We start from the raw sequence: 57671 nt of genomic DNA on the forward strand, positions 1-57671 counted from the left end.
ATTATGTAGCTTTTATTTAGGATGGATTAATCTTTTTTACAATGGTTTAGGACACTAAAAGTTGCGAGCTTGAAAGCGCAATTTTCCGATGTTTAAAATTAATATTATTTTGTTTTAGAAACATTCTATTTAAACGAAAAACAAGGAGAACATAGTCTTCAGAAGAAAAAAACCAGTAGATATTTATAAAATGGTTGCTTAATTCAACTAAGAAAATGAAAAAAGTGGTCTAAAAATATCGAGGTATTATACTCCTCTCTTCTCCACTTGTCGTACCATAAACCTCTAGAGTAGTCTAGTTTTTTTTTTATTTAAAAATCTTAAATCATCATTAAAAAAGTTCGAGATAACTCCTCTCCCCTCCACAAAAAAATCCTCGAAATCCAATTTTTAGAGGATTATTTAATTATAAAAATTGGTTTTTTATTATTTATTTTTTTCTTGTTTATTTCTAGTTCTCGAATATAATTTACTGATTTCCATCATTGATCCTCTGTTAATAATTCTTCATAAGTTACCAATGGGGCTTTTCCGGGATTAATTTTCCGGAAAATAGCACCATCTGTTTCGTTAATAACTTTCTTTTTCAATAACGAATAAGTGTTATTTTTTTAAAGTAGATTTCAAAAAAAAACCGCAACAGTTTTATACCGTTGCGGTTTTTTTATTTTAAGAAAAACTCAATTACAAAATATAATCCGTATTAATGAAATTTGATTCTTTGCTATTCAATAATTCCTGTAAAATAGCATTGTTGTATTCGTTATCTTTTGAAGCTACGAAGGTTCTAATCGAAAAAGAACGCAACGCATCGTGAATACTCAAAGTTCCTACCGCCGAATCTTTTCTTCCTGTAAACGGAAAAACATCGGGTCCCCGCTGACAAGAGCTATTCAAATTTACTCTACAAACTAAATTCACCAAAGTATCGATCAGTGGCGCAATAGTTTTTATGTTTTGACCAAATAAACTCACTTGTTGACCATAATTAGATTCTGCCATATCATCTAATGGCTCTTGAATATTTTTGAAAGAGATAATAGGCACAACTGGACCAAATTGTTCTTCGTGATATACGCGCATTTTCTTGCTTATTGGATATAAAACGGCCGGAAATATAAAATTATCTGAAAGTTGTCCTCCTTTTGTGTTAATCACTTTTGCCCCTTTGCTTGTAGCGTCATCAATCAATTCCTGAATATAGGCAGGCTTTTCTTTTTCTGGCAATGGAGTAAGTGAAACTCCATTTTCCCATGGATTTCCAAAGCTTAACGCATCAACTTTAGCAGCAAACCGTTTATTGAATTCATCCACAATCGATTCGTGAACGTACAAAATTTTCAAAGCCGTACAACGTTGTCCGTTAAAAGATAAAGATCCTGCAACACATTCCTGGATAGCCAAGTCTAAATTGGCATCCGGCAAAATAATAGCTGGATTTTTGGCTTCCAAACCTAAAATTAAACGCAATCTATTTTTATTTGGGTGCAGATCTTGCAATGCAATCGCTGATTTACTATTTCCGATTAAAGCCAAAATAGAAACTCTACCCGATTCCATTATTGGCGATGCAACTTCGCGTCCGCGACCATATAATATATTGATAACTCCTTTTGGAAAACTGCTTTTAAAAGCTTCCAATAAAGGTGAAATCAATAAAACACCATGTTTCGCTGGTTTAAAAATTACGGGGTTCCCCATAATTAAAGCTGGAATCAATAGACTAAAAGTTTCGTTTAAAGGATAATTATAAGGCCCAAGACACAACACTACTCCAAGAGGACCACGACGTACCATGGCATGAATTCCTTGAACTTTAGAAAAATGAGCACTCCGCGCATTTAACTCTTTATAACTTTCTATCGTGTCATAAATATATTCAACGGTTCTGTCAAATTCTTTTTCGGAGTCTCCCAATGTTTTACCAATTTCCCACATCAAAAGTTTTACCACTTCAGATCGAGTAGCTTTCATTTGGGTAACAAAATTATCCATGCATTTTATGCGATCAACAACTTTCATTGTGGGCCATGAACCTTGACCATTATTAAATGCATTATCAGCAGCATCTACAGCTTCCATAGCTTCTTTTTCTCCCATATAAGGAATAGTTCCGAGCAAAGTTTGCTCGTAATTTTCAGTAGATGAAATTGTAGAATATACTGGAGTTGTTGTTCCTGTCCATTTTTTTAGTTCTCCATCAATTAAATAAGTATCTTGAATAAGTAATGAATTAATTTGAAATTCTTGAGGTATTGTATTCATGATAAAGCAGTATTGTTTTAATTTAAAATTATAAATAAAAAAAAGGCTTTGGCCTCTTCTAGTCTTCTGGCGAAACTACTTCCCCATCCCAATCTAAAAATCCTCCCAGCAAATTGAACGCATTTTTAAAACCTAGGTTATTCATTACTGCGCAAGCTTTTTCACTTCTGGCTCCAGACCGACAATAGACATAATAGTTTTTAGTTTTGTCTAAAGCTTCCAGTTTATCAATGAATACTTGTCCTTGGTATATGTCGATATTTATAGCATTTGGAATAATCCCATCGTTGCATTCCTCTTCGGTTCTAACATCTAGTATCACTCCATTTCCATCAGATTCCATTTGAAAAACCCATTCGAATTGTGTTAAATTCATGGCATATTTTTTTTTGTAAAAATACGAAGTTTTTACATAACAATAATTGACAAAAATGTGAATTAGATAATATTTTAAAGAAAACGATTTCGCATAAACGTAAAACAAGATAATTCACAAATACACAATGTATTTCATAAAAATATCAAAATAAACTAGTTATTAAATGTTATTCTTAAATAATATTCGCTTTTTTATTGCCAATAACCCGTTGGGTGTAATTATTAAAAACGTCTATTCGAGTGTTTTTTGTGCAGTAAAACGGAACAAAAAATGTATCGAGAATCGTTTTTAACGAAATTTTTCTTGTTCTCGATACGATTTTCTTATAAAAACTAATCACACCGACGAAAAATTACCATTAAAAACTAATTACACCCAACGGTTACCAATACTCATTGGGTAATTTTTTAAATTAATAATTTTTACAACTCTGAAACTATATTTAATTAAAAAAATGTTAAAACATTTGTATATACAAATAAAATCGAGCTACATTTGCAGCAACATATTTACAGACATTACAGACATGAAAATTGAAGAAGAATTAAAAAGCACTATTCCTTTAGATAATTCTAAAAAAATCATTTTAAATCTTTTTTATACCCAGAATGTAATTACCGATAAATTGAATGAAATTTTGAAACCGTATGATTTATCAGCAGAGCAATACAATGTGTTAAGAATACTAAGAGGTCAAAAAGGGAATCCGGCAAATATGTGTGTGATTCAAGAAAGAATGCTGGCCAAAACAAGCAACACCACACGATTAGTAGATAAATTATTATTGAAAAATCTTGTCACCCGAAATGTTTGTCCTGAAAACAGAAGAAAAATTGAAGTATTAATTACCCAAAAAGGATTGTATATTTTAAATGAACTGGATCCAAAAGTCGTAGAACACGAAAATTTCTTCTCAAAAAACTTGAATTCTGAAGAATTAGAACAATTGAATCAATTATTAGAAAAATACAGAAACCAATAAAAACAATAAGAAAAAATGAGCGATTTCGTAAAAAATCAAAACTGGAGATACGCAACAAAGAAATTTGATGCTGCCAAAAAAATTTCAACTCAAGATTTAAACACTTTAAAAGAAGCTATCCGCTTGAGTTCTTCCTCTTATGGTTTACAACCTTACAAAGTTTTAATAGTTGAAAATCCTGAATTAAGATCGCAAATTCTACCCGCTGCTTGGGGTCAATCACAAATTGTTGAAGCATCACACTTACTAGTTTTTGCAAATCAAACAAGCATTAGTGATTCTGAAATTGATGCTTTTTTTGAAAACATGAGTAAAACTAGAGAAATACCTTTAGAAACCTTATTGGGTTATCAAGGTTTTATGAAAAGTAAAATCAATGAATTAACCGAAGATGCAAAGGAAATTTGGAATTCAAAACAAACCTATTTGGCTCTTGGAAATCTTTTAAACGCAGCCGCCGAATTAAAAATTGACGTTACTCCGATGGAAGGATTTGACCCTGCCCAGGTCAATGAAATTCTTGGTTTAGACAAACTAGGCCTTAATGCTTCTTTGATGGCGACAATTGGTTACCGTCACAAAGAAGATGCAACACAACATTTAAAAAAAGTTAGAAAATCTAACGAAGAATTATTTATCACTCTTTAATTATTAATAAACAATCAAATTTAACATTATGAAAAATTTAAAATCAATTGCTTTAGCATTAGTTGTAGTTTTATCTACAGTATCAGTAACAGCACAAACTAAAAAAGTAGACGCTTCAAAAAGCAGTATCAACTGGTTAGCAAAAAAAGTAACAGGGCAACATAACGGAACCGTAAATCTTAATGATGGCGCTTTAGTTTTCAAAGGCACTAAATTGGTAGGTGGGACTTTCACTGCCAATATGACTTCATTAACAGCAACCGACCTTACTGGCGATTATTTAGGAAAATTAAACGGTCACTTGAAATCTGATGATTTTTTTAGTACTGAAAAATTCCCAACAGCAACATTAGTTTTCAAAACTATTGCCGAAAAAAGCAAAAACAATTATACTGTAACAGCAGATTTAACTATAAAAGGAATCACGAATCCAATTACTTTTGACATCGCAACTACTGATAATTCTGCAACAACAACTTTAAAAGTTGACAGAACAAAATACGATATTAAATATGGTTCTAAATCATTTTTCGAAAGCATTGGAGACAAAGCTATATACGATGATTTTGATTTGACTGTTTCTTTAAAATTCTAATTTTAATGCAAAATCAAGAAAAAAAAACCCTGATAAGAAATTGTCAGGGTTTGCTTTTCTTAACAAAATTATAAAAAAAAGTGTTTTTTGTTCATTCTGTTTGGATAATCAAATTTCATTTATATATTTGTGCCAAGAATTAAATATGAAAACAATAACAAACAATACTTGGTGGTGGAACAATTTACGTCAAACGTCGTGAACAAAGCTTCTATAGTATAAACTATAAATTTAAAAGGCTTGTCATCACGACAAGCCTTTTTTTATGCCCAGATTATTTCAAAATATCAAACTATAAAATTCAACCTATTGGAATCATTTAAACTAAACATAAATTACAAGCAAATCCTCGCCGATACAATCACTCCTGTGAGCGTTTACTTGAAAATTCGGGATCAATTTCCAAATAGTTTGCTTTTGGAAAGTAGCGATTATCACGGCAACGACAACAGTTTCTCCTACATCTGTTGCAACCCGATTGCTTCTATAAAAATTGAAAACGAAACCATTTTTAAAACCTATCCAGACGGAAGTATCGAAAATATTCCCATCGATTCAAATACCAATATTCCTCAGGTAATTCAGGGATTTTCACATCAATTTAAAACTGACAAAACGGATTTCAAATTCATCAATAACGGATTGTTTGGCTATATTTCTTATGATGCCGTTCGCTATTTTGAAAAGGTAACCATTGCCAAAAAAGAAAATAGCAATACCATTCCTGATGTGTATTATGCCGTTTATCAAAACATCATTGCCATCAACCATTTCAAAAACGAAGCTTATATTTTCTGTCATAGTTTAGAGGAAAAAAATAATATCTCTGAAATCGAACAACTGTTGCAATCCAGAAATATGGCGTCATATAAATTTTTGAAAGAAGGCGAAGGTTTTTCTAACTTAACCGATGATGAATTTAAGCATAATGTGGCTTTAGCCAAAAAGCATTGTTATCGTGGCGACGTTTTTCAATTGGTTTTATCCAGAAGGTTTACCCAAGGTTTCAAAGGAGATGAATTTAACGTTTATAGAGCTTTGCGAAGTATTAATCCTTCGCCCTATTTGTTCTTTTTTGATTACGGAGATTTCAAAATATTTGGATCTTCCCCCGAAGCTCAAATCATCGTAAAAAACCGTAAAGCCGAAATTCATCCTATCGCAGGAACCTTTAGAAGAACTGGTGATGATGAAAAAGATGCCGAACTTGCCAAAAAATTATCAGTAGATAAAAAAGAAAATAGCGAACATGTAATGTTAGTCGATTTGGCCAGAAACGATTTAAGTCGAAATGGTCACAATGTCAATGTAGAAAAATACCGCGAAGTGCAATTTTTTTCCCATGTTATACATTTAGTTTCAAAAGTAACGGGACATTTACACGAAAAAGCAACTACGATGCAAGTAGTTGCCGATACTTTTCCAGCCGGTACCTTAAGCGGCTCACCAAAACACCGAGCAATGCAATTGATCGAAGAGTATGAAAAAACAAATCGGAATTTTTACGGTGGCGCTATCGGTTTCATGGATTTTGAAGGGAATTTTAATCATGCCATTATGATTCGGACTTTCCTTAGCAAAAATCATCAATTACACTCTCAGGCTGGCGCAGGAATTGTAGCCGATTCAGACGAAGAAAGTGAAATGCAGGAAGTATATAATAAATTAAGAGCGCTAAATGCAGCTTTGGATTTAGCCGAAACAATATAAAAATAAAAAAAGTTAAGAATTAAATGATAAGCAAAATAAACGCATAACCTTTAACCCTTAACACCTATACTTTAAGAAAATGAAAAAAATACTAGTCATAGACAATTACGATAGTTTCACTTACAACTTAGTGCATTATCTCGAGGATTTAAATTGCGAAGTAACGGTTTATAGAAATGACGAATTTGATATTGACGAAATCGCACATTTCGATAAAATATTACTTTCTCCAGGTCCTGGAATTCCAGATGAAGCAGGTTTATTAAAAGCTGTAATCGCTAAATATGCGCCAACAAAAAGTATTCTTGGCGTTTGCCTTGGACAACAAGCCATCGGAGAAGTTTTTGGAGGTACTCTTTCTAATCTAGACAAAGTCTATCACGGTGTAGCAACGATGGTGAAAACATCGGTGGATGATGAGCTTTTATTCGAAGGTTTAGGGAATGAATTCGAAGTAGGGCGCTACCATTCTTGGGTTGTAAATACTGATTTACCTGTAGTTCTAGAAGCAACTTCGTTCGACGAAAACGGACAAGTAATGTCATTGCGACACAAAACGTACGATGTTCGTGGCGTACAATTTCATCCCGAAAGTGTTTTGACACCAAACGGGAAAAAAATTTTAGAAAACTGGGTTAAAAATTAGTGTTCAGGTGGCAGATTAAAAATTATAATTAAAACTTTGTGCCTTTGGGCCTTCGGGCAAAAATAAATAAAAAATGAAAACAATATTAAACAGACTCATCAACCACGAAACGCTTTCGAAAGAAGAGGCAAAAAATGTATTGGTAAACATCTCCAACGGAAGTTATAATCCCAGTCAAATTGCTTCTTTTCTAACGGTTTACATGATGCGAAGTATCAGTATCGAAGAACTTTCGGGTTTTCGAGAAGCCTTGTTAGAATTGTGTATTCGAGTTGATTTATCCGCTTACAACACCATCGATTTATGCGGAACAGGTGGCGACGGAAAAGACACTTTCAATATTTCTACTCTAGCATCATTTGTGGCTGCCGGAGCTGGTATTAAAGTGGCAAAACACGGTAATTATGGCGTTTCTTCCATTTCTGGATCGAGCAATGTCATGGAAAAACTGGGAGTGAAATTCAGCAATGACAATCATTTTTTAGTGAAATGTATCGATCAAGCTGGCATTTGTATTTTGCACGCCCCTTTGTTTCATCCTGCTATGAAAAACGTAGGTCCAATTCGAAAGGAATTGGGTGTAAAAACCTTCTTCAATATGTTGGGCCCAATGGTAAATCCCTCGTTTCCAAAAAACCAATTGGTAGGTGTTTTCAATTTAGAGCTGGCTAGAATCTATGCGTATTTGTACCAAAACACCGATGTTAATTTTACCATTTTGCATTCATTAGATGGTTATGACGAAATTTCCCTGACTTGCCCTACTAAAACAATTACAAATTCAATGGAAGCGATGTTAAAACCCGAAGATTTTGGACTTCCGTATTTAACTCAAGATCAAATCGAGGGCGGAAAAACTATCGAAGAGTCGGCAGAAATGTTTATGAATATCCTTTCTGGAAAAGGAACACCGGCCCAAAATAATGTGGTTTGTGCCAATGCAGGAATGGCGATTGCAACCGTTACAAAATGTACGGTGCTTGAAGGTTTCGAATTGGCAAAAGAAAGCTTGCTTTTAGGAAAAGGTTTGACAGCTTTGAAAAAATTACAAGAATTAAGTAAATAAAACGAATGAATATTTTAGATAAAATTATAATCGACAAAAGACGAGAAGTCATTCTCAAGAAATCAATCATTCCCGTTTCTCAATTGGAAGCCTCAGTACTTTTTGAAAGAAAAACTATTTCTTTAAGTCGAAATTTGCGAAATAGCAATTCTGGAATCATTGCCGAACACAAACGCCGTTCTCCATCTAAAGCCGAAATTAATTATAGTTTCACAGTCGAAGAAGTAACGAAAGGCTATGAAAATGCTGGTGCTTGCGGCATTTCGGTTTTAACGGATGGCAAGTATTTTGGCGGTTCATTAGACGATTTACTTTTGGCAAGAGCCACAGTAAATATTCCGTTATTGCGAAAAGAATTCATCGTTGACGAATACCAAATAGTAGAAGCCAAAGCACATGGAGCAGATTTAATTTTGTTGATTGCTGCAGTTTTGACTCGTAAAGAAATCAAATCATTATCTAAATTTGCTAAGAGTTTAGGATTAGAAGTTTTGCTAGAAGTTCACAATTTAGCCGAATTAGAAAAATCGATAATGCCAACATTGGATATGATTGGGGTGAACAACAGAAACCTAAAAACATTCGAAGTGAGTTTGGATTTCAGCAAACAATTAGCCAACCAAATCCCAAACGAATTTGTGAAAGTTTCCGAAAGTGGCATCAGTTCAATTGAAGCCATCAACGAACTAAAACCTTATGGCTATAAAGGATTCCTTATTGGAGAAAACTTTATGAAAACAGCAAATACTGGAGAAGCGGCGAAAGAATTTATAAATAATTTAAACAAAAATTTCTCGAATTAACACAAATTAAATCTGTGAAATCTGTGGCAAAAATAAATAAAATGAAACTCAAAATCTGCGGTATGAAATATCCCGATAATATACTCGAAGTAGGCGCGCTCCTACCCGATTATATGGGCTTTATATTTTGGGAGAAATCGGCACGTTATTTTGATGGAATCATACCAGAATTACCAAAATCTATTCGAAAAGCAGGGGTTTTTGTAAATGGAACTGTAGAAGAAATTGTAAAAAAAATTAAAAAATACGATTTGCAAGCCGTTCAACTACACGGAAACGAATCGGTAGCTTTTTGTTCAAATTTGAAGAATAATATAGATTCTACCATAGAAATCATCAAAGTTTTTTCTGTAAATGATAATTTTAATTTTGAAGTTTTGAAACCTTTTGAAGAAGTTTCCGATTATTTTCTTTTTGACACCAAAGGGAAATTACCGGGCGGAAACGGGACCACTTTCGATTGGAAAGTATTAGAAAAGTATCCTTCTACAAAACCCTTTTTTCTGAGCGGAGGAATCGGAATAGAAGAATTAGAAGCCGTTAAACAAATAGTGAAAACCAATTTACCCGTTTATGCTATTGACATAAACAGTAAATTTGAAATCGAACCAGGATTAAAAAATAAAGAATTATTAAAGTTAATGGTTGAACGTTTTTAGTTGTAGTATAAATCAACTTCCTAAAACCCGGAACCCAAAACCTAAAAAAAAAAAAAAAAAATGAGTTATCACGTTAACGAAAAAGGCTATTACGGTGAATTTGGAGGCGCTTACATTCCTGAAATGTTGTATCCAAATGTAGAGGAATTACGCCAAAATTATTTAAAAATTACGGCAGAACCTTCATTTCAAGCCGAATTTGATGCACTGCTAAAAGACTATGTAGGGCGCCCTACTCCGCTTTATTTTGCAGAGCGATTATCCGCAAAATACAACACCAAAATCTACCTCAAAAGAGAAGATTTATGCCATACCGGTGCACATAAAATTAACAACACCGTAGGGCAAATATTGCTCGCCAAACGATTAGGCAAAACCAGAATCATTGCCGAAACTGGTGCAGGTCAACACGGAGTTGCAACAGCTACGGTTTGTGCACTGATGGGATTGCAATGCATTGTTTATATGGGCGAAATCGACATCAAACGTCAAGCACCCAATGTGGCCAGAATGAAAATGTTGGGAGCCGAAGTTCGTCCCGCACTTTCTGGTTCACGAACGTTGAAAGATGCCACAAACGAAGCCATTCGCGATTGGATTAACAATCCCGTTGACACCTATTACATCATAGGTTCGGTCGTGGGACCGCATCCTTATCCGGATATGGTGGCGCGTTTCCAAAGCGTTATTTCCAAAGAAATTAAGGAACAATTATTGGAAAAAGAAGGTCGTGAAAATCCTGATTATGTTATCGCTTGCGTGGGTGGCGGAAGTAATGCTGCTGGTACATATTATCATTTTTTGGATGATGAAAGCGTAAATATTATCGCTGTTGAAGCCGCAGGTTTGGGAGTTGATTCTGGTGAAAGTGCCGCAACTTCGGCTTTGGGAAAAATTGGGGTCATTCACGGAAGTAAAACGCTCTTGATGCAAACAATTGACGGCCAGATTACCGAACCGTATTCTATTTCTGCCGGACTGGATTATCCCGGTGTAGGTCCGATGCATGCCCATTTATTCGCTACAGGAAGAGCGGAATTTATTTCAATTACCGATGATCTGGCTATGCAGTGGGGTTTAAAATTGTCCCAAATGGAAGGTCTAATTCCAGCTATCGAAAGTGCGCATGCCTTTGCTATTTTAGACGAAAAACAATTCAAACCTACAGATATTGTCGTGATCAATTTATCCGGTCGCGGCGACAAGGATTTGAATACCTATATTGATTATTTTAAATTATAATTGGGTTTTACAAAAATGGAAACTATGATAAAATTATTTACCTACGGTACTTTGCAACACGAAGACATACAAGAAAACCTTTTTGGACGTATGCTGCAAGGAACCCCTGAAATATTAATTGGATACGCGTTAAAAAAAATTAAAATCGAAGAAGAATTTGGAATAGTAGCTTACGACATCCTCGTGGAAACCGGTAATCCGGAAGACACTATCAACGGAATAATATACGAAATCACGACTAAAGAACTTCATCAAGCAGATTTATATGAAGGATTCCATTACAAGCGAGTTGAAGTAAACTTGCAAACTAACGAAAAAGCATGGGCTTATAGTGCAGCAAGTTGAGTTGAGTTGTTTTATTAATTACCTATAATACAAAAAGCCACTACAAGTCATATAAATATAGAAAATGAACAGAATAAACCAAAAACTACAAGAAAACAAAAAGATACTTTCCATCTATTTTTCGGCGGGATATCCAAATTTGGACGATACCGTGCAAATCATCCAGGATTTAGAAAAAAGTGGTGTCGATATGATCGAAATTGGATTGCCATTTAGTGATCCATTGGCCGATGGACCAACAATTCAGGCGAGTTCAACCCAAGCTTTGCATAACGGAATGACGACACAATTTTTGTTTGACCAACTCAAGGACATTAGGAAAACAGTTGCAATTCCGCTAGTGATTATGGGTTATTTTAATCCGATGTTGCAATATGGTGTGGAAAATTTCTGTAGAAAATGTGAGGAGATTGGCATCGATGGATTAATCATTCCCGATCTTCCTGTTGATGTGTATGCCGAGCAATACAAAGCTACTTTTGAGAAATACGGCATAATCAACGTGTTTTTGATTACGCCACAAACTTCGGATGAGCGCATTCACTTTATCGATAGCGTTTCTAACGGATTTATCTACATGGTTAGCTCAGCGAGTGTTACCGGTTCGCAATCCGGTTTTGGAAGCGTTCAGGAAAATTATTTCAAACGCATTGCCGATATGAACCTAAAAAACCCTCAAATTATAGGTTTTGGAATCAATAACAAGGAAACCTTTAATCAAGCCACACAATTTGCCAAAGGTGCGATTATTGGCAGTGCCTTCATCACGAATTTGACGGAGAATGGTGTTGGAAGTATTGGGGAGTTTGTGGATAAAATTATAAATTAAGTAGAACGAAAATAACTTATTTACCTCGTAAAAACCAAGATATTTCCTTTTGATAAATTAGAATCAAATTGATACCCTTCACAGTTAAAACCTTTTAAATCATCAATGGTTTTGGCGTTAGTATCGATGATAAAACGCACCATCATTCCCCTTGCCTTCTTGGCAAAAAAGCTGATTATTTTTAGTTTTCCTTTTTTATAATCCTTGAATTCTGGAGTAATTACGGGAACTTTCAATGTTTTTACATCAATAACCGAAAAATATTCGTTGCTTGCCAGATTGATAAAAAGTTCTCCATTTTTAAGTTCTTTATTCAACGCTTTTGTAACAGTGGTTTTCCAAAATTGATACAAATTATCGCTTTCGCCTATGGGTAATTTGGTTCCCATTTCAAGACGATATGCTTGAATTAAATCTAACGGTTTCAGGATTCCGTACAAACCCGATAGGATCCTCAAACTGTCTTGTAGAGTTTCTAATTTCTCTGTTGGAATAGAATAGGCATCTAATCCTGAGTAAACATCGCCATCGAAAGTGAAAATTGCCGGACGAGCATTCTCAGGAGTGAAAGGTGTTTTCCAATCTTGATTCCGTTGCCAATTTAAATCAGCCAGTTTATCTGAAATAGCCATCAATTCCGAAAGTTCCTTAGGTAATTTTTTATTCAAAACATTTTGAACTTGGCTTGCTTCTTTAAGAAACAAAGCCTCTGAGAACTTAGTGGTAGGCAAAGCTTTTTCAAAATTCAACGATTTAGCTGGAGAAAGTACAATTTTCATAATTAGAGTTCACATTATTGGAAGTCTCAAAAGTACAAATTGAAAAATTAAAAATGAAAATTGTGTGTCATTAATATTTATGTATTTTTGGATTCAGAATCAAGCAACTCTTTTTTATGTCCAAAATTAAAATTAAGAAAGCCACCATTTCCGATCTCAAAATTATTCGAAAAATCAGCAAGCAAACGTTCACTGAAACCTTTGCTGACATGAATACACCAGAAAATATGGCGAATTACATTCTTGAAAATTTTAATACAGAACAAATGGCTTCGGAAATCAACAATCCGGAATCGGCTTTTTATCTTGCTGTTTTAGAGAATGATACCATTGGTTATTTGAAAATAAACTTAGGCAATGCCCAAACCGAAAAGCAAAAAGAAAACACTTTAGAGATTCACAGAATCTACGTTTTGCAAGCCTTTCACGGAAAAAAAGCGGGACAATTGTTGCTCGACGAAGCTATAAAAATTGCAAAACAAACTGGCATCGATTCGGTTTGGTTGGGTGTTTGGGAAGAAAATCACCAAGCATTGCATTTTTATTCTAAAAATGGTTTTGTCGAATTTGACCAACATGTTTTTATTTTGGGAGATGAAGTTCAAACCGATTTATTGATGCAACTTGGAATAAAAAATCATTAAATAATCTGGATGCTAATTCTAACACAATCCAACTATTACTCCTCATCAACCAAATGTGATTTCGAATAGCCTCTCCATTTTTCCACACATTCCTGAAAATCTTGCGGTAATTCTGTATCAAAACGCATCATTTTGCCTGTGTTTGGATGCACAAAACCAAGTGTCTTAGCATGTAAAGCTTGTCTAGGCAAAACCTTGAAACAATTATCAATGAATTGTTTGTATTTTGTAAACGTAGTTCCTTTCAAAATCAAATGACCTCCATAACGCTCGTCATTAAAAATAGGATGCCCAATGTGTTTCATATGAACCCGAATTTGGTGGGTTCTACCCGTTTCTAATTGGCATGAAACCAAGGTTACATAGCCAAAACGTTCCAATACTTTATAATGAGTAATAGCATGTTTTCCTATTTCGGGATCGGCAAAAACCGCCATTTGCATCCGGTCTTTGACGTGGCGTGCAATATTGCCTTCAATCGTTCCTTCATCGGCAGTCACATTTCCCCATACCAAAGCGATATATTCTCTTTCGGAAGTTTTGGCTTCAAATTGCTTGGCGAGATGCGTCATTGCGGCTTCGGTTTTGGCAATCACCAAAAGTCCCGAAGTATCTTTATCAATTCGGTGTACCAATCCCGGACGTTCGCTACTATTCAATGGCAAATTTTCAAAATGAAACGCCAAGGCATTCACTAGCGTTCCCGTATAATTGCCGTGACCAGGATGCACAACAAAATTAGGCGGTTTATTTACTAGCAAAAGCGCGTCGTCTTCGTATACAATGTCAAGCGGAATATCCTCGGGGTCTACCCTATTTTCGAATGGCGGATGCGACAACATTATGCGCACTACGTCAAGAGGTTTTACTTTATAATTCGATTTTATAGGAAGATCATTCACATAAATATCGCCAGCAGTTGCCGCATTCTGTATTTTATTTCGAGTCGCATTCGGAATCATATTCATCAAATATTTGTCAATTCTCAGCAGCAATTGCCCTTTGGGAATGTCAAATCTATAATGTTCAAATAATTCTTCGTCTAAATCTGTAGTGTCAATATTACTGTTCATTTGGTGGCATTTGATTTATTGATGTTGCCGTGCTATCGGCTTGCTCGGAATAACTTTCCTTTCCATCGCCCAATACTAAATCAATTTTGGAGGCTTTCAAAACTCGATCTCCAGCTTTTATGTTTCTTCCTTTGAAACGCATTTCGAGTACCATATCCTTTCCAAGATTTGGGATATAAGTAATCGTACCTTCTTCAAGTCCCAATGCTTTCAATGTTGGCAGAGCCTCACGATACGTTTTTTGAATTAAATCTGGAATTCGCACTGACGAAAATCCAGAAGCATTTATTTTGATATATACTTTTCTTCCCACTTTAACTTTAGCACCAGGCAAAGGATCTTGCTCGATAACACTAAATTTTGGATAATCTTTGTTATAATCTACGCTGTCTAAAAGCACATAATCCAAGTCTAACGCATCTAGTTTTTCTTCAACCTGTTCCTCTGTCAATTTTGATAAATTAGGCACCGTGATTTCGTGATCGTGATTTGTTGTGAAAGTCAACCAATGCATAAACAAAAAACCCAAAACAAAAATAATGGAAAGAGCGGCTAATACTTGTGTTAAAAACACTCGACTACTAAGATATTTACGTAAACTCATAAATTTATTTTTATAAGTCGCAAAGATAAAGCTATTTCGTTCCAAAAAAAATTCTAATTTTGTTTTGAATACGGTTAATCGGTTAAACGATTAAACGGTTAAACGATTAAACCAATAAAATGAAAAACATTGCCATCATAATGGGCGGATATTCAAGCGAATATAAAATATCCTTAATCAGCGGAAACGTAGTCTATCAATTTCTTGATAAAACCAAATTTAACGGTTTCCGAATTCATATTTTTAAAGAAAAATGGGTGTATGTTGACGCTAACAATACTGAATTCCCTATCGATAAAAACGATTTTTCAACTACGGTGAACGGAACAAAAATAACTTTCGACTGTGTTTTTAATGCTATTCATGGTACACCCGGAGAAGACGGATTGATGCAAGGGTATTTTGAATTAATAGGAATGCCGCAAACTTCTTGTGATTATTATCAGGCCGCACTGACATTCAACAAACGCGATTTATTGTCAGTTTTAAAACCTTATGGCATCAAAACCGCCACTTCTTATTATTTAAACAAAGGAGATCACATTGACACTGCCGAAATTATAAAAGCAGTGGGCTTACCGTGTTTTGTAAAACCAAATAAATCAGGTTCTAGTTTTGGAATCTCAAAAGTAAAAACAGCGAACGAGTTGCCAATCGCCATTGAAATTGCTTATCAAGAAGACAACGAAATCATCATCGAAAGTTTCCTAGACGGAACCGAAGTCTCTGTTGGCGTCATCAATTATCAAGGAACGGTAACTGTTTTGCCCATAACCGAAATTGTTTCAGAAAATGACTTTTTCGATTATGAAGCCAAATATCAGGGAAAATCACAGGAAATTACGCCTGCCAGAATCTCAGACGAAATGACTCGAAAAGTAAGCGAAATTGCAAAACGTGCCTACGAAATCTTGAAAATGAAAGGTTTCTCCAGAAGCGAATTTATTTTTGTTGATGGTGAACCTTACATGCTCGAAATGAATACTATTCCGGGATTAACTGCCGAAAGTTTGATTCCACAACAAGCCAAAGTTGCTGGGATTTCATTAGAAAATTTGTTTACTAATGCTATTGAATTGGCATTATAAAAGATAAAAAACTATGAGAAAAGCCATATTTCCAGGATCTTTTGATCCAATAACGTTAGGTCACGAAGATATTATCCGAAGAAGCATTCCACTTTTTGACGAAATTGTAATTGCCATTGGTGTCAATGCCGAAAAAAAATATATGTTTTCACTTGAAGACAGGAAACGATTTATCGAAGAAACTTTCAAAAATGAACCTAAAGTTTCTATCCTTGTTTATGAAGGTTTAACAATCGAATTATGTCATAAAATAAATGCGAATTTTATCTTGCGTGGATTGCGTAATCCGGCTGATTTCGAATTCGAAAAAGCCATTGCTCACACTAATAGACGATTATCAAAAATTGAAACCGTTTTTTTATTAACAGCCGCAAAAACTTCATATATAAGTTCCAGCATCGTCAGAGATGTAATCCGAAACGGTGGTGAATATGAATTGCTAGTTCCTGACGCAGTACGAGTAAATAAATAGTATTATGCATAAACTTGTAATAGGTACTATTTAGCCCTAATTTCACAGAAATAAAATTGATTATAAAAAGATAATGGAAAGAGAGTTAAATAAACGTAGTGGATCGCAATGTGAACTTTGTACCGCAACAGAAAACTTAAAAGTGTACCCAGTTTTACCAACAAAAAAAGGTGGCTTAGACGAAAGTATTTTTGCTTGTACTACTTGCATTGACCAAATCGAAAATCCAGATAATGTAGATTTAAACCATTGGAGATGCTTAAATGACAGCATGTGGAGCGAACACACCGCAGTACAAGTAGTCGCTTGGAGAATGTTGAGCAGGATGCGTGCAGCAGGATGGCCAAAAGAATTACTAGAAATGATGTATTTAGAAGATGATATTTTAATTTGGGCGCAAGCCACTGGCGAAGGAGAAGAGGATGAAAACAAAGTAATTCACCGTGATGTAAATGGCGTTATTCTTTCCACTGGAGATTCTGTAGTTTTAATCAAAGATTTGAAAGTAAAAGGATCTAGCATGGTTGCCAAACAAGGAACCTCAGTAAGAAACATTAGATTAGATCACGAAAATGCAGAATATATAGAAGGTAGAGTCGATGGGCAAACCATTGTTATTATCACTCAATACGTTAAGAAAATATAATATTTCTTGAAAAGGTAAAAGAAAAAAGGCATTACGAAATTCGTAATGCCTTTTTTAGTTTCTTAAATTTTATCGACAACTAAATATATTGGGTCTTCCATAATATTAACATCAATAATCGCTTCGGCATTGTTGAGTAATTGAACACAATCTTTACTCAAATGGCGTAAGCGCACTTTCTTTCCTATTTTATAATAACGATGTGTTATTGCATTCAAGGCTTCAATAGCTGACATATCGGCAATTCTACTTTCCTTAAAATCAATAATTATTTCATCTGGATCATTCAAAACATCAAACTTTTCGGCAAAACCTGTAACAGAACCGAAAAATAAGGGCCCAAAAATTTCATAATGCTTTACCCCATTTTCATCAACATGTTTTCTGGCACGAATGCGTTTTGCATTTTCCCATGAGTAAGCCAAAGCTGCTAAAATAACACCAATCAAAACGGCTATAGCTAAATTATGTGTTATGGCTGTAATTAAGGTAACCAAAACCATAACCAATACATCTGAAGCAGGCATTTTGCTAAAAGTCTTCAAACTTGCCCATTCAAAAGTGCCAATTGCGACCATAAACATCAAACCAACCAAAGCTGCCATTGGTAATTGCTCAATCAAACTCGAACCAAACATTATAAAAAACAACAACATAATAGATGCCACAATTCCTGACAATCTTGCTCTTGCACCAGCAGAAGTATTAATCAGACTTTGTCCAATCATTGCACAGCCTCCCATTCCAGACAATAATCCTGAAGCAATATTAGCAGTTCCTTGCGCAATACATTCCTTGTTGCCACTTCCACGTGTTTCTGTAATTTCATCAATCAAATTCAAGGTCAATAAACTTTCAATCAAACCAACACCAGCAATAATACAAGCGTAAGGAAATACAATTTTTAGGGTGGCAAAATTAAAAGGAATAGTTGGGATCGATAAAGGAGGAAAACCACCTTTTATACTTTCCCCAACATTCAACGTATCGACAACAGTCATCGTTTCGATGCCAAAACCAATAACAATTGCAGAAACAAAAAGTATTGCAACTAATGATGAGGGAACTACTTTTGTAAATTTTGGTAGGCCCCAAATAATAAGCATCGTTACGAATGTCAGCCCTAACATTATTAGCATCGAAGAACCTTCTAACAAGTTATTTGTCCCTTTTTGATAAAAATTAGGAAACTGAGCCATAAAAATAATAATCGCCAATCCATTAACAAATCCAAACATTACAGGATGTGGAACTAACCGAATAAATTTACCTAATTTTAAAACACCCGCAAGAATTTGTATAATTCCAGCAATAATAACCGTAGCAAAAACATATTGTAAAATAGTGTCAGAAGTTATAGCGGGAAAAGCCGTTTTTAGTTCCAAAATCAAACCAACAAAAATAACGGCTACCGCTCCAGTTGCTCCAGAAATCATTCCCGGTCTTCCTCCCAAAACTGCGGTTACTAACCCCATAACAAATGCCGCATACAAACCTGTTAATGGCGAAAATCCTGCAATCATAGCAAACGCAATAGCCTCTGGAACAAGGGCCAGAGCTACTGTAGTACCTGATAAAATTTCTGTTTTGTAATTTACCTTTTGCGATAAATCAAATAAATTAAATACTTTTTTCATAAAATTATAAAATGGATTTTGGATACAACTTAATATACAAAAGGAATAACGGGAAAATTTTTAGAGTAATTTTGTGGAATAATCTGTTTGTAAATAAAAAAAAATATTTGCAGAAGATAATTACTCTTCCTCTTTCTTAATCACTTTTCTAGCGACTTCGATTTTAAATTTCTTGCCTTTCATTTTTTCGTCCTTGATATTAAAGAGTAAGTCTTTCACCTTGTTGAATTTTACGGCGGCAAACGAAATAAAATCTTTCACTTCGATTAATCCTAAATCCCCTTTTTCGAGTTTTCCTTTTTGGGAAAAGAAACCTACAACATCAATTTTGTTTAACTTATTTTTCTTTCCTCCACTGATGTAGATGGTCTGAAATTCAGGTGGTTTTGGTAATGTTGTCGAATTTTCCACTTTCAGTATCTGCATTGCATAATCGATATAATCTATTTTTTTCTCGCTTTCGTGAGCAATAATATAAGCCGTTCCGGAAGCTAACATACGAGCTGTTCTACCATTTCTATGGATGAATTCATCCTCTTTAGAAGGTAAATGATAATGTATTACGTGTTTCATTTCAGGAATATCGAGTCCACGAGCAGCTAAATCTGTCGTGATTAAATAACTCACACTTCCATTTCTAAATTGGATTAAGGCACGTTCGCGTTCGTCCTGGTCCATTCCGCCATGATAATAAGTAGAATAAATTCCTTTTTCATTCAGGGTGTCGCTGATACGTTCTGCAGCGTCACGATGGTTACAAAAAACTAAAGCCGATTGCGATTTTAACGAACAAATTAGGTTGAACAAACTTCCTATTTTATCTTTCTCTTTCGAAACGACCATTTTCATAGTAAGATTAGAGCGTTCTTCTTCATTTGGAATAAAATCCAAAATCGTAGGATTTACGACTCTCGTGTATTTTGGAATCTCAATATCAGAAGTCGCCGAAACCAAAACGCGTTTGTTCAGTTTAGATAATTTTCCAATTATAAAAGACATTTGTTCGTGAAAACCCAACTGCAAGGACTTGTCGAATTCGTCAAGAATAAGTGTTTCTATTTTGTCTAGACGAAAATTCCCTCGGTCGATATGATCTGCAATTCTGCCTGGAGTTCCAATTAAAACCGCTGGTGGATTGCTTAAATTCTTGATTTCGGTATCGATGGAATGACCACCATAACAAACATTCACCTTATAATCTGTTCCCATTTTTTTCCAAACTTGCTCAATTTGAAGGCCTAATTCACGAGAAGGAACAAGAATCAAACATTGTACGGACAGCACTTCGGGTTTCAACATTTCGAAAATTGGCAGCAAAAAAGCTAGTGTTTTTCCAGAACCTGTTGGCGAAAGCAGTAAAATATTATTATCACTCAAAATGGTTTCTTGGGCGGCAACCTGCATTTCATTTAGATTTATGATACCTAAATTGAGTAATATATTGTTAGAATGGTGTTTATTATTCATTTTGCAAAGGTAACTCCAATTTCGAATTAAAAATTACGAATTACGAATTTTAAAAATTTACTATATCTGAGATTTTTATTCTTCAAACAATAATTTTATATTTTCATAGGAGTTTTTCAAAACTTCTGGCATATCAATAGGGTGAACCCAAGCTACTTTTTCGATTCCTTCTTCTATTTGTCCAACTGGAATTCCATCAAAATCGGTTTGCATTTCGAACCAATGGGTAATTTTGAGTCTATAAATGCCGTTTCGTTTAAAAACGTGGTAGGTTTTTTGAAGCTTTTTGGTAATAGTCAACTTATTTACACCTGTTTCTTCTTCCACTTCACGCATTGCTGTGTCTTCGATTTCTTCGCCTTTTTCAGTTCCTCCTTTTGGCAAATCCCATTTTCCGCCTCTGAAAATGAACAGAACTTCCCCTTTTTTGTTGTAAACTAGTCCTCCTCCGGCTTTATTTACGGGGATTTTAGATTTCAAGGTTTTCATAATCTGATTTTCATCAGGATGATACAAATAAGCCTTCTCAATTTTATTTTGGAAGATTTTAATTATAAGCTGTTTGATGTCAATACTTTCTAACAAGAAAATTTGAAAATTTGTCTCCTTGGAGATTTCATTTGTCAAAAAAAGTGGTTTGTCGTTCACAAAAACTTTATACATTTGTATTATGATATTTAATAAAGATACCGCCGAGAAAACTGCCGAATTGCTTATGCAAATAAATGCAATTAAATTGAATCCAAGAAATCCTTTTATATGGGCTTCGGGATGGCAATCACCAATTTATTGTGATAACCGGATAATTCTCTCATTTCCAGCTATAAGAAATTATGTCAGAGATGAATTTTCTAAAAACATTGAAAAACAATTTGGAAAACCTGATGTAATTGCTGGCGTAGCCACTGGAGCTATTGGAATTGGCATATTAGTGGCCGAAAGCTTAGGCTTGCCTTTTGTGTATGTTCGTCCGGAACCCAAAAAACACGGTAGACAAAACCAAGTGGAAGGATTTTTGCAAAAAGGACAAAATGTGGTCATTGTAGAAGATTTAATAAGCACTGGAAATAGCAGCCTGCTTGCAGTTGAAGCCTTACGTGCAGCTGGAGCAAATGTGAAAGGAATGGCTGCAATTTTTACTTACGGCTTTGATATTGCCCAAGAAAATTTTAAAAATGCCAATGTTGACTTATTAACATTGAGCAATTATCAGAATCTATTGAATTTGGCCGTTGCCAAAAAATATATTACCGAGGAAGAAGAAGAAATTTTGAGAGAATGGAACTTGAGCCCTTCAACTTGGAGTGGAACCGTATAAAAAGCTAGCGGTACCTTTTCGAATAATAAAATTAAAAAAAACAACCATGAATTTACAGAGCCCTAATGTTATTGTTGAAAAATCAGCACAAGAATTATTTGATTTATTAAGTAATGTTAGAAATTTCGAAAAATTGATGCCCGATAATATTGCAAAATTTGAAGTTATTGGAGATGATGCATTTATTTTTGGGCTAAAAGGGATGCCAGAAATAAAACTAAAAATAAAAGAAAAAGTAGCGCCAAACAAAATAGTTCTGGGCTCGGCGAGCGATAAATTATCCTTCACATTGACTGCAAATATCAATGCTATTTCGGATAAATCAAGTGACGTGAAACTGGATTTTGAAGGCGAATTTAACGCCATGATGGGGATGATGATAAAAGGACCTATTTCTAAATTTATCGAGACTTTAGCCCTGAATATGGATAAATTATAAGAGAATATAAGTCTAAATTTATCATTCTGAGGAATGAAGAATCTCATTAGTTGCTTCCGTTATGATATTTCTTCTGCGTAGAAATGAGAAATAAATAGTGATTGTTGCAATCAATACAACATTTGGATTTCCTTAATATCAAATTCAGAAACCAAATCATCTTCAAGAAGGACTTCTAGTTTTCCAATGGAAGAAACACCTTGAATAATTCCCATAAAATTTTGCTTATTTTGGTCTTCAAATAGCATAGGAATTCCTTTTTTGAAAAGTTTATTGGAGTATTCCGACCATAACAAAACAGAATTTTGATTCCAGGATTGAATATTTTGTTCTAATTTTTCCATGATCTTTAAAAGAATTTTCTCCTTGTCAAAATTGGTATTGCAAGTCACAGCCAAGGAAGATGCTTTGGGTAAATTTTCAAAATTCGTTTGATTCACGTTCAGCCCTAAACCAACAATGGAAATGATAGTTCCGTCGCTTTTTATACTGTTTTCAATCAAAATACCGCCAATCTTTTTGTTATATGACATAATGTCGTTTGGCCATTTGATGCTTAATTTAGGAATATTCAATATTTCTAAAGCTTGAATAACTGCAACAGACGCAGCGATATTAACATCAAATAGATGGTTAGTGTCCATTAAAAAATCCTTTACCAAAACACTCATAATTAGGTTCGTACTAGGTTCTGAAGTCCAAACAGAACCCATTTGTCCCTTGCCGTTAGTCTGATTCTCAGCACTAACCACGGTAAAATTTTCTAGTACTTGATTACTAGATAAGCCTTTCAGGAATTCATTTGTAGAATCTATGGCACCGAGTTTGATTAGTTTCATGAGAAGTTATTTGTGGGACAAAATTTAATATTATGTTAAGGTTCAAAAATAATCACAAAAAATGGTAACTTTACAAACTTATTTAAAAATAATTCATGGCAAAAAAGACTGTAAATAATGATGTTCTATTGGCAAACATCATCAAAGGAATCGAAGAAGTAAAAGGAAATGATATAGATATTCTAGATTTAAGAGAAATAGATACCGCCGTTTGTGACTATTTCATCATCTGCAACGGTAATTCAAATACTCAAGTTAACGCCATCGTTAACTCTATTCAAAAAACAGTTTCAAAAGAATTAAAAGACAAGCCTTGGCATGTTGAAGGATCTGATAATGCCGAGTGGGTTCTTATGGATTATGTAAACATTGTGATTCATGTTTTCCAGAAACACATTAGAGAATACTACAATATCGAGAGTCTTTGGGGTGATGCAAAAATCACCAAAATTGAAAATAAATACTAAAGAAACATACTGTAATGGCAAAAGATAATAACCCAAATTCGAATAAATTCAAGGTAAGTCCGTGGTTGATTTATACGGCAATATTATTAATTTTCTTGTTCATAACCTTTATAACAGGTGGTTCCAACTTTTCTGAACCCGCACCATTAACATCTTCAAACTTTAATGCATATCTTGAAAAAGGCAAAATAGAAAAAGTTATAGTTTACAATAAAACGGAAGCAGAAGTTTATCTAACCGCCTCAGCATTAAAAGAAACTAATAATAAAAAAGTAGCGAATGATATTTTAGACAGGCCTAATAAAGGACCTCATTACACATTTGTTATAGGAAACGATCAATTATTCCAAACCAAACTTGAAAAAGCTGTTGCTGAAGGGAAACTGAAAGATTTTAATTTCTTACCAAAAAATAATTGGACAGACATTTTTGTAAGCCTATTGCCCATCATCATTATCATAGGTGTTTGGATATTTATAATGAAAAGAATGTCAGGAGGCGGAGGCGGTGGTGGCCAAATTTTCAATATTGGAAAATCAAAAGCTAAACTTTTTGACGAAAAAACCGATATCAAAACTTCTTTTAAAGACGTTGCAGGTTTAGAAGGTGCCAAAGAAGAAATTCAGGAAATAGTGGAGTTCCTCAAAAACCCCGAGAAATATACTAATCTGGGAGGGAAAATTCCGAAAGGCGCTTTGCTCGTTGGCCCTCCGGGAACAGGGAAAACCTTATTGGCAAAAGCAGTTGCTGGCGAAGCCCAAGTTCCATTTTTCTCCTTATCAGGTTCTGATTTTGTGGAAATGTTTGTGGGAGTTGGTGCATCGAGAGTGCGTGATTTATTTAAACAAGCCAAAGAGAAAGCGCCAGCAATCATCTTTATCGATGAAATTGACGCCGTGGGAAGAGCTAGAGGAAAAAACAACATGTCAGGTGGAAACGACGAACGTGAAAATACCTTGAACCAATTACTAACAGAAATGGACGGTTTTGGAACCAATTCGAACGTGATTGTTTTAGCTGCAACAAATAGAGCCGATGTATTAGACAAAGCTTTAATGCGTGCAGGTCGTTTTGATAGACAAATTTTTGTGGATTTGCCAGACATTCGCGAACGCGCCGAAATTTTCTTGGTGCATCTTGCTCCTTTGAAGAAAGTTGAAGGCCTTGATACCGACTTTTTAGCCAAGCAAACTCCTGGTTTTTCAGGAGCCGATATTGCCAATGTTTGTAACGAAGCTGCCTTGATCGCAGCGAGAAACAACAAAACAGCGGTGGACAAACAAGATTTTCTTGATGCTGTTGATAGAATTGTTGGCGGACTCGAAAAGAAAAATAAAATTGTAACTCCTGACGAAAAGAAAGCAATTGCCATTCACGAAGCAGGCCACGCAACCGTAAGCTGGATGCTAGAACACGCAGCACCATTGATAAAAGTCACGATTGTTCCAAGAGGACAAAGTTTAGGCGCAGCTTGGTATTTACCAGAAGAACGCTTGATTGTGAGAACGGACCAAATGCTGGACGAAATGTGTGCCACAATGGGCGGAAGAGCAGCTGAAAAAGTAACTTTCGACAGGATTTCTACCGGGGCATTAAGTGATTTAGAAAAAGTAACAAGACAAGCTCGCGCAATGGTGACCATTTATGGTTTGAATGAGAAAATAGGGAATGTTACTTATTACGATTCAACTGGTCAAAGTGAATATAGTTTTTCTAAACCTTATTCTGAGGAAACAGCCAAGACAATCGACAAAGAAATTTCTATGTTAATAGAAAGCCAATACGAGAGAGCAATTAAAATATTGGAAGAAAATAAAGATAAATTAAATCAACTTGCAGATATCTTGATTGAGAAGGAAGTCATTTTCAAAGACGACTTAGAAGCCATTTTCGGAAAAAGAACCTTTGACTCTAATCTTGAAGAAGTGGTTTCTTAATAAGACATAATTTATATTATTTTTAAAATCTTAATTCAAAAGTGCCTTTTGAATTAAGATTTTTTTATCTTTGGACAGTTTCCAGTAATAAACATTAGTACTTTTAAAAAATATGAGTCTTTTTAGAAAAATTTTTGGTTCTAACACTCCACCTTCAGAAGAAGAAAAAGATAACGACTATAGCAAATATACTCCTGACATTAATGCCCCATTGGATGAGCAGTTTATCTATAACTTCAAGAAAAATGGAGGTAAATTTTTGTATTGTGAAAATGAAGTCGAAGTAAAAGACCACTTTGAAAACATACTCGAAGAGAATGACTGGTTTGAAAGTGAAGCTTTATGCTATGATCCAGAACTTTTTAGCATGCTCAAAGAAAATAAAATTACACATCACAAACCAATAAACCCATCATTTATCCTAGCAAATTGTGAAAACTTGATTGCCAATGAAGGCTCAATATTATTTTCTTCTAAACAAATTAAGCAACATAAACCAAACGAACTTCCTACTAATATAATTGTTATAGCAAAAACAAGCCAAATCATTGAAACAAAAAGTGACGGATTGAGTGTTATAAAAAACAAATACATAAGTGATTACCCAACAAATATCACTACAATAAAATATTTTGAAAAAGTGGAAGAGGAAGATTTTACCCAATATGGGAGTTCAGCAAAAAATTTATATTTATTGCTTTTAGAAGATCTATAAAATGAATGAAACGCTCAAGAGATCAATATCTGGTGCAATTTATGTAATTTTATTACTTGCCTCTATACTACATTCTACCGAAAATTTCTTTATATTATTTGGGATATTTCTAATAATTACAATTTATGAATTTTGTAATTTAATAGCAGTACATAAAGTAGTTCCTATTCTTTTTGGAGCACTATTTTATACCACAGTAACCTTAGTAAGTCACTACAGTAAAATCACGACAGACACTATCAATCAGTTTTTTCATACTGATATAGAATTAGCAATAAACATACAACAATTAAACATCATTTTATTAGTTGTAGCATTAGTGGTATCTATAAAATGCATCCTTTTCTTGTTTTATGACCACATTCAAAAAATAAGTACTTCATCAAAATACTTGTATTTATTAGGGTACATTATCTTGCCGTTTCTATTTATTACAAAAATTTCATTCGGAATAAATGACTACAACCCCAAAATTATAATTGGATTATTTATTTTAATCTGGGTAAACGACAGCTTTGCATATATTATTGGGAAATCTATAGGGAAGAATAAATTATTTGAAAAAATATCTCCTAAAAAAACGATAGAAGGATTCTTGGGCGGAATCATTTTTGCCGTTTTTACAGGTTATTTAATATCAAAATACTATATCAGAGCCAAACCTGAATTTAGTCAAAAATCAATCCTTATATGGATATCAATAGCCTTTATTGTGGGCATTTTTGGAACAATTGGTGACCTAATTGAATCGAAATTTAAAAGAATTGCTGGCGTAAAAGATAGCGGAAAAATAATGCCTGGCCACGGAGGTATTCTAGATAGACTAGATAGTATTATATTTGTGGCACCAATTGTATTTTTGTTTTACCAAATTTTAAATTATGTTTCATAAAGAAGGCGCTCAATCCATATTATTTGGTACCGTTTTTACAGCTATTGTACTCTTATTGTCCGATAAATTCATTGATGTCAATTGGATTAAAATGACTGTTCAAATAAGTGCTTTTTTGTTTTTGATTATCATTTTGCAATTTTTTAGAAATCCAAAACGAAATATCATAAAAAATGAAAACCAAATTATTGCACCCGTTGACGGGAAAGTGGTAGTAATTGAAGAAGTTTATGAAGGCGAATATTTCAAGGAAAAACGCATTCAGGTTTCGATATTTATGTCGCCAATCAATGTTCACGTAACTCGTTATGGCCTTAGCGGAATTGTAAAATTTAGCAAATATCATCCCGGAAAATTCTTGGTGGCTTGGCATCCAAAAGCAAGCGAAGAAAACGAAAGAACCACAATTGTAATCGAAAATAAAACATTCGGAGAAATTCTTTATCGGCAAATCGCTGGAGCATTAGCAAGACGAATCGTCAATTATGCCGAAGAAGGAATGCAGGTAATTCAAGGAGAAGATGCCGGTTTTATCAAATTTGGTTCTCGAGTAGACCTTTTTTTACCTGTGGGAACACCCATCGATGTGGTGCTTAATCAAAAAGCAATTGGTGGTAAAACTGTTATTGCAACAAGAGCTAAATGATCGAAAAAGATTTAGATACTCGATATCAAGAAGCATTTAAAATTGCTTCAAAAATGAGTCACACAGAATTACCTCCAGATGTGATGCTACGGCTTTATGCACTAAACAAACAGGCAACACACGGATCATTGAATTACAATCATTCAGAAAATTATGATTTAAGAAATGCTTTCAAAACAAATGCCTGGATTCAAATAAGTCATTTATCAATTGAAGAGGCAAAAGAACAATACATCGAAATTATAAATTCCTTATTGGAAAAATAATTCTGAATATGAAAAAAAACAGCTTACTTCTATTAAATTTATTTCTACTTACACTATTACTTTCTTGCAACAACAAAAAACTTACCGAAGTTGTTGAAGTGCCGCTGCCAACAGCCCAAGAAAAAATAGCCATTGGACATCCTGATGATGTAAAAGCCATTGAAGGTGTCTTTCAGGTAGAAAAATTACCCTATTTCTATAATGATTTAGCTCCAAATGTATCCACCTTAACAATGGAAATGCATTACTCAAAACATTATTTGACCTACACCAATAATTTAAATAAAGCCTTAGCGGGAACTGATTTAGAAAACTTAACAATCGAGGATGTATTAGCAAAATTAGATCCTAACAATATCGAAATCAAAAATAATGCTGGCGGTTACTACAACCATTCCTTGTATTTTAAATGTATTACGCCAAAAGCGGGAGAAGTTGTTAAAGACAGTTTAACATCGGCTATCACCAAAAAATTTGGCTCTTTTGACAACTTTAAAACTGTATTCAAAGAGGAAGCTGCAAATCAATTTGGCTCCGCTTGGACATGGCTAATCGTCGATAAATATGGGAATCTCCAAATTACCAGCACCCAAAATCAAGACAATCCCTTAATGCAAAACGCTGCGGTTCCAGGAACGCCAATTTTAGCTCTTGACCTTTGGGAACACGCTTACTATCTAGGATACCAATACAAAAGAAAAAATTATGTCGATGCTTTTTTTGATGTAATTAATTGGGAAAAAGTGGGCGAAATTTATGAGGAAGCTTTAAAAAAGTGATGAAGGAACCCTGACAAGGTTAATAAAATCTATAACCCATAAATAAACGATTCCAATGGTGCAATACTAATTTGCACTTTTCCCTCCCCATTTTCTACCCGCAATTGCACGCTATTTTTGTGATACAATTGATCCGTAATTACATAAGTTCCCTCCTTTAAATTCCATTTTTGAATACTATCATCAGGAATCGTTTTTAAAAAAGGTCGCCACAAATTTCATTAATTTTCACTAATTTCAAATGTTATAATTGAAATGATTCGTGGGAATTCGTGAAATTCGTGGCTGAATCTTTATTTTTAAATCAGTGGGTATATTTTGCGTTTACACTCCGTTATAAATAAATCATAATATGGATTTAAGGTTGCGTCCTTTTTCTTAAATTTGGCAAAAAATAAATCCATTGAAGAAATTATTGTTTTTCATAAGTTGTTGTTTGGTAGTTGTCTGTTTCCAAAACCTTTTGGCGCAAACACCTAAAAAAATTCTTATCGAACATTCCGATTATTTTGATGTCAATCAAATTGAAGTGCCAGATGCCGTGTTGCTAACCGGAAATGTGCGCATCAATCACGATGGTGTGATTATGACCTGCAATAAAGCGTATTATTTTCAAAAAGAAAACTACATAAAAGCCTTTGGAAACGTACAATTAGTTCAAGGAGACACCTTGTATTTGAATAGTAAATATGCAGAATATAATGGCAATGTGAAGCAAGCTTTTGCCACGGGCAAAGCCGTAATGCGTTCGCCAGAATCAACTTTGGAAACGGATACCATTAACTTTAACCGCAACACACAAGAAGTCTATTACAACTCGCAAGGAAAGATTGTCAATCGAGATAATACGCTAAAAAGCAAGTCAGGAAAATACTTTGTAGCCGAAAAAAAATTCCAATTCCTGACGGCAGTTACCATCACAAATCCTAAATATGTAATCAAGTCAAATCACTTGAATTATTATAGTAATTCCGGGCATTCCTATCTTTTTGGACCTTCGACAATTACCAGTAAAGCCAATTATATTTACACCGAAAAAGGGTTTTATGATACCAAGAAAAATGTAGCGCATTTTCTTCGAAAGTCCTATATTAAATACGATGACCGATTGATTGAAGGCGATAGTTTGTACTATGACCGAAACCAGGAATTTGCATCGGCAACGCGGAATGTAAAAATCACTGACTCGATAAATCGTGGCATTGTCAAAGGACATTATGCCGAAATATACAAAAACAAAGATTCCTTGTTTGTGACTAAAAGAGCCGTGGCAATTAACTTTGTCGAGAATGATTCGGTTTATATTCACGGGAAAAAACTGCTGGTTACCGGTCCGGAGGGCAGCCGAATTATTCGCGCTTTTAACAATGTTCGATTTTATAAAACAGATATGAGTGGCAAATGCGATTCGCTTCATTCTAATTCGAAAATAGCCTTGACAAAATTAATAGGAAAGCCTATTCTTTGGAACGGTGACAGCCAAATTACCGGCGATTTGATGCACCTTCTTGGCAACAACACCACCCGAAAACTCGATTCCCTCAAAGTCCTAAACAACACCTTTCTGGTTTCGAAAGACACGCTGGGAACGGGTTATAATCAGGTAAAAGGACAAAATCTTTACGGAAAATTCGAAGACGGAAAACTCCATGATGTCGATATTATCAAAAACACCGAAGTCATTTATTTTATGCGAAATGAAGAGCAAGAACTCATTGGTATTAATAAGAACGTGAGTAGCAAAATAAATATTATTTTTGATAAAAATGCTATAGAAACCATTAGCTTTTTTAATCAAGTAGATGGTGACATTTATCCAGAAGCAGACTTGCCCGAAAATGCTCGAAAACTCCGTGACCTAAATTGGCGTGGTTTTGAAAGAATAAAATCGAAAGACGAAATTTTTACCGATGAGGAAAACCTGCTTAATTACGAAATCATCAGGCAAACTAAGAAAGACGAGGACAAGGAAAGTATTCCAATGAAAATCCGGAAGGAAACCTTGAATTACGATAAGAAAAAGAAATGATCAGTGGTCAGTTTTTAGTATTCGGTCGTAGTATTCAATCCAAATAAAGTAAAACTCCGTGAACTTTGCGGTAAAAATAATAAAAATTGAAAAACAATTTCATAAAATACCAAGCCCAAACTTCTCCCTATCCATTAGGAATGGCCGTTTCGTATGCACGAGGTTCTTATATTTTCGATACCAACAATAAAAAATACTTGGATTTTGTGGCCGGAGTTTCGGCTTGCACGCTTGGTCATCAACCGCCAAGGGTAAATCAGGCAATCAAAGACCAATTGGACAAATATTCGCACGTGATGGTGTATGGTGAGTATTCGCAAAGTCCAGCTGTGGAATATTGCAAACTATTAGCTTCACTCCTACCCAAACCATTAGACAAAACCTATCTCGTTAATTCCGGTACCGAAGCCATTGAAGGCGCTTTAAAACTCGCTCGAAGAATGACTGGTCGCAGCCAATTGATTTCTTGCCACAATGCGTATCACGGCAACACGATGGGTTCGATGAGCATGATGGGATTTGAAGAACGCAAACGAATTTTTCGTCCTTTGATTCCCGATGTCGAATTTATAACCTTCAACAACGAAGCCGATTTAGAAAAAATAACCACTAAAACTGCGGGAATTCTTCTCGAAACCATTCAAGGTGGAGCTGGTTTTATAGAACCTCAGAACGATTTTCTGAAAAAAGTTCGCGAACGCTGTACTGAAGTCGGAGCCATAATGATTCTCGACGAAATCCAACCGGGTTTCGGCAGAACAGGAAAACTTTTTGGATTCGAAAACTACGATGTCGTTCCTGATATTGTGGTTATGGGAAAAGGAATGGGCGGCGGAATGCCTGTTGGTGCTTTCACAGCATCGGCAAAAATGATGGATTTATTGAGCCACGATCCAAAGCTAGGTCACATCACGACTTTTGGCGGACATCCCGTCATTGCGGCAGCCTGCTTGGCTACTTTGCAAGAAATTACCGAAACAAACTTGATGGCGGAAGCTTTGGAAAAGGAAAAACTCTTCCGATCACTTTTGGTACATCCTTTGATAAAAGAAGTTCGAGGAAAGGGATTAATGTTAGCGGCAATGACCGAAAGTGCTTCGGTAACAAGCGAAGTAATTCTTCGTTGTCAAGACAAAGGACTTATATTATTTTGGTTGCTATTCGAAGAATGCGCCATACGAATTACCCCACCGTTGACTATTTCTGAAGATGAAATTCGGGAAGGTTGTGCGATAATGTTGGAAGTAATGAATGAAATAATGATTTAAGATTGCAAATTAACGATTTTTGACCCGAGAGCTTTGCTCGAACTGGCGAAGCATTTCAGATTGAAATTGCCATTGCTATTGTCATTTAAAAACTGTTAATTAAATTGTTCACAACAATTCCCGATTTTTCTCATAATAACGATAAGGTTGCCTAAATTTATTTTGGGCAAACTCAAAAAAACAAACTATGCAATTAAGCGAAGAAGAAGAGGAATATAACTTATCCTTGTCTAAATTTGAGTCGATGTTGAAAACCAACAAAGTGCTCTTTTTTGACTCCGAAGAATTTGAAGAAATCATCCTTCATTATCTCGATATGGGAAAAGCTGCTCTGGCTAAAAAAGCCTTGAAACTAGCTTTGGAACAACATCCAAAATCAACTGGTCTCAAACTAGTACAGGTTGAAATGCTAGTCTATGACGACAAACTCGAACTGGCCGAAAAACTCCTTAACGAGTTGTACGCTATCGAGCCTACTAACGAAGAAATTTACATTCAAAAAGCAAACATTTTTTCTAAAAGAGACAACCACGAAAAAGCAATTGAATTACTCAATATCGCTTTAGAATATACTGATGATTTAGCCGACGTGCACAATCTAATCGGGATGGAATACCTATTTATGGATAATCTAGAAATGGCAAAAGAAAGCTTTACCAAATGCCTCGAAGAAGATTATGATGATCAATCTGCCTTGTATAACGTGGTATATTGCTTCGAATTTTTAGACCAAAACCAAGAAGCCATCACTTATTTGAAAAAATACATCGACCAAAATCCGTATAGCGAAATCGCCTGGCACCAGTTGGGTCGTTTGCATTATGGTGTAAAAGAATACGAAGATTCTATTCGTGCCTTTGATTATGCTACCTTGATCGACGATGAATTTCTTGGTGCTTTTATGGAAAGAGCCAAAGCTTTAGAGCGATTGAAAAAATACAAGGAAGCCATCGAAAGTTACAACCGAACCATCGAGTTAGACGACGCCACTTCCTATGCTTTGCTTCGAATAGGGAAATGCTACGAAAAGCTAGGCAACAAGGTTCAAGCTTTAAAATATTTCAATAAAACAGTTCACGAAGACCCCCTTTTAGACAAAGGCTGGATTGCTATTACTGATTTTCATGTTCGCCAAAAAAACTTCGAAAAAGCGTTATTTTTTGTCAACAAAGCCTTGGCTATCGACAACCAAAACCGTTTGTATTGGAAACGATTTGCTTCCATAAACAAACAATTAAATCTCTTTGAAGAAGCTGAATTTGGATATCGAAAAGCGGTAGAATTTGGCGATTACGAGTTAGACACTTGGTTATTTTGGGTTGATATTTTGCTTTTTTTGGGCGAGTTCGAAAGTGCTATTCAAACCTTATTGCAAGCCTCAGAATATTTTCCAGAAGAAAACGAAGTCGAATATCGATTCGCTGGATTGTACTTTATGATACAAGACACTAAAAAAGCAAAATTCCATTTGAGCAGTGCCTTGCGATTAAATTTTGAAAATTATATTATTTTGGAAGATTTATTTCCAGTGGTTTGGACGCGGAAAATAGTGCAGAATTACATTGCAAAACACAATAAATCATAATGCTGGACACGATACGAAAACGCTTTGGTTTACTGGGACGCAACATCAATTATTCCTTTTCGAAAGGGTATTTTACCGAAAAATTTACAAACGAAAACTTCGAAGGTTGTACCTACGAGAATTTCGACATTCAAGAAATAACTATTTTTCCCGACATCATAAAAAACAATCCCGACTTAAAAGGGATGAATGTTACCATTCCGTATAAAGAAGTTGTGATTCCGTTTTTAGACAAATTGTCTAAAAAAGCGGCTTTAATTGGAGCCGTAAACACTATAAAAGTTTCTAAAAAAGGAAAATTAAAAGGATACAATACCGATTATTATGGTTTTATAGAATCGTTAAAACCGTTGTTGCAACCGCACCACAAAAAAGCACTGATTCTGGGAACTGGTGGTGCTTCAAAAGGAGTTGCCTTTGCTTTAGATGAATTAGGCATGGCGTATACATTTGTTTCTCGAGAAGCGAAGGAAAACGCTATTTCTTACGATCAAATTAACGCAACTACATTTGGTGATTTCCAAGTCATAATTAATACTTCGCCAGTAGGAACAAGTCCAAATACGGAAGCTTTTCCATTGATTCCCTACGACTATTTTACCAAGAAGCACATTGCTTATGACTTAATTTATAATCCGGCTGAAACTCAATTTCTTAAGAAAGCCGCAGCGCAAGGAGCAAAAACTAAAAACGGACAAGATATGCTTGTTTTTCAGGCAGAGAAAGCGTGGGAGATTTGGAATACGTAAATTCATTCTACACTAGTCTATAATCCACGCTTTATGGCTTGGTTTTTTTGTTTATAATACTAAATAAACTAACAATGCACGCTATTACTATTTTGTATAAGTTATGCGTCATGCTTGGGCGACCTACAAACATCAACCGACAGTGCAAGAAATAAAAATTAACAACAATAAAAATTAAACACTATGAAAAAAGCAACATTAATTATACTTACATTCTTGACATCGTTAACTGTGTTTGGACAAGACATCACTGGGCAATGGAGTGGAATATTAAAAGTTCAAGAAACGCAATTAAGAGTTGTTTTCAATATTAGTAAAACTGACAATGGATATAGTTCTTCGATGGATAGCCCAGACCAGGGAGCAAAAGGAATTCCTGTAACCTCCACAAGTTTTGACCACTCAATTTTAAAACTTGTGATAACAAATGCTAAAATTGAATACGAAGGAACTTTAAATAAGGACAATAATATTATTGGCAACTTTAAGCAGGCGGGGAAATCTTTTCCAATGGATTTATCAAGAGTAAAAATCGAAAAAGAAAAAACGGTAACAGCATCTGAAAACAAAGACACAAACTTTATTGAAACACAAATAATCTTAAAGACAAAAAGTGGAGATATTTTTGGGACTTTAACTACTCCTAAAAAATTCTCCAATATTTCTGTTGCTTTAATAATTGCAGGTTCTGGACCAACTGATAGAGATTGCAATAATTCTATGATGAAATGTGATGCTTATAAAAAACTTGCCTATGGAATTGCTGAAAATAATATAGCTTCACTACGCTATGACAAAAGAGGAATTGCTGAAAGTAAAGAAGCAGGAAAAAGTGAGACAGACCTTCGTTTTGATGACTATGTAAATGATGCGAAAGAATGGATACAATTACTAAAACAGGACAAGCGTTTTTCAAAAGTTATTGTAGTAGGGCACAGTGAAGGTTCATTGATTGGAATGATTGCATCAACTACTGCTGATAAATTTATTTCTATCGCAGGTCCTGGCCAGTCGGCAGACAAAACAATTAAAGAACAGTTAAGCACTCAGCCAAAAGAAGTTAAAGATTTATCATATCCCATTATTGACAGTTTAGTAAAAGGAAAAACGGTTGCCAATGTTAACCCAATGCTTAATTCTCTTTTCAGAACAAGTGTTCAACCTTACATGATTTCATGGTTCAAATATGACCCACAAATTGAAATACAGAAATTAAGCATTCCAATTCTTATTTTACAAGGTACAAATGATATCCAAGTTACTTTTGAAGATGCAAAGCGGCTTTCAAAAGCGAATCCGAAATCTCAGTTAATATTGGTTGACAAAATGAATCATGTTTTCAGAACGGTTGATGGCGACAAGCAAGCAAACATTGCAACATACAACAACTCTTCCTTACCATTGGCTGACGAGTTTGTAAAAGATATTACAAATTTCATTTTGAAAAACTAAATGCTGAAACACGCCACTAATCAAACACCAACCGTTAGCTTAAATATTATTTCAAATGAAAGTCCTCTATCGCTACTCGCCATTTATTTTTGAATAATCCTGATTCAAAATTCAAATTATTCATTTCCAATTTCTTGAATTATTTTCGAAAATCCTAAATATAAACTTTCTTTCTTAGCTAACTTATCAATGATTATTTAGGTTGAGCAAAATAAAAAATCAAATAATTATTGCATTTTTTAATCTTGATTGAAGCATTATATTTATCCTCTTAATACAGGAAAATAGCTCCTTAAAAAAAATAATTCGCACATAAAACCACTATAAATAAGGGATTTTCTTTGAATTTTGCTACACCTTTACTATCTTTCGCATTCGAAATAAAATTGAACCATTAAACATTGATAAAATGTTAGAAGAAAAGACTGATAACCTGCATGAAGCAGATGGAAATTTAGCAATCGATTCGATTGAAACGATTCAGCCTGATACCGAAGTATTTGGAGAAATAGCAGTAGCAGAACCAAGCAATAGCGAAACATTAGAAGAAATCTTCGAAAATATCGAAACGGTTTCAGATAAAGAACAGAGCGATAGCAAAGAGGAGATACCTGAAGAAACTATTGAAATCAAAAATCAAACTACACTCGATTCTCAAACTCCTGTTTTGGAAGAAATTGAAACGATTGATTCGAACAATAACGAAGTAGAAGAATTAGCATCCGAAAATATTCAAACATTCTCTGACGAAAACCCGAGCGAAAGCGAACCAGTGGAGCAATTAACAGAAGCCGATACGCTAGTCGAGGTAAAAAATAAAACGTTTATCGATTCTATTGCCGATACCAATGCAGAGGAGGGCGAAGACGAAACTCTTAAAGATCGCCACAACATCCCAATGTTAGATTATGATACTTTGTCTTTAGAATCACTTGTTGAGGAACTAAAAAAATTAGTTAGCATCGAAAAAGTGATGTCGGTAAAAGATCACGTTGAAGAAATTAAAAAATATTTTTTGGCAAATTATCATCATCTTATAGAAGAGAAAAAAGAAGAGTTTCTTGCCGAGTCCCAAAGCCTCGGGACTGACACGAGTGAAGAGTTTCAATACCATTCTCCTTTAAAAACAAAATTTGACCAATATTATTCCTTGTATAGAGATAATAAAAATGCCCATTTCAAAAGTTTGCAAACCAATTTGAAAACAAATTTAGAAAATAGATTGGCAATTGTAGAGGAATTGAAAGAACTCATCAATCCACAGGAAAACATCAAGGATACCTTAAAACATTTTAATGATTTAAGAGAAAGATGGAAAAATGCAGGGCCCATTCCTAAGGATAAATACAACCATGTTTGGAACAATTATCATTTTCACGTAGAAAATTTTTATGACTATTTACACCTAGACAGAGAGGCACGAGATCTTGATTTTAAACATAATTTAGAGCAAAAACAAAAAATTGTGGCGCGTGTTGAAGAATTAGTTAATGAAGCCGATATTAATAAAGCATTTAGAGAATTACAGGATTTACATAAAATTTGGAAAGAAGATATTGGTCCTGTTTCTAGAGAACATCGTGATGATATTTGGAATAAGTTTAGCGATTTAACGAAGCAAATGCATGACAAACGGGAAGTTTTATTCGAAAATTTAAGAGGAACTGAGGTTGAAAATTTAGAAAAGAAAAAAGAAATTATATCCAAAATTGAAGTTTTAGCAACCGAAAAAGTAAATGCGCATTCACAATGGTTAGTCCAAATAGAAAAAGTGGAAGCTTTGAGAACAGCTTTTTTCTCAGCTGGAAAAGTTCCATCGGACGTTAACGAAGAAACTTGGACTTCTTTTAAGACTGCTGTTAGGAATTTTAATTCTTTCAAAAATTCGTTTTATAAAGACATTAAAAAAGACCAAAACAACAATTTAAACAAAAAAACGGCTCTTGTAGCCAAAGCCAAAGAGTTACAAGAAAGCATTGATTTTGCTATCACTACTCCTATTATGAAAAAAATTCAGGAAGAGTGGAAACAAATTGGTCACGTTCCTAGAAAATATTCGGATAAAATTTGGGCAGAATTCAAGGAAGCCTGCAATCATTATTTTGACAAATTAAAAGAGCAAAAAAATGAAGAAAATGGTGAAGAAATTGAAGCCTTCGACAAAAAGAAAGCCTATTTAGAAACATTGAGAGCGTTTCAAATGGTAGGCGACCACAAAACAGATTTGGATGCTATAAAATTACATATTGAAACTTGGAAAAACTTTGGAAGAGTTCCTTTTGCAAGAAGACACATTGAAGGGAAGTTTAATAAGGTACTCGATGCGTTGTTTGAAAAATTAAGTTTAAGCAAAAAAGACAGTGAAATGATCCGTTTCGCTAATAGAATTGATCATTTGTCGGATAACAATGACAATCGAAAACTAGAAAACGAAAAGATTTTCTTAATGCGTAAAATTGATGAAGTTAAGAATGAAATTTTTCAATTAGAAAATAACATTCAGTTTTTTACCAATACAAGAAATGCAAAAAAAGAAAACTCAATAGTCTTAGAAGTCCGAAAAAACATTCAAAAACACAGAGAAGAAATGGATATTTTGAAAGACAAACTGAAACAAATCAAAAACTTAAATTAAGCATAAAGCTAAAAAAATAAAATTTAAATTTAATTTAAAAACCTCATTCTTATCTTAAGATTGAGTTTTTTTTTTATGTGCTACTATAGAATACGATAATTATAATTTTAATTCGGGGAATGAGGTTTTATTTTTGAATACTTAATAAACAGAAATTAGTAAAACTTGTAGAATACAAAACTTCGTATTCCATAAAAAAAGGCGAACACATTTATGAAGAAGGAGATAATGTAAGTGGTATTTTTTTGTATTCAGAGTGGGGTTTGCAAACTCTCCAAATTAAGTTCAAACGGTAAGGACCAAATCATAAAGCTAGTAAATCCAAGAGAATTGCTTGGTCAACGTTCGATGATTAGTGATGACCCCCCCCTGATTTAAGTGCTGTAGCGCTAGAAGATATGGAAGTTTGTTTCATTCCAAAAAGCGAAGTGCTAGGTTTGTTTGACAATAACAACCAATTCTCAATGTATTTAATGAAAATTATTTGTGGTGATTTGAAAGAATCGAGTGACCACGTAATTTCTATGCCGCAAAAAAACAGTCAAAGAACGATTAGCAGAAAAGCTGGTTTATCTTACCTAAACTTTTAGGAAAAATGGAGATGGCTCTTTACGTATTCAGCTTTTAAGGGAAGAACTGGCAGGAATGATGGGTACAACTACTGAAAGTTGTATCCGTTTATTATCCGATTTTAATAAATTAGGACTTATAGAATTCGTTGGTAAAAGAATCTTGCTTAAAGACATTAACAAACTTAAAAGAATTGCTAAGTAATTTTTTTAAAGACAATCCGTAAATAACAGTTTTTTTATTTTTACAAAAAGTTGTATTTGAAAATCAAAGATTTTCAAATACAACTTTTTGGCCTCTTCCAAATTTTTTATATTTGAAAATCAAAGATTTTCAATTACAATTTTTTGGCCTCTTCCCAAAAAATATCCATTTCAGCCAAAGACATATCCATCAAAGGTTTACCCAATTCTCCTGCCTTACTTTCGAGATATTGAAACCTTTTAATAAATTTTTTGTTGGTTCGTTCCAAAGCGTCTTCTGGATTTATGTTCAGAAACCTTGCATAATTTATCATTGAGAATAATACGTCTCCAAATTCAGCTTCCATTTTTTCCTGATCTCCAGCCTCAACCTCAATTTGCAATTCCGCTAATTCTTCTTGTACCTTATCCCAAACCTGACGGGGCTCTTCCCAATCAAATCCTACTCCTTTTACCTTGTCCTGAATTCTGCTGGCTTTTACTAATGCCGGCAAACTTTTTGGAACACCTTCTAAAACCGACTTTTTACCTTCCTTTAATTTTAGTTTTTCCCAGTTTTGTTTGACTTCTTCTTCATCTTTTACCACTACGTCGCTATAAATATGGGGATGACGATGAATGAGTTTATCACATATCTCGTTGCAAACATCGCCAATGTCAAAATCATTAGTTTCACTTCCTATTTTGGCATAAAAAACAATATGCAAAAGCACATCACCAAGTTCTTTTTTGACTTCATTGAGGTCATTATCCAATATGGCGTCTCCCAATTCATAAGTCTCTTCGATAGTCAAATGACGTAAACTTTGTAGCGTTTGCTTTTTGTCCCAAGGACATTTTTCTCGCAAATCATCCATAATAGTTAACAATCGATCAAAAGCTTGGAGTTGAATCTGTCTAGAGTTCATAAGGTTTTAAATTTATTTAATGTGTTCGACCTTTTGGTCATATGTTTGTAAAAATAAGAAATCCTGCCTCAAAAAATCAAGGCAGGATTAAAATATATTTTGAAAAGGAATATTACTCTTTCTTAGCTTTTGCTTTTTTAGCTGGAGTTTTTACTTTTTCAGCAACCACTTCTTCAACGACTTTCTCCAATACTTCTTCAGCATTTTCGGTTTTAGGCTCTTCCTTTGAAACCAATCCTTTTGATTGAAGTAAGTTGTACCAATTCAAAACTTTTTTGATATCGGAAGGATATACTCTTTCTGAATCATATTCTGGAAGAATTTCCATAAAATAAGCAACTAATTTAGCATTATCGTCCTTGTGCGAAATCGCTGGTCCTTCATTTTCTTTGATAGCAATGTTTCGCATCACCTCAGTCAAAGGCTTTTCGGCATCAACTGTGTAAATCGAAATTTCAGACAATAAACTTACGTTGACTTTTAATCCAACAGTACTTTTTTTACCATCAAGTAATGATTCAGCTACAAATCCTGTACGAGTTTGAACTTTTAATGCATATAAACCTGGTTTACCTGAAATGGATAATATTTTTTCTAAATTCATTTTTTAAATGTGTATTTAATAATTCGTTTATTTGGTTATTTCTAAAATTCGGCAATCTTTTTATCTTCCTTTTTTGTTGCAAAATTTCATTCGGTAATCAGGTCTGGTTTTCCCATCCATAATGTTTTGCAATTTTTTCTTGATTAGCTTCTTCTTTAATGACGAAATCAAATCAGTAAACAAAATTCCTTCAATATGATCGTATTCGTGTTGAATAACTCTAGCTACTAAGCCATCGAATACTTCCGTTTTAACGTTAAAATCTTCGTCGCAATACTCAATTGTAATTTTTTCATTTCTGTAAACATCTTCACGCACATCTGGAATACTAAGACAACCTTCGTTAAAACTCCATATTTCCCCTTCTTCTTTCAACATTTTAGCGTTGATAAAAGTACGTTTGAATCCATTTAATTGTTGTTGTTCTTCAATAGGCAAATCTTCATCATCGCTAAAAGGAGTGGTGTCAATCACGAATAAGCGAATGCTCATTCCTACTTGTGGTGCTGCTAGACCTACGCCATTAGCATTGTACATTGTGTCGTACATATTTACAATAGTTTCCTTCAAATCAGGATACTCGGAAGAAATTTCTTCTCCCATTTTTCTTAAAACCGGATCACCATATCCTACAATTGGTAAAATCATTTTTTTTAGTATTCAGTGTTTTGTAATCCGTTTTCGGAAACCTTTAAGAATTTCTTATCTGTTCAAAAAAATTAAAGTGCAAAAGTAATAAAAATATTTAGGAATTGCATTTTTAGAGTTATTAAAACATCTTTCGGGTCAAATAATCTTGAAGCATAATGGTTGCAGAAATCTCGTCGATAAGTGCTTTATTTTGACGTTGTTTCTTATTCAATCCACTATCAATCATAGTCTGGAAAGCCATTTTAGAAGTAAAACGTTCGTCTACACGAATGACTTTCATATCCGGAAAATGATTGGTAAAATGAGTCACAAATCCTTTGATAATGGAAGCGCTTTCCGAAGGTTCACCATTCATTTGTTTGGGTTCGCCAATGAGTACAGCCTCTACCTTTTCTTTGAAAAAATAATCCTTCAAAAAAGCGATTGCAGTTGCAGATGGAATTGTCGTTAAGCCCGAAGCAATGATTTGAAATTCATCCGTAACGGCTATTCCAGTTCGTTTTTGTCCATAATCTATAGCGAGAATTCTTGGCATTTATAAGGAATCTTTATATTTAATGAAACCAAAGACGGAAACTATTTTCTTTTCAATATCAATCTCGTAAACAACAACATATCCTTTGAAAACAAAATCCCTTATATTTTCATTTTCAAAATATCTTGATTTTTTGAAATGATAAGGATTTTTCAAATCATTCTTGATATTTTTCAATAAATCAGTTTTAAACTTTCTAGCTGCAACTGGCTTATCTTTTGAAATATAATGAACCTGATCATTTAGTTCAATCAAAAATTCTTCCTGAAACCTAATTCTCATATTTAGAAATTGTTTCTTCGAGTATTACATCAACCTCTTCTAAAGTATAAAATTTTGCTGTTCCACTTTTTAGTTTAGCATAAGCAATATCCAATTTTCTCTTATTTTCATCGAAATCGGGATCTTCCTGAACTATTTTCAATTCATCCGAAGAAAACGAACTTAATAATTCCAAGATTTTGGCTTTTATTTCGGGCTGAAATTCTAATCTAATTGCTTCCATAATCGATAAAATTTAAAGTACAAATATATAACATTTTCAATTTAATTTGAGTTTTTTGCTTTTGGTTAAAAATCCTATCTTTGTCAAAAATTTAACAAAAATGAACAAATTACAATCTATCATAGAACAAGCATGGGAAAACCGTGCTTTGTTACAAGAAAAAACTACAACAATTGCCATTAGAGATGTTATCGAATTATTAGACAGCGGAAAACTTCGAGTTGCCGAACCAAAGGGAGACGGATGGCAAGTAAACGAATGGGTTAAGAAAGCGGTAGTGATGTACTTTCCGATTCAAAAAATGGAAACATGGGAATCTGGAATTTTCGAATACAACGATAAAATGCTACTTAAAAGAGATTATGCTGCAAAGGGAGTACGTGTTGTTCCTGGAGCTTCTGCTCGTTACGGTTCTTATATTTCTGCTGGAGTTATTATGATGCCTAGTTATGTAAACATTGGTGCTTATGTTGATGAAGGAACAATGGTCGATACATGGGCAACCGTAGGCAGTTGTGCGCAAATTGGAAAAGACGTTCACTTGAGTGGTGGTGTTGGAATTGGTGGTGTTTTAGAACCTCTTCAAGCTGCGCCGGTAATCATTGAAGATGGAGCATTTATTGGCTCTCGTTGCATCGTTGTCGAAGGCGTTCACGTAGGAAAAGAAGCTGTTCTTGGAGCCAATGTATGTTTGACTGCATCCACAAAAATTATTGATGTCACTGGAGAAACTCCTATCGAAATGAAAGGATTTGTACCTGCTCGTTCGGTTGTAATTCCGGGTAGTTATACCAAAAAATTTGCTGCAGGAGATTTTCAGGTACCTTGTGCTTTGATAATTGGAACACGTAAACCATCAACTGATTTGAAAACTTCATTGAACAATGCGTTGAGAGAATATGATGTTGCAGTTTAATACGTATTTCAAAAGACATAAATATAAGATATATCTAAAAAAAAATGGGATATTCGATTAAACTCATTAGAAAAAATAAAAAAAGCCGAAAATTTACTTTCTGATGTCACAACAATTTTAGAAAAAAACTGTGTTAATTATTGCCTCGAAGGAGGAACATTATTAGGTATATACCGAGAAAACTAATTGTTGCCATGGGATAGCGATGTGGAAATTTCTGTTTTAAGTAATGAATTAGATTCTACCGATTTAATAAAAAAATTAGAAGACAAAAGCTACAGAGTCAGAATTAGAAAATTTGAAAATGATGATTTTATAATTAAAAAAATACAATAAAAATAATTAAAATTCGGGAAAAATATTTTTTTGGACTTATAAAGGGTAAAGTATGTTTAGAAATTTTTGTGAAATATATTCACGAAAGTAATGTTTATTTGAAGGTTGCTAACAAAACCATGTTTGCGCCAAAAATATTTTATGATGAATTTGAATCTATTAATTTTTCAAATAAAAATACACTATCCCATTAAAAACAGAAGGATATTTAATCCATAAATATGGCCATTGGAGAGTTCCTGTTAAAACATGGGACGCTTCAAATGACGAATTTTCTATTTTAACTAAATAAAAATAATTGTCCAATTATTCAATTATTCAAAAAAAAAAAAACTTATGAAAATTATAATCCTTGCTGCTGGAATGGGATCAAGATTGGGAAATCCTTTTCCAAAACCGTTAACAACACTAAGAAACGGAAAAAGCATAATGAAATTTCAATTAGACAACATCACATCTAAATACAATATTGATGATATAAATGTGGTCGTTGGTTTCAAAAAAGATTTGATCATGGAACGTTTTCCAGAATTGACTTATATTTACAATCCGTATTTTGACCAAACAAATACATCAAAAAGTTTATTAAGAGCTTTAAAAAAGAATAAAACCAATTCTGTTTTATGGTTTAATGGAGATGTGGTGTTTGATCAATTAATTTTAAACATTCTTGAACCACATATACAAGCTAACGAATCATTTGTTGCAGTAAACACTAGTAAAGTAGCTGACGAAGAAGTAAAATACACCTTGAAAAATGGGTTTATAGATGAGTTGTCTAAAACGGTAAAAAACGGGTTGGGGGAAGCCGTGGGGATTAATTTTATATCTAAAAATGATATTGAAAAATTCATCTATAGACTTGAAGAGTGCGACGATAATGATTACTTTGAAAGAGGATTAGAATTAGCTATAGAAAAAGATAATATTGAGGTAAAAGCTATAGATATATCAAAATACAGTTGCATTGAGGTTGATTTTACTGAGGATCTCGAAAACGCAAATAAAACATTTAGTTAAAAATGAAATGTATTCTTTTTTGTCAAGACAATTATGCTTTTGGAATTCTAGAGCCAATAAAAACATACTTAATTGAAAATGGTCATGACTGTTTATGGTATATTAATAAAAAGATAATTACGGATTTTCCTTTTAATAACGAGCAAAATACAACTTCAATTACAACACTTAAAGAGTATCAAAGTGATGCAATTTTTGTTCCTGGCAATGAAGTTCCACATTATTTAAGAGGATTAAAAGTTCAAATATTTCATGGATTAGCTGGAGAAAAGAAAGGCCATTTTAGGATTCGACATTATTTTGATTTGTATTTAACTCAAGGACCCTATTTTACAAAGGAATTTAATAAATCTAAATCCATATACAAAAATTTTCATGTAATAGAAACTGGGTGGCCTAAACTAGATATTTATGCGGCGGATAAACTTTTATACCACGAAGAAAAAAATGAACTACTAGTTAAATTTAGTGCAAAAAAAATAATTCTTTACGCACCAACTTTCTCTCCAAAACTAACATCAGCTCCTTTTTTAATAAATCAAATAAAATTATTATCTAAAAATAATGATTATTTAATATTGCTAAAATTTCATCCCTTGATGGATGAAAATTGGCTTGACGTGTATAAAAAATTAGCAGATGAAACCTCAAATATTATTTTTGAGACGGAAAAAAATATTATCAAATTTTTATTGATTGCAGATATTTTAGTTAGTGATACCTCATCCGTTATTTATGAATTTCTCTTGTTAAACAAACCGGTAATTACATTTCAAAACATATCTGAGAACATCCTTTGGGAAAACAGTTTGAATTACTCCGAGTTAGTCGAATTAGTTGAAAAGAACCTCAGGGAAGATTTATATTCAAAGGAACGGAAATTTATTTTTGACAACTACCACCCTTATAACGATGGAAAATCGGCAAAAAGAATGGTAGAATCAGTACTGAATTATATAAAAGTAAATAGTGTACCCGAAAAAAGAAAAATTTCAATTTTAAGAAAACTTAAAATTAATTCCATTTTTAAAAAATAAAAGTGTGCTTATCATTCAAGAAACAACTAAATAGGTCTCTTTCCTCGATGTTTCCAACGTTTATGCGTCCACAGATAAAATTCTGGCGCTTCAAGAATTTGTTGCTCCACTTTTTCTAAAAAAACATTCATTAGTTCAAAATCAGGGATTTCTTTTACATTAGTAGATAAAGTCTCGAATTCTGCTTCATAGAAACCTCTTTTAACCTTTTTAATTTTGATCAAAAGTATATTTAAATCAAATTTCTTCGATAGCATTTCGGTTCCAACATAAACTGGAACTTCGATTCCCATAAATTTATGCCAATAATTATTGGCTCTTAATTGAGGGGATTGATCGCTTGCAAAACCATATAAAGCTTTAATATTGTTCAAATAATTATACTCTATAACTTCGGCAGTTTTATTTATAGGAATCAATTCCGCATGAAATTTCGAGCGAATATTTCTAACCAATTTATCAAAATACTTATTATTTATTTTCTTATAAATAGCAAATCCCTTAAATGAAATTTTACTATTCAGCGAAACTGCCCATTCATAGCTTGCATAATGTGCACAAAGTAATGCTATACTTTTTCCCTCATTTTCTATTAGTTCATACTCCTCCCAGTTTTTATAAACAAACCTTTTATCCATTTCTTTTCTAGAAATACTCATTGTTTTAATCATTTCCAAAAACAAATCACATAAATGCCTATATGATTTTTTTTCAATAACTAATCGTTCTTCATCTGATAAATGAGGCAAAGTTATAGCCAAGTTTTCTCTTACTACTTTTTTTCTATAGCCAAAAACATGATAGACAAATAAATAAACAATATCAGATAAAATGTATAGCGCTCTAAAAGGTAAAATAGAAATTAAAAATAATATTGGAAATAATATCAAGAATAAAATAAGTTGCATTTTATATTTTTATGCAAATATAACTAAAAGTGTTCTAATATTAATTTGCATTATCTTTGCAAAAAACTGTAATAGATGAATCTTAACGAAGAAGTACACAAAGCTTTCGAAATTATACAAAACGGCGGCATTATTCTTTACCCAACCGACACCGTTTGGGGAATTGGCTGTGACGCAACAAATCCTGAAGCTGTCGCCAAAATATACAAACTCAAGCAAAGAGCTGAAACGCAAAGTATGATTGTATTAATGAATAGTGAAAAAATGATGTACAATGTTTTCAAGGAAATTCCAGAAGTGGCTTGGCAAATAATGGATTTGTCCGAAAACCCAACAACTTTAATCCTAGATAAACCAAGAAATGTGGCGCTAAATTTAATTGCTCCAGACAACACTTTAGGAATAAGAATCGTCAAAGAGCCTTTTTGCTTCAAATTATTGGAACGAATGCGAAAACCATTAGTCTCTACATCTGCAAACATTTCAGGAAAGCCAACCCCTATTGCCTATAAAGATATTAGTCCAGAAATTATAAAAGGTGTGGACTATGTTGTAAATTTGTATCAAGAAAAAATTGCAGAAAAACCTTCGACAATCATAAAATTGACGAACGATTCGCAGGTAAAAGTGATTCGGAAATAGTTTTTTTCGCCACTGATTCACAGATTAAAATAAATAATTACAAAATGTCAGACTATTTATACGAAGAGGATACTTATAAAATTATTGGTGCTTTAATAGAAGTCCATAAAAATCTGGGGAAAGGTTTCTCTGAAATTGTTTATAAAGATGCTTTTGAATATGAGTTAAAAAGGATTAATTTTTCTTTTGAAAGAGAGAAAGAGTATTTAGTTCATTATAAAGATATTATTTTAAATCATAAATTTTATGCTGATTTTGTTGTATTAGATAAAATTATAATTGAAATAAAATCAACAGAATTATTACACGAAAAGCATATTTCACAATGCTTAAACTACCTACACGTTTCTGGACATAGACTTGCTATTTTAGTAAATTTTAACAAGGCTTCTCTTGAATACAAAAGAATTATAAAATAATCTTTGAAAAAATCAGTGAATCAGTGGCTACAATAAAAACCAAATACATCAAAGCATTAAATAATAAAATCTTCGAAGTAATTTCCAAAGCTTCCCAAGAACTAAACATAGAAAGTTATGTGATTGGGGGGTTTGTTAGGGATTTACTTTTAAACAGAGATTTCAAAAAAGACATTGATATTGTTGCCGTAGGTAGCGGAATTGAACTCGCCTTAAAAGTATCAGAGTTGCTCCCTAACAAGCCAAAAGTGCAAGTTTTTAAAAATTATGGAACTGCAATGTTGCGTTTTGAAGATACCGAAATTGAATTTGTTGGTGCTCGAAAAGAATCCTATCACTTTGAAAGTAGAAATCCTGTTGTTGAAAACGGAACTTTAGAAGACGATCAAAACCGTCGTGATTTTACCATAAATGCCTTAGCTTTATCTTTAAACCAAGAAAATTTTGGTGAATTATCAGATCCTTTCAATGGATTGGAAGATATGAAAAATAAAATCATCAGAACGCCTCTCGATCCAGACATTACTTTTTCTGACGATCCTTTGCGAATGCTACGCGCGATTCGATTTGCGAACCAATTGGGTTTTGAAATCGAAGAAAATTCTTTGCGATCTATTAAAAAAAATTCCGAAAGAATAAATATTATTTCTGGTGAAAGAATCGTTGATGAATTAAATAAAATCCTTTCTACCAACACGCCTTCGATTGGATTTTTGTTATTATATAAAACAGGACTTTTAGACATTATTCTGCCTGAATTAACGGCTTTGAATCAAGTGGAAGAAATTGATGGACATACCCACAAAAATAATTTTTACCACACTTTAGAAGTCGTTGATAATATTTGCCCAAATACAGACGATGTTTGGTTGAGATGGTCGGCTTTATTGCACGATATTGGAAAAGCACCCACAAAACGTTTCAATAAAAAACAAGGTTGGACGTTTCACGGACACGAATTTTTGGGTGGAAAAATGGCAAAGAAAATCTTTGAGCGCTTGCACATGCCATTGAATCACAAAATGAAATTTGTTCAAAAAATGGTGATGATGAGTTCACGTCCCATAGTTTTATCTCAAGATTTGGTTACTGATTCCGCGGTTCGTCGTTTGGTTTTTGATGCAGGAGAAGATGTTGAAAATCTAATGACACTTTGCGAAGCGGATATTACAACCAAAAACCCTAATAAATTCAAGAAATACCATAACAATTTCGAAATTGTTCGTAAAAAAATTGTGGAAGTGGAAGAGCGCGATCACGTTCGTAATTTTCAACCGCCAATAACAGGTGAAGAAATTATGGTAATTTTCAATTTGAAACCTTCCCGTGAAATTGGAGTTTTGAAAGAATCCGTAAAAGAGGCAATTCTTGAAGGTGAAATTCCTAATGAATATCAAGCAGCCTATGATTTTGTTCTGAAAAAAGGAGCAAAATTAGGACTAAAGATTAACGCTTGTTGAATCAACATTTAATGATATTTAAAATATCTTTGCAAAATTAATTTCAAGCAATGAAAAAAGAAGATAAATCAGTAATAATCTGGCTGCTTTCAGGTTGTTTTTTAGTTTTTGTAATGGTTGTCGTAGGCGGAATTACTCGTTTGACAAATTCAGGACTTTCAATGACCGATTGGCATTTAGTTACTGATACTTTTCCTCCTTTGACTGAGGCTAAATGGCAGGAGACCTTTGAGCAATACAAACAGTTTCCAGAATATCAAAAAATAAATATTCACAACGATTTTACACTGTCCGATTATAAATATATTTATTTCTGGGAATGGTTTCATAGACTAATTGGTCGGGTTCTTGGTTTTGTATTTATCATACCTTTTGTGTATTTCTTGATTAAGAAAAAAATTGACAAAAACACATTGAACAAATGCTACATTCTACTGGGAATGGGAGCAATGCAGGGTTTTTTGGGTTGGTTTATGGTGCGAAGTGGTTTAATTGACAATCCAGACGTGAGTCATTTTCGTTTGTCATTGCACTTGACTTTTGCCTTTATAACCTTTGCTTATACACTTTGGGTGGCGCTAGATTTGATTTATCCTGACAGCAATTCATTAATTATTCCTTTACGAAATTTAGCTCGAATTGCATTGGCTTTTCTGCTTTTACAAATTATATATGGAGGATTTGTCGCTGGATTAAATGCAGGTTTAATTCACAATCATTGGCCATTAATGAGCGACGGACAATTCTTTCACGAAAGTGTAATTTTAGAAAAGAACTCTTGGTTACAAAGACTTACTGAAGGTAAAAGTGGTGTGCAATTTGTACATAGAACTTTGGCTTATTTTGTAGTAGCATTGCTATTGCTGTTAGCCTTCAAAAGTCAAAAATTTGATTTAACTAAGAATCAAAAATTTGGCATAAATGCATTAGTAACAATTGTTTTTCTGCAATTTGCATTAGGTGTTTTTACCTTGCTTTACAGCGTTCCTTTATGGCTAGGATTGACGCATCAGATGGTTGCTTTCTTTTTATTAACAGCGATGATATATACATTACATCGGTTATCAAAATAATATTTTGCTATATTTACGTCAGACTATATTGTCACATCTCTTTGTTTAACATCTATAAATGTCTAAACTTACAGCCCAAGATAAATTCTTAGATTTATCAGATTATGGAAGACCTTTTGGAAAATGGTTAGCCAATTTGCTTAAAAACACTCGCTTCACTCCTATTCACGTTACGCTATTGTTTGGTATTTCGGGGATAATTTCTATAGTTTGTATTTTGCAAAAACAGTATGTTTTGGCAGGATTTTTTATCATTTTAAAATCGGCAATTGACGCAGCCGATGGCGAATTAGCGAGATTAAAAAACACCCCTTCTTACGTTGGAAGATACCTCGACAGTGTATTTGATATTATCTTAAATTTTATGTTTTTAATGACGATTTGTTATGTCTCAAAAACGACAATTTGGTTTACACTTTTGGCATTTATTGGAATGCAATTACAAGGCACTTTATACAATTATTACTATGTGATTTTGAGAAATAAATCGGTGGGAGGAGATACAACAAGTAAAATTTTTGATTACAAATCGCCACGAGCTTTGCCGGGAGAAACCCAAAAATCGGTTGATATTTTGTTTTCAATTTACACTTTGGTTTACGGAATTTTTGATAAAATAATCCATGCTTTAGACAGTAACGCTTACAAGGTAAAAACGTTTCCAAATTGGTTTATGACATTGCTTTCTATTTATGGATTGGGGTTTCAATTGTTGCTTATTGCGATTATGCTGCCAATGAATTTGATTGAATATATAATTCCTTTTTTCATCATTTACACCTTCTTAATTTTTGTAATAATAGGGATTAGAAAAACCGTTTTTAAGGCTTAAAATCACCATAGAATAAATCGATACTACTTGTTTAAAATTCAATTTATCAATTAGTTAAGAGCAATCATATGATCCATAAATTTACATTTAATCCTGTCCGTCTAATTTTTAAAATTAGATGCTTTTTTTTCTACTTACCACAACTTCATCTGCTCTATAGGAAGACAAACTTACATTCAAAAAAAAATTAATTGTATTTAACTACATCGGCTTTAAAAACACCAATCAAGAACAGCTTTAAGTATTAAAGAATAAATTGTTAAAAACGACCTATATTCTATTATATTTACCAAACTATATTTTCCTATTTTTATGAAACCAGAAAAAGAAAAACCAAGTGATAACAAACCTTATTTACTAGGAGAAATCGAATTGAAAAAAGACCGTCGAAAAGCAAAAAATTTACTCCACCGATTGAATGTAACCGAGTATAGAGTGACAAAAAATGCTCGATTGATAATTGCTGAATTGATCCCGAATACAGGAAATAATTTATACATAGAGCCTCCTTTTTTTTGTGATTATGGCTATAATATTCACTGTGGTGAAAATGTATTTTTCAATGTAAACTGTGTAATTTTAGACGAAAAAAAAGTAACAATTGGCTCCAATGTATTTATTGGACCGGGCGTTCAACTTTATACAGCATCCCATCCGCTTGATGCGTCGACACGCCTAACGCACAAAATTTCGAAACCTATAATTATAGGCGATGATTGTTGGATTGGTGGAAATGCAATTATTTGCCCCGGAATTACCATAGGAAACGGATGCATTATTGGAGCTGGTTCAGTAGTTACTAAAGACATTCCCGAAAATTCAATGGCAGTGGGAAATCCTGCAAAAGTGATCAAGGAATTAAATTTATAATTTACATAGCTAAAAATCTTTTCAACAAATCGCAATTCGCAATTCGTAATTCTTAATTTAAATTTTACCTTTACCCTTTCATTAAAACAAAGATTATGGTTTATAAATTTAGAGTAATTCTCGACGCCGAAGAAGATATATTTAGAGATATTGCAATACTTGCCGAAGACACTTTAGAAGATTTGCACAACGCTATTTTTAACTCTTTTGGGTTTGACGGTATGGAAGTTGCTTCGTTTTATACGTGTGATGATACGTGGAATCAGGAGGACGAAATCCCGATGTTTGATTCCGGTGATATTCCAGGCGAACAAAAAACGATGAGCGACTACTTGCTTTCGGATATTTTGAACAAAGAAAATACCAAAATAATCTATGTTTACGATTTTATCAATATGTGGACTTTTCTAGTAGAACTTGCCGCAGTCGAAGAAATTGCTGTAGGAAACACTTATCCAGAAACCATTTTCTCTGTTGGAGAAATGCCAGCCGAAGCAATGGAAAAACATTTTTTTGCTGATGAGGAAGAGGAAAATTATAATGAATTTGAAGATGAATTAGACGAAGATGACCTTGATATGTTTGAAGGTGATGATAGCTTTGAAGACTTCGGATTTGAAGAAAATTGGAATTAAAAAAAATAAGAAATTACAAATCAAGAACCAAGATGAAAGGCTTCTAAAGCGCCTGGCATCTTGGCTCTTTTGTCTAAAAAATTAAAAATTATGATTAATTTATTTAACACACACATAGAAACTTTGTCTATTCACAGAGTGGGAAACAAGAGCAGAAACGAAGCAATATTTTTATCTGGACAATCTACCAATTTGAATGACGAAGTGGTGCCTTTGATAAAAGAATATTTCTTTAGACCTTTCCGAGAAAAAGAAGAAAATTACTTTCAATTTGCCCATGAAGTCGATTTAGAATACAATGATATGTTCAAATTAGCAACTGAAATATTCGAAAATCCAAGCAATTTACACGAAGTATCAAAGAAAATCACAACTCATTTATTTGAGCAATCAAACCATCCGCACATTAAAAATGGAGAGGTTTATGTAGCGCATTTAACAAATGTAAATATTGACAACAATGTTGTAGATGCTATTGGGATATTTAAAAGTGAATTACAATCTGACTTTTTACAGTTTGAAGAAAAAGGTACTAGTCTCGAAATGAATTTGCAACACGGAATAAACCTCAGCAAATTGGACAAAGGTTGTTTGATTTTTAATTATAAAAAAGAAGAAGGTTATAAAATTTTGACAGTTGATAGCAACCGTTATGATGCCAGATATTGGTTAGAACATTTTCTTTCGGTTGATGCATTTGAAGACGAGAATTTTATCACCAAGAAATACTTGAAATTTTGTCAAGGTTTTGCAAAAGACGTAGTTTTTCCTTCCGAAGACAAAAAGGAAGAAGTGATGTTTATGAACCGAAGCGTAAATTATTTTGCCAAAAACGACCAATTCGAAGAAAGTAATTTCCTTAGTGAAGTCTTAGACAATCCAGATTTACTTCCCGAATTTAAAAATTACAAGGTAGATAAAGGCGAGAAATACAGCATCGAAGACGTGACCTCATTTCCCATTGCAAATTCTGCCGTTACTGACGCTAGAAAATCGATTAGAAATATAATTTCTCTTGACACTCAAATACAAATAAAAATGGATTTTATCAATCCGGAAAGTGCCGAAAAATATGTAGAAAAAGGTTGGGACGAAGAAAAACAAATGTATTATTACTTGGTTTATTTCAACAAAGAAGTAAAGAACTAGTGTTCAAATAGCACATTTAAAATTATTTCAAAATTTGTGCTGCGTGAACTTTTGTTTTTACCTCCGAAATCACTTCGTCGATTATACCATTTTCGTCGATTACAAAAGTAGTTCTGTGAATACCATCATATTCTTTTCCCATAAATTTTTTAGGTCCCCAAACTCCAAATGCTTCAATAACCGATTTATCTTCGTCTGCCAATAGTGGAAATTGAAAACTATATTTTTCCTTGAATTTAGCTTGGGCTTTTGCAGCATCGGCACTTACTCCTAAAAGTTCGAAATTATTGGCTTGAAAACGTTCGAAATTATCTCTTAAATCACAAGCTTCAGCAGTACATCCAGGTGTATTGGCTTTTGGATAAAAGAAAACCACCAACTTTTTACCTTTATAATCGGCTAATTTATGAAGCTTCCCATCTTGATCAAGTCCTGAAAAACTGGGTGCTTTATCGCCTTTTTTTAATGTTGTCATATTTTGAGTTTAGAAGTTTAGGAGTTTAGGAGTATAGTTATTAAATTGTACCCAAATTTAAACTAAAATGACGAAACCCGAACGTGTAACGTTTGTTATAAATACGTTAAAAGAATTATACCCCGAAATCCCGATTCCTTTAAATCACAAGGATCCGTATACTTTATTGATTGCTGTTTTACTCTCGGCTCAATGTACAGACGTTCGCGTCAATCAAATTACGCCTTTACTTTTTGCCAAAGCTGATAATCCATACGATATGATCAAAATGTCGGTCGAAGAGATAAGAGCTATTATTCGTCCCTGTGGTTTATCCCCAATGAAATCAAAAGGAATTCACGGTTTGTCACATATTTTAATTGACAAACACGAGGGGAAAGTGCCCCAAAGTTTCGAAAGTTTGGAGGAATTACCTGCCGTAGGTCACAAAACCGCGAGTGTCGTGATGTCACAAGCCTTTGGCGTCCCCGCATTTCCAGTTGACACGCATATTCATCGATTGATGTATCGGTGGAATTTATCCAACGGGAAAAATGTGGTTCAAACCGAGAAAGATGCCAAACGCCTTTTTCCAATGGAAATTTGGAATGACTTGCACCTCCAAATCATATGGTATGGTCGGGAATATTCTCCAGCTAGAGGTTGGAATTTAGAGAAAGACATTGTTACTAAAACCATTGGTAGAAAAACTATTTTAGAAGAGTACCACATAAAAATATCCCGATAATTATCGGGATATTTCACTAATTAGCCATAATTTCGAAACTCATTTTGTTAACTTTTATTATGCTTAACGCTTTTGAGTAATTTAGTAAAAAAGAAATCGTTTCTTTTTTTGGTTTAATTGTAATAATCGCTAATGTTTTTTTAGAGTAAATTTTTGCCATAGAGTAATAATTTTTTGTTTTATTACAACGCAACAATTTTTAAAATAGTATCAATTTGTTAAAATAATTTGATGTTTGTCAATAACTTTCCTCATATTCATTAATGCGTAACGCATTCTGCCTAAAGCTGTATTGATACTAACTCCTGTTACCTCAGAAATTTCCTTAAAACTCATGTCTTGATACATTCGCATTATCAAAACTTCTTTTTGATCTGCAGGGAGTTCCTCAATTAATTTTTTTAAATCAATTTCGACCTGATCTTTAATAATTTGATTTTCTATTGTTAAAGAATCATCAGACATAATTGAAAAAATAGAAAATCCCTCTGTTTCTCTGAACATTGGCATTTTTTTATTTTTTCGATAATGATCAATAATCAAATTATGGGCAATACGCATCACCCAAGGCAAGAATTTACCTTCTTCGTTATATGCTCCTGATTTTAAAGTTTTGATGACTTTGATAAACGTGTCTTGAAAAACATCATTTGAAATATCTCTGTCAGAAATTTTAGAATATATAAAACCGAAAATTTTTGATTGATGTCTATTGATTAATACAGTCAAGGCGTATTCGTCTCCTTCAACATAATTTCGAACCAATAAAGCGTCTGGAATTTGTACATTAGCCATAGTTATACCTTTTAGTTTTTAATGAAAATTTGAAGCGATTTCTCTAAAAAGTAGTTCTATATAATAGGCTAATGGTTTATTGTGGTTAATTAATGGTCAAATTTAACAATTTTTTATCTTAAGAAGCAAGTAAAAAGATTAAAATTAAGTTAAAAAGGGATTGAACTCAAGGAATCCAAATACTTTTTTAGCTAAAAACCCGTTTTAATAAACCCCTAAATTAATAGTTTTAATAAGACAAAATAAACTGCTTCATAAATAGAAAATTGGGGATAACCCAATACCAAATCTCATTTTAAAATTGATTACTTTTGTAAAAATTCAATTTTTGTATGTCCATTGACTTTTCAACACTCGATCCAAAGAAGAATATAATCATTAAAGGAGCGCAAGTCCACAATCTAAAAAATGTGGATGTTGCAATCCCCAGAAATAAATTAGTGGTCATAACTGGACTTTCGGGTTCTGGAAAATCAAGTTTGGCTTTCGACACTTTGTATGCCGAAGGACAACGCCGTTATGTGGAAAGTTTATCTTCTTACGCTCGTCAATTCCTTGGGAGACTGGACAAGCCAAAAGTGGAATACATCAAGGGAATAGCACCAGCCATTGCCATCGAGCAAAAAGTAAACACTACAAATGCCCGTTCTACGGTAGGAACTTCGACCGAAATTTATGATTATATCAAATTATTATTTGCTCGAGTTGGAAGGACTTTTTCACCAGTTTCAGAACAAGAAGTAAAAAAAAATACGGTTTCGGATGTTATTACCGATGTAAAAAAATTCGAATTAGATAGCAAATGGCTACTCCTCGCTCCTATTCATTTAGAACACGGAAGGGCTTTGGAAGACAAACTAAAAGCTTTACTCAATCAAGGATTTTCAAGAATATTAATAGACAATGAAACGGTTCGTTTAGACGACATCGATAGTCATACTTTAGACAATAAAGACATTCTACTTATCATTGACCGAATTGTGGTCAAAGACGAAGAGGAATTTTACAATCGGCTTTCGGATGCGGTTCAAACCGCTTTTTATGAAGGCAAAGGAATTTGTCATTTGCAGGAATTAAACACTAATAAACGCCATTCGTATAGCAATAATTTTGAACTCGACGGCATTACTTTCTTAGAACCGAATGTTCATTTATTTAGTTTCAACAATCCGTATGGTGCTTGTCCGGTTTGTGAAGGCTATGGAAATATCATCGGAATTGACGAAGAATTAGTTATTCCCAACACTTCATTATCAGTCTATGAAAACGCTATTTTCCCTTGGCGTGGCGAAAGCATGAGCTGGTTTCGAGATGAATTAGTAAACAATGCGTACAAATTTGATTTCCCTATTCATAAACCCTTTTTTGAACTTTCAGAAGCTCAAAAAGAGTTGGTTTGGAAAGGAAATAATTGTTTTCAGGGTTTGAATCGTTTCTTTAAGGAATTAGAAGAAAAAAATTATAAAATCCAAAACCGGGTTATGCTTTCGCGTTATCGTGGCAAAACCAAATGTCATTCCTGCAAAGGAAAACGTTTGCGAATAGAAGCTTCTTACGTAAAAATAAATTCGAAAACCGTGTCGGATTTGGTCGATTTGCCAATAAAACATTTGGTTACTTTTTTCGAAAATATCGATTTAGATGTTTATGAAAAACAAATTGCCAAACGATTATTATTGGAAATCAACAACCGTTTGTCGTTTATGACCGAAGTTGGTTTAGATTATTTGACTTTGAATAGAAACTCTGCGACACTTTCAGGTGGCGAATCACAACGGATTAATTTGGCGACTTCGCTGGGAAGTA

The 57671-nt window shown here is 33.7% G+C and carries 64 protein-coding genes (1 of these 64 running past the window's edge); 45 read left to right on the forward strand and 19 right to left on the reverse strand.

Translation table 11 applies throughout. The features are described 5' to 3' along the window. Nucleotides 1-684: 684 nt before the first annotated feature. Together AABM59_RS03780 and AABM59_RS03785 are read right to left on the reverse strand one after the other, a co-directional pair. Complete coding sequence (locus AABM59_RS03780) at nt 685-2265, reverse strand: NADP-dependent glyceraldehyde-3-phosphate dehydrogenase (protein WP_338407642.1); 1581 nt, start codon at nt 2263-2265, stop codon at nt 685-687. 58 nt (nt 2266-2323) lie between these two features. Then, complete coding sequence (locus AABM59_RS03785; RefSeq protein ID WP_338407643.1) at nt 2324-2641, reverse strand: rhodanese-like domain-containing protein; 318 nt, start codon at nt 2639-2641, stop codon at nt 2324-2326. A 529-nt stretch (nt 2642-3170) separates the two neighbouring features. On the opposite strand from AABM59_RS03785, the gene AABM59_RS03790 reads away from it, so the two are divergent. The 11 genes from AABM59_RS03790 to trpA all read left to right on the forward strand — a co-directional run bounded on the left by AABM59_RS03790 (nt 3171) and on the right by trpA (nt 12169). Then, a complete protein-coding gene (locus AABM59_RS03790) occupies nt 3171-3626 on the forward strand; it encodes a MarR family transcriptional regulator (protein WP_338407644.1) in 456 nt (151 codons plus the stop codon). A 15-nt stretch (nt 3627-3641) separates the two neighbouring features. Continuing rightward, nucleotides 3642-4274: an NAD(P)H-dependent oxidoreductase gene (locus AABM59_RS03795; RefSeq protein WP_338407645.1), complete on the forward strand. Its 633-nt coding sequence runs from the start codon at nt 3642-3644 to the stop codon at nt 4272-4274. A gap of 28 nt (nt 4275-4302) precedes the next feature. Continuing rightward, on the forward strand, nt 4303-4869 hold the full coding sequence (locus tag AABM59_RS03800) for a YceI family protein (protein WP_338407646.1): 567 nt from the start codon (nt 4303-4305) through the stop codon (nt 4867-4869). Nucleotides 4870-5178: 309 nt separating this feature from the next. Beyond that, nucleotides 5179-6579, forward strand: coding sequence for an anthranilate synthase component I family protein (locus tag AABM59_RS03805; protein WP_338407647.1), 1401 nt, complete (start codon nt 5179-5181; stop codon nt 6577-6579). 79 nt (nt 6580-6658) lie between these two features. Next, entirely contained in the window at nt 6659-7225 is a 567-nt protein-coding gene (locus tag AABM59_RS03810; protein WP_338407648.1) for an aminodeoxychorismate/anthranilate synthase component II, read from the forward strand. Between the two features lie 73 nt (nt 7226-7298). Further along, entirely contained in the window at nt 7299-8291 is a 993-nt protein-coding gene (gene trpD / locus AABM59_RS03815; RefSeq protein ID WP_338407649.1) for an anthranilate phosphoribosyltransferase, read from the forward strand. Between the two features lie 5 nt (nt 8292-8296). Next, nucleotides 8297-9094: an indole-3-glycerol phosphate synthase TrpC gene (trpC, locus tag AABM59_RS03820; protein ID WP_338407650.1), complete on the forward strand. Its 798-nt coding sequence runs from the start codon at nt 8297-8299 to the stop codon at nt 9092-9094. Nucleotides 9095-9135: 41 nt separating this feature from the next. Beyond that, the gene (locus AABM59_RS03825) at nt 9136-9753 is read left to right on the forward strand and encodes a phosphoribosylanthranilate isomerase (RefSeq protein ID WP_338407651.1); all 618 of its coding nucleotides are present in this window, start codon (nt 9136-9138) and stop codon (nt 9751-9753) included. 60 nt (nt 9754-9813) lie between these two features. After that, on the forward strand, nt 9814-10995 hold the full coding sequence (gene trpB, locus AABM59_RS03830; RefSeq protein ID WP_338407652.1) for a tryptophan synthase subunit beta: 1182 nt from the start codon (nt 9814-9816) through the stop codon (nt 10993-10995). A 24-nt stretch (nt 10996-11019) separates the two neighbouring features. Then, nucleotides 11020-11340: a gamma-glutamylcyclotransferase family protein gene (locus tag AABM59_RS03835; RefSeq protein WP_338407653.1), complete on the forward strand. Its 321-nt coding sequence runs from the start codon at nt 11020-11022 to the stop codon at nt 11338-11340. A gap of 64 nt (nt 11341-11404) precedes the next feature. After that, on the forward strand, nt 11405-12169 hold the full coding sequence (trpA, locus tag AABM59_RS03840; RefSeq protein ID WP_338407654.1) for a tryptophan synthase subunit alpha: 765 nt from the start codon (nt 11405-11407) through the stop codon (nt 12167-12169). Nucleotides 12170-12189: 20 nt separating this feature from the next. On the opposite strand, the gene yaaA is transcribed toward trpA, so the two are convergent. Next, the gene (gene yaaA / locus AABM59_RS03845) at nt 12190-12948 is read right to left on the reverse strand and encodes a peroxide stress protein YaaA (protein ID WP_338407655.1); all 759 of its coding nucleotides are present in this window, start codon (nt 12946-12948) and stop codon (nt 12190-12192) included. Nucleotides 12949-13064: 116 nt separating this feature from the next. On the opposite strand from yaaA, the gene AABM59_RS03850 reads away from it, so the two are divergent. Further along, entirely contained in the window at nt 13065-13592 is a 528-nt protein-coding gene (locus tag AABM59_RS03850) for a GNAT family N-acetyltransferase (RefSeq protein WP_338407656.1), read from the forward strand. 35 nt (nt 13593-13627) lie between these two features. Here AABM59_RS03850 and AABM59_RS03855 read toward each other — a convergent pair whose 3' ends face one another. Together AABM59_RS03855 and AABM59_RS03860 are read right to left on the reverse strand one after the other, a co-directional pair. Continuing rightward, entirely contained in the window at nt 13628-14665 is a 1038-nt protein-coding gene (locus AABM59_RS03855; protein ID WP_338407657.1) for an RluA family pseudouridine synthase, read from the reverse strand. Next, the gene (locus AABM59_RS03860) at nt 14655-15269 is read right to left on the reverse strand and encodes a PASTA domain-containing protein (protein WP_338407658.1); all 615 of its coding nucleotides are present in this window, start codon (nt 15267-15269) and stop codon (nt 14655-14657) included. The genes AABM59_RS03855 and AABM59_RS03860 overlap by 11 nt, the downstream gene beginning before the upstream one ends. A 119-nt stretch (nt 15270-15388) precedes the next feature. Here AABM59_RS03860 and AABM59_RS03865 point away from each other — a divergent pair, with 119 nt between their 5' ends. From AABM59_RS03865 to AABM59_RS03875, 3 genes are all read left to right on the forward strand, one after another. Beyond that, nucleotides 15389-16357 carry a D-alanine--D-alanine ligase gene (locus AABM59_RS03865; protein WP_338407659.1) on the forward strand — a complete coding sequence of 323 codons (969 nt, stop codon included), beginning with the start codon at nt 15389-15391 and terminating at the stop codon, nt 16355-16357. A 13-nt stretch (nt 16358-16370) separates the two neighbouring features. After that, nucleotides 16371-16829, forward strand: a complete 459-nt coding sequence (gene coaD, locus AABM59_RS03870; RefSeq protein ID WP_338407660.1) for a pantetheine-phosphate adenylyltransferase — start codon at nt 16371-16373, stop codon at nt 16827-16829. Nucleotides 16830-16902: 73 nt separating this feature from the next. Continuing rightward, nucleotides 16903-17475 carry a PhnA domain-containing protein gene (locus tag AABM59_RS03875; protein WP_338407661.1) on the forward strand — a complete coding sequence of 191 codons (573 nt, stop codon included), beginning with the start codon at nt 16903-16905 and terminating at the stop codon, nt 17473-17475. Between the two features lie 62 nt (nt 17476-17537). On the opposite strand, the gene AABM59_RS03880 is transcribed toward AABM59_RS03875, so the two are convergent. From AABM59_RS03880 to AABM59_RS03890, 3 genes are all read right to left on the reverse strand, one after another. Beyond that, nucleotides 17538-19112 carry a SulP family inorganic anion transporter gene (locus AABM59_RS03880; RefSeq protein ID WP_338407662.1) on the reverse strand — a complete coding sequence of 525 codons (1575 nt, stop codon included), beginning with the start codon at nt 19110-19112 and terminating at the stop codon, nt 17538-17540. A gap of 120 nt (nt 19113-19232) precedes the next feature. After that, nucleotides 19233-20579, reverse strand: a complete 1347-nt coding sequence (locus AABM59_RS03885) for a DEAD/DEAH box helicase (protein WP_338407663.1) — start codon at nt 20577-20579, stop codon at nt 19233-19235. Nucleotides 20580-20654: 75 nt separating this feature from the next. Beyond that, nucleotides 20655-21242, reverse strand: coding sequence for an NUDIX domain-containing protein (locus AABM59_RS03890; RefSeq protein WP_338407664.1), 588 nt, complete (start codon nt 21240-21242; stop codon nt 20655-20657). Nucleotides 21243-21249: 7 nt separating this feature from the next. Between AABM59_RS03890 and pyrE the strand changes: the two genes are divergently transcribed. Together pyrE and AABM59_RS03900 are read left to right on the forward strand one after the other, a co-directional pair. Next, nucleotides 21250-21897, forward strand: a complete 648-nt coding sequence (gene pyrE / locus AABM59_RS03895) for an orotate phosphoribosyltransferase (protein WP_338407665.1) — start codon at nt 21250-21252, stop codon at nt 21895-21897. 46 nt (nt 21898-21943) lie between these two features. Continuing rightward, the gene (locus AABM59_RS03900; protein WP_338407666.1) at nt 21944-22336 is read left to right on the forward strand and encodes an SRPBCC family protein; all 393 of its coding nucleotides are present in this window, start codon (nt 21944-21946) and stop codon (nt 22334-22336) included. A gap of 110 nt (nt 22337-22446) precedes the next feature. Here the strand turns inward: AABM59_RS03900 and AABM59_RS03905 are convergent, their stop codons facing one another. Continuing rightward, a complete protein-coding gene (locus AABM59_RS03905) occupies nt 22447-23175 on the reverse strand; it encodes a biotin--[acetyl-CoA-carboxylase] ligase (protein WP_338407667.1) in 729 nt (242 codons plus the stop codon). Between the two features lie 95 nt (nt 23176-23270). Here AABM59_RS03905 and rsfS point away from each other — a divergent pair, with 95 nt between their 5' ends. The 7 genes from rsfS to AABM59_RS03940 all read left to right on the forward strand — a co-directional run bounded on the left by rsfS (nt 23271) and on the right by AABM59_RS03940 (nt 28877). Then, nucleotides 23271-23642 (forward strand): ribosome silencing factor, encoded by a 372-nt coding sequence (gene rsfS, locus AABM59_RS03910; protein ID WP_338407668.1) that lies wholly within the window; start codon nt 23271-23273, stop codon nt 23640-23642. Nucleotides 23643-23656: 14 nt separating this feature from the next. Further along, complete coding sequence (gene ftsH, locus AABM59_RS03915; protein ID WP_338407669.1) at nt 23657-25579, forward strand: ATP-dependent zinc metalloprotease FtsH; 1923 nt, start codon at nt 23657-23659, stop codon at nt 25577-25579. 112 nt (nt 25580-25691) lie between these two features. Continuing rightward, nucleotides 25692-26294, forward strand: a complete 603-nt coding sequence (locus AABM59_RS03920; RefSeq protein ID WP_338407670.1) for an LUD domain-containing protein — start codon at nt 25692-25694, stop codon at nt 26292-26294. Nucleotide 26295: 1 nt separating this feature from the next. Continuing rightward, nucleotides 26296-27186: a phosphatidate cytidylyltransferase gene (locus AABM59_RS03925; RefSeq protein ID WP_338407671.1), complete on the forward strand. Its 891-nt coding sequence runs from the start codon at nt 26296-26298 to the stop codon at nt 27184-27186. Next, entirely contained in the window at nt 27176-27832 is a 657-nt protein-coding gene (locus AABM59_RS03930; protein ID WP_338407672.1) for a phosphatidylserine decarboxylase family protein, read from the forward strand. The genes AABM59_RS03925 and AABM59_RS03930 overlap by 11 nt, the downstream gene beginning before the upstream one ends. Further along, entirely contained in the window at nt 27829-28098 is a 270-nt protein-coding gene (locus AABM59_RS03935) for an acyl-CoA-binding protein (protein ID WP_338407673.1), read from the forward strand. The genes AABM59_RS03930 and AABM59_RS03935 overlap by 4 nt, the downstream gene beginning before the upstream one ends. Before the next feature lie 8 nt (nt 28099-28106). Then, nucleotides 28107-28877 carry a superoxide dismutase gene (locus AABM59_RS03940; RefSeq protein WP_338407674.1) on the forward strand — a complete coding sequence of 257 codons (771 nt, stop codon included), beginning with the start codon at nt 28107-28109 and terminating at the stop codon, nt 28875-28877. A gap of 29 nt (nt 28878-28906) precedes the next feature. Here the strand turns inward: AABM59_RS03940 and AABM59_RS03945 are convergent, their stop codons facing one another. Next, the gene (locus tag AABM59_RS03945; RefSeq protein WP_338407675.1) at nt 28907-29092 is read right to left on the reverse strand and encodes a hypothetical protein; all 186 of its coding nucleotides are present in this window, start codon (nt 29090-29092) and stop codon (nt 28907-28909) included. A 248-nt stretch (nt 29093-29340) separates the two neighbouring features. Here AABM59_RS03945 and AABM59_RS03950 point away from each other — a divergent pair, with 248 nt between their 5' ends. The 8 genes from AABM59_RS03950 to AABM59_RS03985 all read left to right on the forward strand — a co-directional run bounded on the left by AABM59_RS03950 (nt 29341) and on the right by AABM59_RS03985 (nt 39369). Further along, a complete protein-coding gene (locus tag AABM59_RS03950; RefSeq protein WP_338407676.1) occupies nt 29341-30906 on the forward strand; it encodes an OstA-like protein in 1566 nt (521 codons plus the stop codon). Between the two features lie 86 nt (nt 30907-30992). Further along, nucleotides 30993-32174: an aspartate aminotransferase family protein gene (locus AABM59_RS03955; protein ID WP_338407677.1), complete on the forward strand. Its 1182-nt coding sequence runs from the start codon at nt 30993-30995 to the stop codon at nt 32172-32174. A 187-nt stretch (nt 32175-32361) separates the two neighbouring features. Then, nucleotides 32362-33759 (forward strand): tetratricopeptide repeat protein, encoded by a 1398-nt coding sequence (locus AABM59_RS03960; protein WP_338407678.1) that lies wholly within the window; start codon nt 32362-32364, stop codon nt 33757-33759. Continuing rightward, nucleotides 33759-34508, forward strand: a complete 750-nt coding sequence (locus AABM59_RS03965) for a shikimate dehydrogenase (RefSeq protein WP_338407679.1) — start codon at nt 33759-33761, stop codon at nt 34506-34508. The genes AABM59_RS03960 and AABM59_RS03965 overlap by 1 nt, the downstream gene beginning before the upstream one ends. A gap of 183 nt (nt 34509-34691) precedes the next feature. After that, nucleotides 34692-35960: an alpha/beta hydrolase gene (locus AABM59_RS03970; RefSeq protein ID WP_338407680.1), complete on the forward strand. Its 1269-nt coding sequence runs from the start codon at nt 34692-34694 to the stop codon at nt 35958-35960. Nucleotides 35961-36369: 409 nt separating this feature from the next. After that, nucleotides 36370-38595 carry a DUF349 domain-containing protein gene (locus tag AABM59_RS03975; RefSeq protein ID WP_338407681.1) on the forward strand — a complete coding sequence of 742 codons (2226 nt, stop codon included), beginning with the start codon at nt 36370-36372 and terminating at the stop codon, nt 38593-38595. A 234-nt stretch (nt 38596-38829) separates the two neighbouring features. After that, complete coding sequence (locus AABM59_RS03980; protein ID WP_338407682.1) at nt 38830-38973, forward strand: cyclic nucleotide-binding domain-containing protein; 144 nt, start codon at nt 38830-38832, stop codon at nt 38971-38973. A gap of 270 nt (nt 38974-39243) precedes the next feature. Further along, nucleotides 39244-39369, forward strand: a complete 126-nt coding sequence (locus AABM59_RS03985; RefSeq protein ID WP_338407711.1) for a helix-turn-helix domain-containing protein — start codon at nt 39244-39246, stop codon at nt 39367-39369. Between the two features lie 133 nt (nt 39370-39502). Here AABM59_RS03985 and mazG read toward each other — a convergent pair whose 3' ends face one another. The 6 genes from mazG to AABM59_RS04015 all read right to left on the reverse strand — a co-directional run bounded on the left by mazG (nt 39503) and on the right by AABM59_RS04015 (nt 42571). Continuing rightward, entirely contained in the window at nt 39503-40276 is a 774-nt protein-coding gene (gene mazG, locus AABM59_RS03990; protein WP_338407683.1) for a nucleoside triphosphate pyrophosphohydrolase, read from the reverse strand. Nucleotides 40277-40388: 112 nt separating this feature from the next. Next, a complete protein-coding gene (locus AABM59_RS03995) occupies nt 40389-40880 on the reverse strand; it encodes a DUF5606 domain-containing protein (protein ID WP_338407684.1) in 492 nt (163 codons plus the stop codon). A gap of 60 nt (nt 40881-40940) precedes the next feature. Beyond that, a complete protein-coding gene (gene def / locus AABM59_RS04000) occupies nt 40941-41528 on the reverse strand; it encodes a peptide deformylase (RefSeq protein ID WP_338407685.1) in 588 nt (195 codons plus the stop codon). A 121-nt stretch (nt 41529-41649) separates the two neighbouring features. Beyond that, the gene (ruvX, locus tag AABM59_RS04005) at nt 41650-42066 is read right to left on the reverse strand and encodes a Holliday junction resolvase RuvX (RefSeq protein WP_338407686.1); all 417 of its coding nucleotides are present in this window, start codon (nt 42064-42066) and stop codon (nt 41650-41652) included. Further along, entirely contained in the window at nt 42067-42348 is a 282-nt protein-coding gene (locus tag AABM59_RS04010) for a type II toxin-antitoxin system RelE/ParE family toxin (protein ID WP_338407687.1), read from the reverse strand. It abuts the gene before it with no gap. Further along, entirely contained in the window at nt 42338-42571 is a 234-nt protein-coding gene (locus AABM59_RS04015) for a hypothetical protein (protein WP_338407688.1), read from the reverse strand. The genes AABM59_RS04010 and AABM59_RS04015 overlap by 11 nt, the downstream gene beginning before the upstream one ends. A 100-nt stretch (nt 42572-42671) precedes the next feature. Here AABM59_RS04015 and AABM59_RS04020 point away from each other — a divergent pair, with 100 nt between their 5' ends. The 3 genes from AABM59_RS04020 (at nt 42672) to AABM59_RS04030 (ending at nt 45880) form a co-directional block, all read left to right on the forward strand. After that, entirely contained in the window at nt 42672-43487 is an 816-nt protein-coding gene (locus AABM59_RS04020; protein ID WP_338407689.1) for a 2,3,4,5-tetrahydropyridine-2,6-dicarboxylate N-succinyltransferase, read from the forward strand. Nucleotides 43488-44159: 672 nt separating this feature from the next. Next, entirely contained in the window at nt 44160-44843 is a 684-nt protein-coding gene (locus AABM59_RS04025) for a phosphocholine cytidylyltransferase family protein (protein ID WP_338407690.1), read from the forward strand. A 2-nt stretch (nt 44844-44845) separates the two neighbouring features. Further along, a complete protein-coding gene (locus AABM59_RS04030; protein WP_338407691.1) occupies nt 44846-45880 on the forward strand; it encodes a CDP-glycerol glycerophosphotransferase family protein in 1035 nt (344 codons plus the stop codon). A 26-nt stretch (nt 45881-45906) separates the two neighbouring features. Here AABM59_RS04030 and AABM59_RS04035 read toward each other — a convergent pair whose 3' ends face one another. Further along, nucleotides 45907-46788, reverse strand: coding sequence for a lysophospholipid acyltransferase family protein (locus AABM59_RS04035; RefSeq protein ID WP_338407692.1), 882 nt, complete (start codon nt 46786-46788; stop codon nt 45907-45909). 75 nt (nt 46789-46863) lie between these two features. On the opposite strand from AABM59_RS04035, the gene AABM59_RS04040 reads away from it, so the two are divergent. The 8 genes from AABM59_RS04040 to AABM59_RS04075 all read left to right on the forward strand — a co-directional run bounded on the left by AABM59_RS04040 (nt 46864) and on the right by AABM59_RS04075 (nt 53868). Next, nucleotides 46864-47430: an L-threonylcarbamoyladenylate synthase gene (locus AABM59_RS04040; RefSeq protein ID WP_338407693.1), complete on the forward strand. Its 567-nt coding sequence runs from the start codon at nt 46864-46866 to the stop codon at nt 47428-47430. 44 nt (nt 47431-47474) lie between these two features. Continuing rightward, nucleotides 47475-47849, forward strand: a complete 375-nt coding sequence (locus AABM59_RS04045; RefSeq protein WP_338407694.1) for a GxxExxY protein — start codon at nt 47475-47477, stop codon at nt 47847-47849. Nucleotides 47850-47872: 23 nt separating this feature from the next. Beyond that, nucleotides 47873-49309, forward strand: coding sequence for an HD domain-containing protein (locus tag AABM59_RS04050; RefSeq protein WP_338407695.1), 1437 nt, complete (start codon nt 47873-47875; stop codon nt 49307-49309). Between the two features lie 50 nt (nt 49310-49359). Further along, the gene (locus AABM59_RS04055) at nt 49360-50382 is read left to right on the forward strand and encodes a COX15/CtaA family protein (RefSeq protein WP_338407696.1); all 1023 of its coding nucleotides are present in this window, start codon (nt 49360-49362) and stop codon (nt 50380-50382) included. A 58-nt stretch (nt 50383-50440) separates the two neighbouring features. Beyond that, nucleotides 50441-51214, forward strand: coding sequence for a CDP-alcohol phosphatidyltransferase family protein (locus AABM59_RS04060; protein WP_338407697.1), 774 nt, complete (start codon nt 50441-50443; stop codon nt 51212-51214). Nucleotides 51215-51526: 312 nt separating this feature from the next. Then, a complete protein-coding gene (locus tag AABM59_RS04065) occupies nt 51527-52084 on the forward strand; it encodes a sugar O-acetyltransferase (RefSeq protein WP_338407698.1) in 558 nt (185 codons plus the stop codon). 95 nt (nt 52085-52179) lie between these two features. Further along, nucleotides 52180-52719, forward strand: coding sequence for a hypothetical protein (locus AABM59_RS04070; protein WP_338407699.1), 540 nt, complete (start codon nt 52180-52182; stop codon nt 52717-52719). A gap of 90 nt (nt 52720-52809) precedes the next feature. Next, nucleotides 52810-53868 carry a nucleoid-associated protein gene (locus tag AABM59_RS04075; RefSeq protein ID WP_338407700.1) on the forward strand — a complete coding sequence of 353 codons (1059 nt, stop codon included), beginning with the start codon at nt 52810-52812 and terminating at the stop codon, nt 53866-53868. A 22-nt stretch (nt 53869-53890) separates the two neighbouring features. Here AABM59_RS04075 and bcp read toward each other — a convergent pair whose 3' ends face one another. Continuing rightward, on the reverse strand, nt 53891-54343 hold the full coding sequence (bcp, locus tag AABM59_RS04080) for a thioredoxin-dependent thiol peroxidase (RefSeq protein ID WP_338407701.1): 453 nt from the start codon (nt 54341-54343) through the stop codon (nt 53891-53893). A gap of 67 nt (nt 54344-54410) precedes the next feature. Between bcp and nth the strand changes: the two genes are divergently transcribed. Next, a complete protein-coding gene (gene nth / locus AABM59_RS04085) occupies nt 54411-55070 on the forward strand; it encodes an endonuclease III (protein ID WP_338407702.1) in 660 nt (219 codons plus the stop codon). Nucleotides 55071-55280: 210 nt separating this feature from the next. On the opposite strand, the gene AABM59_RS04090 is transcribed toward nth, so the two are convergent. Then, complete coding sequence (locus AABM59_RS04090) at nt 55281-55865, reverse strand: sigma-70 family RNA polymerase sigma factor (RefSeq protein WP_338407703.1); 585 nt, start codon at nt 55863-55865, stop codon at nt 55281-55283. A 332-nt stretch (nt 55866-56197) separates the two neighbouring features. On the opposite strand from AABM59_RS04090, the gene uvrA reads away from it, so the two are divergent. Further along, on the forward strand, nt 56198-57671 hold the 5' portion of the coding sequence (uvrA, locus tag AABM59_RS04095) for an excinuclease ABC subunit UvrA (RefSeq protein ID WP_338407704.1). Its footprint extends 1313 nt past the window's final position; only the first 1474 of its 2787 coding nucleotides appear in the window; the start codon lies at nt 56198-56200; its stop codon lies beyond the right edge, outside the window.

Origin of the sequence: uncultured Flavobacterium sp. (assembly GCF_963925185.1) — a bacterium.
Classification (GTDB): Bacteria; Bacteroidota; Bacteroidia; order Flavobacteriales; family Flavobacteriaceae; genus Flavobacterium.

Bases quoted from the DNA above. Each gene is read 5' to 3' on its own strand.
- AABM59_RS03930 (WP_338407672.1), top strand. From the start codon at position 27,176: ATGTTTCATAAAGAAGGCGCTCAATCCATATTATTTGGTACCGTTTTT.
- AABM59_RS03965 (WP_338407679.1), top strand. From the start codon at position 33,759: ATGCTGGACACGATACGAAAACGCTTTGGTTTACTGGGACGCAACATC.
- AABM59_RS03865 (WP_338407659.1), top strand. From the start codon at position 15,389: ATGAAAAACATTGCCATCATAATGGGCGGATATTCAAGCGAATATAAA.
- ftsH (WP_338407669.1), top strand. From the start codon at position 23,657: ATGGCAAAAGATAATAACCCAAATTCGAATAAATTCAAGGTAAGTCCG.
- AABM59_RS03795 (WP_338407645.1), top strand. From the start codon at position 3,642: ATGAGCGATTTCGTAAAAAATCAAAACTGGAGATACGCAACAAAGAAA.
- def (WP_338407685.1), bottom strand. From the start codon at position 41,528: ATGATTTTACCAATTGTAGGATATGGTGATCCGGTTTTAAGAAAAATG.
- AABM59_RS03890 (WP_338407664.1), bottom strand. From the start codon at position 21,242: ATGTATAAAGTTTTTGTGAACGACAAACCACTTTTTTTGACAAATGAA.
- AABM59_RS03940 (WP_338407674.1), top strand. From the start codon at position 28,107: ATGAAAAAAAACAGCTTACTTCTATTAAATTTATTTCTACTTACACTA.
- AABM59_RS04020 (WP_338407689.1), top strand. From the start codon at position 42,672: ATGAACAAATTACAATCTATCATAGAACAAGCATGGGAAAACCGTGCT.
- AABM59_RS03850 (WP_338407656.1), top strand. From the start codon at position 13,065: ATGTCCAAAATTAAAATTAAGAAAGCCACCATTTCCGATCTCAAAATT.
- AABM59_RS04025 (WP_338407690.1), top strand. From the start codon at position 44,160: ATGAAAATTATAATCCTTGCTGCTGGAATGGGATCAAGATTGGGAAAT.
- AABM59_RS03810 (WP_338407648.1), top strand. From the start codon at position 6,659: ATGAAAAAAATACTAGTCATAGACAATTACGATAGTTTCACTTACAAC.
- AABM59_RS04090 (WP_338407703.1), bottom strand. From the start codon at position 55,865: ATGGCTAATGTACAAATTCCAGACGCTTTATTGGTTCGAAATTATGTT.
- AABM59_RS03925 (WP_338407671.1), top strand. From the start codon at position 26,296: ATGAATGAAACGCTCAAGAGATCAATATCTGGTGCAATTTATGTAATT.
- AABM59_RS03825 (WP_338407651.1), top strand. From the start codon at position 9,136: ATGAAACTCAAAATCTGCGGTATGAAATATCCCGATAATATACTCGAA.
- AABM59_RS03935 (WP_338407673.1), top strand. From the start codon at position 27,829: ATGATCGAAAAAGATTTAGATACTCGATATCAAGAAGCATTTAAAATT.
- yaaA (WP_338407655.1), bottom strand. From the start codon at position 12,948: ATGAAAATTGTACTTTCTCCAGCTAAATCGTTGAATTTTGAAAAAGCT.
- AABM59_RS03975 (WP_338407681.1), top strand. From the start codon at position 36,370: ATGTTAGAAGAAAAGACTGATAACCTGCATGAAGCAGATGGAAATTTA.
- AABM59_RS03880 (WP_338407662.1), bottom strand. From the start codon at position 19,112: ATGAAAAAAGTATTTAATTTATTTGATTTATCGCAAAAGGTAAATTAC.
- trpB (WP_338407652.1), top strand. From the start codon at position 9,814: ATGAGTTATCACGTTAACGAAAAAGGCTATTACGGTGAATTTGGAGGC.
- AABM59_RS03920 (WP_338407670.1), top strand. From the start codon at position 25,692: ATGAGTCTTTTTAGAAAAATTTTTGGTTCTAACACTCCACCTTCAGAA.
- AABM59_RS04040 (WP_338407693.1), top strand. From the start codon at position 46,864: ATGAATCTTAACGAAGAAGTACACAAAGCTTTCGAAATTATACAAAAC.
- ruvX (WP_338407686.1), bottom strand. From the start codon at position 42,066: ATGCCAAGAATTCTCGCTATAGATTATGGACAAAAACGAACTGGAATA.
- AABM59_RS04035 (WP_338407692.1), bottom strand. From the start codon at position 46,788: ATGCAACTTATTTTATTCTTGATATTATTTCCAATATTATTTTTAATT.
- AABM59_RS03900 (WP_338407666.1), top strand. From the start codon at position 21,944: ATGAATTTACAGAGCCCTAATGTTATTGTTGAAAAATCAGCACAAGAA.
- rsfS (WP_338407668.1), top strand. From the start codon at position 23,271: ATGGCAAAAAAGACTGTAAATAATGATGTTCTATTGGCAAACATCATC.
- coaD (WP_338407660.1), top strand. From the start codon at position 16,371: ATGAGAAAAGCCATATTTCCAGGATCTTTTGATCCAATAACGTTAGGT.
- AABM59_RS04045 (WP_338407694.1), top strand. From the start codon at position 47,475: ATGTCAGACTATTTATACGAAGAGGATACTTATAAAATTATTGGTGCT.
- AABM59_RS03835 (WP_338407653.1), top strand. From the start codon at position 11,020: ATGATAAAATTATTTACCTACGGTACTTTGCAACACGAAGACATACAA.
- AABM59_RS04070 (WP_338407699.1), top strand. From the start codon at position 52,180: ATGGTTTATAAATTTAGAGTAATTCTCGACGCCGAAGAAGATATATTT.
- AABM59_RS03995 (WP_338407684.1), bottom strand. From the start codon at position 40,880: ATGAATTTAGAAAAAATATTATCCATTTCAGGTAAACCAGGTTTATAT.
- AABM59_RS03800 (WP_338407646.1), top strand. From the start codon at position 4,303: ATGAAAAATTTAAAATCAATTGCTTTAGCATTAGTTGTAGTTTTATCT.
- AABM59_RS04060 (WP_338407697.1), top strand. From the start codon at position 50,441: ATGTCTAAACTTACAGCCCAAGATAAATTCTTAGATTTATCAGATTAT.
- AABM59_RS04010 (WP_338407687.1), bottom strand. From the start codon at position 42,348: ATGAGAATTAGGTTTCAGGAAGAATTTTTGATTGAACTAAATGATCAG.
- trpA (WP_338407654.1), top strand. From the start codon at position 11,405: ATGAACAGAATAAACCAAAAACTACAAGAAAACAAAAAGATACTTTCC.
- AABM59_RS03985 (WP_338407711.1), top strand. From the start codon at position 39,244: ATGGGTACAACTACTGAAAGTTGTATCCGTTTATTATCCGATTTTAAT.
- AABM59_RS03790 (WP_338407644.1), top strand. From the start codon at position 3,171: ATGAAAATTGAAGAAGAATTAAAAAGCACTATTCCTTTAGATAATTCT.
- AABM59_RS03885 (WP_338407663.1), bottom strand. From the start codon at position 20,579: ATGAATAATAAACACCATTCTAACAATATATTACTCAATTTAGGTATC.
- AABM59_RS03780 (WP_338407642.1), bottom strand. From the start codon at position 2,265: ATGAATACAATACCTCAAGAATTTCAAATTAATTCATTACTTATTCAA.
- AABM59_RS03875 (WP_338407661.1), top strand. From the start codon at position 16,903: ATGGAAAGAGAGTTAAATAAACGTAGTGGATCGCAATGTGAACTTTGT.
- AABM59_RS03860 (WP_338407658.1), bottom strand. From the start codon at position 15,269: ATGAGTTTACGTAAATATCTTAGTAGTCGAGTGTTTTTAACACAAGTA.
- AABM59_RS04015 (WP_338407688.1), bottom strand. From the start codon at position 42,571: ATGGAAGCAATTAGATTAGAATTTCAGCCCGAAATAAAAGCCAAAATC.
- trpD (WP_338407649.1), top strand. From the start codon at position 7,299: ATGAAAACAATATTAAACAGACTCATCAACCACGAAACGCTTTCGAAA.
- AABM59_RS03855 (WP_338407657.1), bottom strand. From the start codon at position 14,665: ATGAACAGTAATATTGACACTACAGATTTAGACGAAGAATTATTTGAA.
- AABM59_RS03960 (WP_338407678.1), top strand. From the start codon at position 32,362: ATGCAATTAAGCGAAGAAGAAGAGGAATATAACTTATCCTTGTCTAAA.
- AABM59_RS03970 (WP_338407680.1), top strand. From the start codon at position 34,692: ATGAAAAAAGCAACATTAATTATACTTACATTCTTGACATCGTTAACT.
- AABM59_RS03785 (WP_338407643.1), bottom strand. From the start codon at position 2,641: ATGAATTTAACACAATTCGAATGGGTTTTTCAAATGGAATCTGATGGA.
- bcp (WP_338407701.1), bottom strand. From the start codon at position 54,343: ATGACAACATTAAAAAAAGGCGATAAAGCACCCAGTTTTTCAGGACTT.
- trpC (WP_338407650.1), top strand. From the start codon at position 8,297: ATGAATATTTTAGATAAAATTATAATCGACAAAAGACGAGAAGTCATT.
- mazG (WP_338407683.1), bottom strand. From the start codon at position 40,276: ATGAACTCTAGACAGATTCAACTCCAAGCTTTTGATCGATTGTTAACT.
- pyrE (WP_338407665.1), top strand. From the start codon at position 21,250: ATGATATTTAATAAAGATACCGCCGAGAAAACTGCCGAATTGCTTATG.
- AABM59_RS04055 (WP_338407696.1), top strand. From the start codon at position 49,360: ATGAAAAAAGAAGATAAATCAGTAATAATCTGGCTGCTTTCAGGTTGT.
- AABM59_RS04030 (WP_338407691.1), top strand. From the start codon at position 44,846: ATGAAATGTATTCTTTTTTGTCAAGACAATTATGCTTTTGGAATTCTA.
- AABM59_RS04065 (WP_338407698.1), top strand. From the start codon at position 51,527: ATGAAACCAGAAAAAGAAAAACCAAGTGATAACAAACCTTATTTACTA.
- nth (WP_338407702.1), top strand. From the start codon at position 54,411: ATGACGAAACCCGAACGTGTAACGTTTGTTATAAATACGTTAAAAGAA.
- AABM59_RS04075 (WP_338407700.1), top strand. From the start codon at position 52,810: ATGATTAATTTATTTAACACACACATAGAAACTTTGTCTATTCACAGA.
- AABM59_RS03905 (WP_338407667.1), bottom strand. From the start codon at position 23,175: ATGAAACTAATCAAACTCGGTGCCATAGATTCTACAAATGAATTCCTG.